The following is a 41,383-nucleotide window of genomic DNA, read 5'->3' as shown; positions in this document are numbered from 1 at the left end:
TTGACAGCCTCTACCTATGTTACCCATCTAGGGGATTATAAGGAATTCATTACAAAGATGGATTATCATTTGGAAAACCTGAACTCTCTTGTCTTTATAGCAGATGGCGCAAGGTGGATTTGGAAATGGATAGAACAACACTATCCTGAAAGTATACAGATTGTAGATTATTATCATTGTAAAGAACATCTATGCGAATTTGCTAAACTTTACTATAAAGATGAAAAACAAAGATATAAGTGGATTGATACATTCTCAGAAATGATGCTCACCAAGGGGATTGACCCCATTATTGTAACACTTGAAAAATTACCAGAACAGCGCAAAACAACTGGAAAAAGAAACACATTGATCAACTATTATCGTAAAAATAAAGACAGAATGCAGTATCATAAATATATTGAAAAAGGGTTGATAATAGGATCGGGAGCCATAGAATCTGCTCACAAAGATGTGCTGCAACAGCGATTGAAGTTATCTGGGCAGCGATGGACTATGGAAGGTTTTCAACAAATGGCGCAACTAAGAGTAGTATATAAAAGCAAACAAGAACACAGGATCAAACAATTATGCCAAAATGCAGCATAATGGGAAATTTGTCGTACACCCCCAATTACCGCATTTGTTGTTTTAAAATTAATAGACCAAGGTAGCTGGAATTTGGATGAACCTGTGTCTAACTATTTTATAGACGAAGATATAAAACATAGTAAATATATAGATAAGCTTACCACTAGACATATATTATCACATCAATCTGGTTTCCCAAATTGGAGATATTTGACAGAAGACAAGAGGTTATCTTTTCAGTTTGAGCCAGGAACAAAATGGCAATATTCTGGAGAAGGTTTTGAATACCTTAGAAAGGCAATTGAGAAAAAAATGAAGCGCCCATTTGATGAAATTGCACAAGAAAAGTTATTTGACCCAATTGGTATGAATAGCACTTACTTTTACTGGAAAGACAAAATTGATGAAAGTCTATATGCAATTGAGCATGACGAAAACGGAAAACCAATAAATTATGAAAAATACACCAATGCAAATGCAGCTGCTAACTTAATGACAACAGTAGAGGATTATTCTAAATTTCTCGTGTATATAATAAACGGAGCTGGCCTATCAGAGAACTTATATGCAGAATTTTTAAAAACTCAATCACACGAAAAAAAAGGCATTGATTGGAGTTTAGGGATGCAAATGTTATCAGGTTTGCCAAATAATGAAACAGCCTTTATGCATACAGGTGGTGATTATGGAACAAAAACCATCTCATTACTATTAAAAAACTCTAAGCAAGGCTTAGTGTTATTTTCAAATTCTGAAAGTGGAATGATTTTATGGCAAAAAATAATATCAGAATATTTTGGAGAAACAGGAAAAAAAATTGTTCAAAGAAATTTGGAATAGCCACAGAAACAAGCTAGCCAATAGCGATAAGGAGACGCAAATCAATACTTTTAAATTAAAGAGTATGTACAAAGTAAAGTTTAGTGGGGATTGCCTTCTTCTTTTATCCATACTTATGTGATAGATAAGAAAATAGTGTAGAGGCTAGTAAGGTTGATTAAAATAAAATATTAATTTGCAACATCTTATAATACTATTTTCTAATGTTGAAATTGATTAAGTCTTTTTTTATCTTTTTATTTCTTTTTAATGCTGTTCATTCTCAAAAAACAGAAAGTCAGCTTAAAAGTACCCCTGCAGAAGAAGCAAAAAGACTGACAGAACTGCAATCAAAATTTTATAAACTTGGAATTTACGAAACATTTAAAGTATATACAGATTCTATACTAATACTTGCCAAAGAACATGATTTAAAAGAATTTGAAATTGATGCAATTATTAGATTGGGAGTATACTACAAAAAAATTGATGCATATGATGAAGCTTTAACCTATTATTTACAAGCTTTAGAACTTTCAAAAGAATCACCAGAAAGTTATAAAAAGCAGACTGTTATTTTAATCAATCTTGGAAATTTATATAATATGATTGCTTATCATGATAAAGCTAGAGAGGCATTTAATGAAGCATCACAGTATTTGGAACAGTATAATGGACCAGACGTATATAAAATGGCAGTTTTTATTGGATTTTCAGAATCTTCTTCTGGAAATAAGAATTTTAAAAAATCATTAAAATACCTTGAAAAAGCTAAAGAAATAGGAGAAAAGCTAAAACGTGATGATATCCTTATTGCCGTTTTTAATAATATGGCAGATAATTATCTACAATTAAAAAAGTATGAACAATCACTAGCATACAGTAGAAAAGCAGAAGCACTTTATACAAGTGAGGAGTCTGCAGAGAGTAGAGCCTTAAGTTTATATATTATGGGAACCTCTTTGGTAGGGCTAAAAAAGTATGATGAGGCAATCACACCTTTACAATTGGCACAAGGAATATCTTTTACAAATGAGTATCTGAAAATTCAAATGGATACCCATAAACAATTAGCAAAGGCTTTTGAAAAACAAGGTGCTTTAGAGCGAGCTAATATGCAGCAAAAAGGCTATATAACTTCCCAAAAAAAATACCTATCCTCTCTATCTAAAGCTAAAAGATTGGAAGTAGAAAAAGATCTTGCTAATACAGAAGAATTATTAGAAGGTCAAAAGAAATCTAAGTGGGTCTCTATTTGGGCTGGTTTTTTTATGATTTTGATTTTACTAGGGGTATTATTTATATATGTTAAAAAGAAAAAGAAAGCAGAGCTAAGAGCTCGTCAATTAAAAGAAGATCAAATTATATTAAAAGACGAGAACAAAACTCTTAAAGTAAAAATATATAACCTCACACAGCAAAAAACAGCTGCTAAAGAGAGTGGTCAAATAGATGTAAACCATAAAAAATCTTCATTAACATCAAAAGATAAGGAGAAATATGTGCAACAGATATTAGAATATATGGAAAAAGAACAACCTTATCTTGATCATGAAATTAAACAGTCTGACCTTGCTAAAAAATTAGATATAAGCGTACATCTTTTTTCAGAAATATTGAATGTCTGTTTTGAAAAAAACTTCAATAATTTTCTTAACCTATACCGCGTAGATCGAGCAAAACAATTAATGAAAGATGATAAATACGCACATTATAAAGTGCTTGCTATTGGTTATGAATCTGGTTTTGCCAGTAAAACGTCATTCAATAGAGTATTTAAACAATTGGTAGGGCAAACTCCATCAGAATATCGACAAGCACAATTGATAGAAGGTTCTAATGTATAATGCGTTACGGTGTTTTTTTGCTGTATAATTACCAATCCTTTTCTGTACAAAAAATTAAAAAATATAATTACTTTATATAAACTTCATTAAATGCTAATTGGTTAGAATTTAGAAATAATCTATAAATTATAGATGACTTAAATCAGAAAATGATACTTGGATTAGGGTTTTAATCCAGTGTTTTGCCGATACGATTTTATACATTTTTCCCTCTATGAGATTCTTAATGAACTCTGTCAATAACAAGCAATGTAATTTGATATCACTCGCTAATCAAATAACTATACGTATCAACTTATAATCTGGTACTTTTTTATGGATGACTCTACTTAATTTCATTCTTGCAAATAGTAAGAGATAATTTCTAATCAATAATCCTTATAAAAAAAGATTTTAGATACTGTATATGATAAAAAAAATACACCAAAGTACTGTACTATATATAACTATATGTAGCCTTTTAATTACTTCTACTTGTTATGGATTTTCAAAAGGGTATTCAAATACATCAGAACTTTTTACATACGTAGGAGAATTTACTGCAATATGGGATACAAATCAACCAGGGACTTCTGCTACCAATCAAATTACAATACCTACAAACCCATCATATACATATAATTTTGTTGTTGATTGGGGAGATGGATCTACTGATACAAGTGTAACAGGAGATATCACGCATACGTATGCAACACCAGGAACATATACCGTAAAAATAAGTGGTGATTTTCCTGCCATTTATTTTAATAATTCGGGAGATAGACAAAAGATTATTGAGATTCTAGAGTGGGGTGTCATAGAGTGGCAAACGATGGAAAACGCTTTTTACGGATGCAGAAACTTAAATTTTGATGCTATAGACGCACCAGATTTATCTCTGGTAACCAGTCTTAAAAACATGTTTCGTAACTGTAGAGTATTCAATGGGATCATAAATAATTGGCAGGTAAGTACAATTACAGATATCTCTGGGATGTTTGCAGGAGCTTATATTTTTAATAGACCACTGGATAGTTGGAATACTATATCTGTTACAGATATGTCTGAAACTTTTAGTGAAGCCCGAAACTTTAATGAACCCTTGGATAATTGGAATACTGCTTCTGTAACTACGTTGTTAAACACTTTTAGAGGCGCTGGTAGATTTAATCAAAACATTAATAATTGGGATGTAAGTCAGGTAACCACAATGCAAGGTACATTTAGTAGTGCCAATAGATTTAATCAACCCTTAAATAATTGGAATGTAGCTAATGTGATTACTATGTCGAGTATGTTCTCTTCTTCTGATTTCAATCAACCGATTGCAAACTGGGATGTAAGTAATGTTACCGATATGTCTAATATGTTTGGGCAATCAGATTTCAATCAACCGATTGCAAATTGGGATGTAAGTTCTGTAACTAATATGTCTAGGATGTTTTATAGGCATAGAACATTTGATCAACCACTGAATAGTTGGAATGTTACCAATGTTATCAATATGGCAGGAATGTTTGATGGCTGGATATGGGGTGGTGTGTTTAATCAACCACTTGATAGTTGGGATGTAAGTAATGTTACCGATATGAGCTACATGTTTAGAGACAACCCTTTCTTTAATCAACCTCTAGCTAGTTGGAATGTGAGTTCTGTTACAAACATGGAAGGTTTTTTTGAAGAAACTACCGCTTTTAATCAGAATATTAATAATTGGGATGTAGGTTCTGTGACCAATATGATGAGTATGTTTGAGGATGCAACAAGCTACAATCAACCCTTAAATAATTGGAATGTATCTGCGGTAACAAATATGTCTTCTATATTCTTTGGGGCATTGTCATTTAATCAACCGCTAGATAATTGGGATGTGAGTAGAGTATCCAACTTTCAACGTGCATTTTCTAATTCAGGTTTTAATCAAAATATAATAGGTTGGAATGTTGCTTTAGTGACAAACATGAGTGAAATGTTCGCAAATGCTTCAGTTTTTAATCAAAATTTAGCGAATTGGGATATTACAAATGTTACCACTATGACCAATATGCTATCTAATAGTGGGATATCTCAGGAGAATTACGATACTATATTGATCGGTTGGGCTACTCAAGCAGTTTCAGATAATGTAATGCTAGGAGCAACAAGCCTTAATTATTGTGATGGCAGGAATGCTAGGCAAGATTTAATTGATAACCATAACTGGAATGTTACTGGAGACATAATCAATTGCTCTTTTGTGCTTTGTACTCAGATAACATCTCCTGTAGATGGAGATACCAATGTACCTGCTAATTCTGATATACGATGGGCGCCTGCTCCAAATGCAACAGGATATAGAGTAAGTATCCGAAGAGAAAACGGGGGAAGTACACAGATTATTTATGATAATCAGGATTTTGGAAATGTAGTGGGACTAGATTTTACCAATGAGTTTACATCTGGAGATACCGTTTATGTAACCGTTATACCATATAATGATGAAGGACCAGCTACAGGCTGTTCAGAAATTAGTTTTACAGTTATAGAAAGTTGGGTCAACAGTCCAGATGCCTTTAAGCTTACTTATGATACAAGACTTCAGGAAGTGAACCAGACTACACCTATTAATCAATTAAAAATTCAAACAACCTCAATCTCTGGGTTTCCTTATAACTATTCTATTGATTGGGGAGATGGGCAATATGATAATAATGTCACAGGAGATAGAACACATACCTATCTAGTACCAGGAATCTATACAGTGAGTATTATAGGTACGTTTCCTGCACCAAGGCATGACGAGTTTAATAGTGACGCCTTTAAGCTTCTTTCTATTGATCAGTGGGGAACACAAGAATGGAAAAGTATGCAACGAGCATTTTCAGGTTGTGAAAATATGATATATAACGCTACAGATATCCCTAACCTAAACGATGTTACCAATATGAACTCTATGTTTATTGTATGCCGAAATTTTAACGGAAACATTAACTCATGGAATGTTAGCAATGTTACTAATATGAGAGCACTATTTGGGGTAGCATCAATTTTTAATCAACCACTGGATAATTGGGATGTAAGCAATGTAACTGATATGACTTTAATGTTTTTTAGAACAGATGCTTTTAATCAAAATATTAATAATTGGAATACCAGTAATGTGACATCTATGCTTAGAATGTTTGAAGATGCAGATGCTTTTAATCAACCATTAAATAATTGGAATGTCTCATCAGTAGAGAACATGGAAAAGATGTTCAACAGAGCAGAAATTTTCAATCAACCACTGGATAATTGGGATGTAAGTTCTGTACTTACAATGAGAGAAATGTTTAGAGGTGCCCAAGCATTTAATCAAAATATTAATAGTTGGAATGTAAGTAGTGTTACCAATATGAATAACATGTTTAATCAGGCTGTAGTATATGATCAACCTATGAATTCTTGGAATGTTTCAAACGTAATTACAATGCAAGGTATGTTTTCAGGAGCACCTGTGTTTGATCAACCGTTAAACAATTGGAATGTTTCTGGTGTAATCACTACGGCTTCTATGTTTTCATCTGCCACTAGTTTCAATCAAAATATAAATAGCTGGAATGTTACAAACATTACTACCATGCAGAGTATGTTTAATAATGCAAATACATTTAACCAATCATTAGGTAATTGGAATGTGAATTCTGTTGTAGACATGTCAAGCATGTTCCAAAACGCAAATAGTTTTAATCAACCTTTGAATACTTGGGATGTAAGTGCAGTAGCTAATATGACATCTATGTTTGAAGGCGCAACAATGTTTAATCAACCATTGGGCAATTGGGATGTGAGCTCAGTAACACTTATGGCATCTATGTTTGAAGAGGCTTCCGTTTTTAACCAGAATGTAAACTCTTGGAATGTAGGGGTAGTAACCAGTATGCAGGCAATGTTCAAAGAAGCTATTGTATTTGATCAACCACTAAATAACTGGAATACTGGTGAATTGCAAAACACGCAAGAAATGTTTAGTGGAGCAGTAATGTTTGATCAAAACATTGATAATTGGAATGTGTCGTTTGTAACCACTATGGAAGAGATGTTTAAAGAAGCTATTGTATACAATCAGCCTATGAACTCCTGGAATGTTGCTTCTGTAGCTACAATGGAAGGAATGTTTCAAGGAGCTACTTCATTTGATAACGCTATTAATAACTGGAATGTAAGAAGGGTACATACGATGGCATATATGTTTGATGGTGCCAGTGCTTTTAATCAACCCTTAAATAATTGGAGGGTTAGTAATGTTCAGAATATGAATTATATGTTCAGAAATGCCATCAGTTACAATCAAGAAATGAACATGTGGAATGTAGGTAGTGTGAGTATGCGATCCATGTTTCAAGGAGCAACAGTCTTTGATCAATTTTTGGGTAATTGGAGTGTAAGTAATGTAAGTGATATGTTAGATATGCTGGATAATACGGCTCTAACTCGAGAAAACTATGACAACACATTAATATCATGGTCTGAACAAGCATTGGTTACAGGTATTAATCTAGGTGCAGCAACACTTCTTTACTGCGAAAGTATCGAAGAAAGACAAGCTATGATTGACACTTATGGATGGGTTTTTACTGATGATATTCGTGATTGTCCTATCCCAGAATGTACACAATTAACATCGCCAGAAAATGGAGCAGTTGATGTGCCAATAAATACAAATCTTGTATGGAGACCAGTACTATATGCTACTCAGTACGATCTTACGATTACACTTCAGCCAAGTGGTGCAGTGATCAATACAACAGTATTTACAGAAACATATGAATTTGCTGCCAATGCACTGGTTGGTACTACTAGTGTAACGGTACTTATTGAACCCAGAAATAATGAAGGCGCAGCAACAGCTTGTGTTGTAGAGACTTTTAGCCTATCTACAGCTCTTGCCTCGGTACCAGACTGTACACTATTAACAAACCCAACAAATGGTAGTACCAATGTTATAATAGATAGTAACCTTTCTTGGGAAGCAATTGCAGATGCAGATGGGTATGTAGTAACAATTGGTACTTCTTCTGGAGGGAATGATATTTTGAATAATGAAGATGTTGGCAATGTGATCTCTTATGATTTGACAAATGATTTACCAGAGAATTCAGAGATCTTTGTAACATTGATACCTTATAATGAAGAAGGAAATGCTAGCGGATGTGTAGAAGAAAATTTTACTACCGAATTGATTCCCGTAGTACCTTCTTGTACTACAATTTCTAATCCAATAAACGGAGCAACAAATGTTCCAATAGATACAAATTTGAGTTGGAATAGTTCAGACGGAGCGACAGGATATTTAGTGACGGTAGGGATTACGCAAGGAGGAATAGAAATAGCCAATAATATTGACGTAGGTAATGTTACTACATACGATTTTTCTAGTAACCTTAATGAGAACAGAACTTTTTATGTTACTATTATACCTTATAATGCTGTAGGCGATGCGATTGGGTGTCTAGAAGAAAGTTTTAGAACAGGTAATACCACATTAAACGATCCGCCCGCTTGTACAACACTCTCTGTTCCGCTTAATGGAGCTATAGATGTAGCAACTACTACTAATTTAATATGGAATAGTAGTGCTAATACAGATGGGTACAGATTAATAGTAGGTACAACAACAGGAGGAACCGATATACTTGATAATTTCGATGTAGGGAGTGTAACCACTTATGACTTATCAACCAATTTACCAGAAGGCACTGAAATATTTGTAACCATTATTCCTTACAATGGTTTTGGTGATGCGACTGGATGTATAGAAGAGAGTTTTACTACAGAAACGTTAGGTACAGCACCAAGTTGTAGTTCACTGTCTAGTCCTATACATGGTACAACCAATGTTTCTATAGCTACAGATTTAAGCTGGAATACTGTTGCTAGTGCTACAGGATATCGGATCTCTGTAGGAACACTTTCTGGAGGAACAAACATTATCGATAATCAAGATGTAGGAAACATAACTACTTTTGATTTATCAAATGATTTACCAGAAAATACCACTGTTTATGTAAGCATTATACCATATAATACTACTGGCGATGCCACTGGGTGTGTAGAAGAAAGTTTTACTACAGAAACGTTAGGTACAGTACCAAGTTGTAGTTCACTTTCTAGTCCTATACATGGTTCAACCAATGTTTCTATAGCTACAGATTTAAGTTGGAATGCCGTTGCTAGTGCTACAGGTTATCGAATTTCAATAGGCACAAGTTCAGGAGCTATTGATATTATAAATAATCAAGATGTAGGAAACATAACCACTTTTGATATACCTACTAATTTACCAGAAGGCACTGAAATATTTGTAACCATTATACCATATAACACTATTGGCGATGCCACTGGATGTGTAGAAGAGAGTTTTACTACAGAAACATTGGCTACAGTGCCAGATTGTAGTTCACTTTCTAGTCCTATACATGGTTCAGCCAATGTTTCTATAGCTACAAATTTAAGTTGGAATACTGTTGCTAGTGCTACAGGATATCGGATCTCTGTAGGAACACTTTCTGGAGGAACAGATATTATCGATAATCAAGACGTTGGGAGCGTCACTACTTTTGATTTATCAAGTAATTTACCAGAGAATACCACTATTTATGTACGCATTATACCATACAATACTAGTGGCAATGCTATAGGATGTGTAGAAGAGAGTTTTACTACAGAAAATCCGATACTCGTTGTAGAAGATACTACCAAATACGGATTTTCTCCTGATGGGGATGGGATTAATGAATTTTGGGAAATTGATGGAATAGAGAATTATCCAGAAAACACAGTTTCTATTTATAATCGCTGGGGAGATATGGTATTTAAAATTAAGGGTTACAATAATACATCAAAAGTGTTTAGTGGAAATGCAAACCGATTGACCAATTTAGGAGGAGGGGAATTACCAGAAGGCACATATTTCTTTACGATAAATATTTCCAGAGCTAATTCCTTAAAAAAACTAAAAGGCTTTTTAGTTTTAAAACGATAATCATATGGTACAGTATATATATCAGATAATGACAATACTTATTTTGTCATTGTGCAACAGTTCTTTAGTAGCACAGCAAACACCATTGTTTACAGACTATTATTACAATCAGGTTTTGATTAATCCTGCTCATTCAGGGTATCATCCAGATACAGAAGTAAGCCTAAGTAATTTTGGATATTTGAATGATTTTGAAGGAAGCCCAAGAACATTTTCTGGGATTCTTACTACAAGTGTTTTTGATAACAATGTAGGAATTAGTGGTGGTGTTATAAGTGATCAAATAGGGGTAACCTCTGCAACATCTATTTTTGCATCTTATGCTTATAAATTATTTTTTGATCATAATTATAGCCGAGCACGCTGGTGGAATTATAACCCAAATGTACTATCCTTTGGTCTTACTACTGGAGTACTTTTTTTAAACGAAGAGCTATCACAATTAAATATACAAGGAGATCCAAATTTTGAAAATGATGTAAGTGTAACTGTACCCTCTTTTGGTTTTGGAGCTCTTTATAACCACAATAAACTTTATCTGGGGTTTTCAGTTCAAAACTTATTTTCTGATGGGATTGCTTCAAACCAAAATATAAATATTCAGACACCTTATTATCTATATGGGGGATATAGATTGTATCTCAGCAGATTTGAAGAAATACGTGTACAACCAAGTATGTTGGTTAAGTTTGAGGCTGATGCTCCTGCACAATTTGATTTTAATGTATCGGTTAATTATAAAAATAAAATAGAAGTTGGAGCGGGGTATCGCAGTAGCTCTTCCCTGAATGCATTGGTAGGTCTTTATTTTTTGAAAAACTGGCGTTTTGCTTATAGTTATACAACATTTGGTAGAGATACTCCCATAACCAATACAAACGGTTTTGTTTTAACATATAGAACCGGAGAAGGGTTCTAATATGCCATAGATCAACCAAACCATCTGTATTAGGGTATGAAATATGTTTCTTTGTCTAGTAGTGCTACTATTTAATGGTTAATTTGGCAGTATAGGTTACTACTTATTTCTATAGATGGCTAAAAAATAAATACATAAGTAGATTTGTCAATACGATTATGCCTATATACCCCCACCTTTTGTTTATCCTGAGTACTACATATTGTAGCATCAAGACTATAGCAGCATATATTCCTATTAGACCTTGATCATTCCTGTACTGTTTAAGTGATGCGTCATTCAATAGGTAAAACGTTCCTATTATTTGATACTCTTTTATATATTCATTAAAACAATAGATACCTATAAATAATGTAAAGGTCATTACAACAAGTAGTATGGGAACAAGCAAATGCTCATTTACTCTATTTGGATAGGTACGGTTACTCATTAGATAGCTTTTTTAGAATAAAGTATTTTACGTTTTATACTTCTTATAATTTCTCTAATTATTAAGAATAAAAGCCAACTGTAAAAGGTGGTGATGACTATAATAGATGGTAGTACCATACCATAGAATTGCGTTAAAACGGCAAGTAGTATAAGAACACCTAGAATTCCTAAAACCCATTTTATAAGTAATGGTTTAAGAGCTGTAAAGTTAGGATCTGTTTTACGTTTTCTTTCTGTGCGTTTTAGATATACTAGAAACCCAGTCATAGCCAGAAAACCAGAGGTTATCCCAAAAAATGCATATATTATTTTAAGCCATATACCTCCCCAATCTCCAAAATGCATAGATTCCTGAATAAAAAAAAGCTTTTTCCCAAAAGAAGTTTTACGAATATCAAAACGATGTAATTCTTCAAATGTTTCTTTATCTAGAGTAATCACAAAGCTTTCACGTTCAAATGCTGTTCTGGGTACCGTTCCGTAGATGGATACACTTCTGCTGCCATCTTTTGATGATACAAGGGTTTGAGGAATAAATTCTGGAAAAAGCTGACGTGAGGTTGCATAGGCATCTTCAAAGCTAAAACTGTATTTTGTATCATTTTCCTGACTTAGAGGCTTCTCAATAGCATGATACTTATTAGGTCTACCAGATTCCATTACTATTGGTTGTAGCCAACCTTGCAGTCCCAGCCAGGCACCTGTAATAGCAATAACAAGATTAAAAAATAAAGATGCAATACCAATCAGCTTATGATAATCTGCCGATACAATACGTAGGTTTTTTTTACGGATGGCGCCAAAGAATTGCTTTTTCATAAAACCACCATAAATCCAAAAACCTGTAATGGTAGAAATGAGTAGTGCCAATCCTGCAATTCCAACTATCTTTCTTCCTAAAAGACCCTCATACAGACGCACGTGTAAATGTCTGATAAAATACGCAAATGTGGTAAAATAATCTCGCTCTCCTACTATTTTACCTGAGTAGGGATCTATAAATATTTCCCAGTTTATAAACTCAAAACTACTTTTATTCACAAAAAACCAGACAACAACACTCTCATCTGGTTTTTCAGAAAATTTAATACCATTAAACGTATCATGGCCATATACTGATTTAAGGCTATCTATTATTGGGGTAAGTGTTATTTTTTCACTTTTAGGAACTACTTTGTAAAGTGATGGGTTGATTGTTTTGTCTAATTCTACTTTAAAAAGAGCAACAACCCCACTAATACTCAATAAAGCAATCACAACTCCAGCATAAAGGCCAATCCAATTGTGTAAGGACCACATTTTTTTACGCCAGAATTGTGATTTTTTCATTACTAATGTTTTTTAATATGTTTTAAAAAAATGATTAAAATGAGTATCCTAAAGTGATTAGAAAGTTACGAGGCGCTCCTGCAAAAACCCGTCCTTCATCTATTCCACCTATAAAATAACGCTCATCAAAAATATTGTTCACATTAAATGTCAGGTCAACATTTTGATATTTATAAAATATACCTGCTCGTGCTGTAGCATAGCTAGGAAAAGTAATCACTTCACTAATAGGGTTTACAGCTCTTGTACTGATTCGACTTTTACTTACAAAACGACCTCCTAGTCCAATACCTGAATTTTTCAAGAAACCATTAGTAACCGTATATTTCCCCCAAATACCTGCTGTATGTTGTGGGTTATTGTCATCCAAACCTAGTTGACGTACTTCGGGATTATCGTCAAAGATTTCAACTTCATTAAAAGCGTAATTAGCGGTCAAAGTAAAATTAGATACTACTTTACCTGTAATATCTAATTCCAGACCACGGCTTACTTCTTTTCCTAATTGTAGTAGCTGTATAAATGCTGGACTAGAATTAGGATCTTCTATTAATCTACCCTCACGGTTGATTGAATAAAAACTTAATTGCCCTAATAGTTTATTGTTAAAAAATGTAGTTTTAGTTCCAAATTCTATTTGATCACTGGTAAAAGGATCAAATACCTCACCATCACTTACATTGGTGACCCCAATAGGAAATTGTTGAGGTTGGAATGCCTCGGTATAACTTGCAAACACATTTATTTGGTCATTAACCTTATATGTAAGTCCTAATCGAGGTAAAAAGATATCATTGTCTAGGTTATCAGTTAGGTCAATAGCATCTCTAACAAGACCAGATTGATCCAGATTTTCATATCGCAATGCCGCCAGAATTTTAAACTTTCCAATGGTTATAAGGTCTTGAAGATATAATCCACGAGATTGATTAATGAGATCGATTCCTCCAGATACATTTTCAGCAAAATTTACAGATAACTCTGTTAATTCTTGAATAGGAATGCGATTATTAAACCTAAGGTTAGGCACTCCATTTGCTTCTCCCAAGGCAAATCTGTCGATACGTTTTTGTGATGTTTTGTAGTAATCCCATCCAAGTACAGCCTCATGCTTTATACCAGCTGTTTTAAATTTTCCTGCTAGATAAAATGTTACAAAGTCAGAGGCTCCTTTGGTATCACGATTAGTAATTTGACGAATTAATTCTGTACCATCACTGGTGAAACGATTGGCAGAACGGGTCTCAAGAAAGTTTTGATTAAAATCAGAACGTGTATAAGAACCGTTTAACGAAATAGCATTAGAAAACTTATGACTTCCAGATGCTGTCAATAGAATACTATTGTTTTGTCTGTAATCATAAGGTTCTGCTGCATTAAAATTGATGGGTACGGCAAAAATATCATTTTGTAAGACAGGAGTTCCTCTATAAATACCAGCATCATCATTATTAATGGTTCCTACAATATCTACATTAAAACGAGTTTTTTTTGAAGGAAGATATGATAATGAAGGCGCAAAAAGAATACTTCTGGTTTTTTGAAAATCAACAAATGTTTCTGTGTGTTCCCAAGCAACATTAGTGCGATACAGTAATGTTTTATCTGCGTTCAATGGCCCAGTAATGTCTAATGTGGCACGTCGTGTATCAAAACTACCATAGGATACACTTGCATCGGCACGATTTTCTTTTAAAGGTTTTTTTGTGACAGCATTTACAACCCCCCCAGGAGAACTGTTTCCAAAAAGGGCAGCGGCAGGGCCTTTTATAAACTCGATACGTTCATATTGAGTTGCTATTGCCGAGGCTGAAAAATCGGGAGCTAATAATGCCCTGTTACCATTAATGTAATCATGTGAAACACGAAAACCACGAGAGGTAAAGTTATTACCTGCACGAGTACGGGTGACTCCTGCAACATTTTCTGTTACTTCATTCAGTCTAAAAATACCTTGATCTTTAATTACCTCTTTATTGATAACAGCAATGCTTTGTGGTATTTCTTTTACATTGGCACCAGTTCTGGTTCCTGCAAAGGTGATATCGGCTTTGTAATCAGTATTTCTACGTCCGATTATTTCAACAAGTTGCAATTCTTCTTCACTAGTAAATAATTGAGCATTAATGACTAATGTGCTGTCATTGGCTTCTATCTCCTTTACGTAAGTGGTGTAGCCAATAGAACTAATTTCAAGGTTGTAACTTCCATTTGCAATGTTTTGTAAGGTATATTTTCCTTCAATAGTAGTAATTGTACCATTTGTGGTGCCTTGTAATAGAACACTTACAGATTCTAGTGGTTCACCTTGTTCGTTTGTAACCACTCCTGTAATTGTGGTTTGTGCATTTATGGTTAGTACACCAAAAAGCATCAATACATATATATAAATTTGTTTCATCTTAATTAAATAATTATTGAGGTAATAATGCACTATTGTTTACAAAAATTAAAGTATGACCTTCGGGAGTACTTTTATCTGGGAAAAGCATATAAGTACCAAATTTTCGATCTTCGTTATTTTGTAAGGTTAAAAACGATGGATTGCTAATAGGTGCATTATTTGCATAAGCAAAAGTGGGTAAAGGAAAGATTGCATTAGAAGGTATGATTACTTCTGCATTATCTTTGTAATTTAATATTCCGAATTTGTCTGGAACACCTAGTAAATTCCCAAAAGCTAGATCTACAGGAATCGGTTGCGCAAGAGCAGGATTGATAGAAGATACATCAATAAAAGGGGTGACATTATCAGTTCCTTCTGCCAGATTAATAAAACCAAGGCTTATAGAACCAGAGGGTATTGTATTTTGGTTTTTAACCTTTTCTTTAAGCAATAATTCAGGATTATTTTCAGTCCCTATCAGATAAAGAGTATAGTTTTTTAAGGCTTCCATATTTTGATTTGCAGATAAAGTGACTCCATTATATTCAACTTCAATCAAGATGGTTCCATCGGTTTCTTTGGCTACATTCGTATCAATATTGTAATAGGTGTTATCTGTAGTTTTTGAAGCTACAGGATTACCTGTAATAGCAACCGAGGGAACACGGAGTGTGGCTTCATGATCTGCATCTATGGCATTTACCAATAATACCTGAGTATTTGCTGGGTTTATGTCTACGTTTATTAGATCTCTGGCGATTTGATCACCTCTAAAAATTTTGAGTGACAATTCATACCTTCCAGAGGCATCGGGTTGTACCTCAAAAGTAGGTTTAGGGTTATTGGCATTAGAAAAAGTAATTGGAAATCCTTCTGGGGTTGATATCACTTCCCAAAGGTATTCAAAGCCTAGGTTATTTACATCTTTGGAGTTGCTACCATCTAATTGAATGGTGGTTCCAGATGTTTCTGTAAAGATAACCTGATCCTCTCCAGCTCTAGGTAATAAAACAGTGAATTCTTGTTCATCAAAATCAGAACAAGACCCTAATGCAAATAGGATAACAAGGTAGAAAATAGCGTTTTTCATTTGTATAGTTTTTTTTACACAAATATATCACTGTTTTAATTTAGATTTAATAAAAACAGTATGTTTTTTACTTGATAGCCGTAAGGTGGAGTGGTAAAAAAGAAGATTAACACCTTAGGTAGAATTAGATAAATAAAATAAAAACCAATAGTATGATATTGGATAATTATTACTTTTCTTTTTTTGTAAAATGATAAGTTATATGAATAATCTATAGATTATGAAGTAGTGCCTTGTCTTAAGAAAAGCTTACATAAATCTTAAAATAGTTTTTTAGTTTGCGTGTACTTGGTAAGGAATTAGATTTCCTATATTCATAGATGGTCTTTTATGGTTATATGGATTGATAATCCTAATTTGATAATTTTTTGTCTTGAATATGTTCTATATCATAATTGTTTGTACCATTTTAACTTTGAAATCGTGCGTATAGAAATTGAATTTATTTTTTTAAATTTTGAGAATATTTATTTGGTAAATGGTTTACCTTCGTTATTACCGTATAAACGATCAGTACCAATAAATAAATTTGGTATTTTATTATTGATTGTATACACCTTTTTAAATTATAAAATCAATATTACTTTTAGATATAGTACAGTGATAAATGTTTAGAAATTTTAGTATCCAAATTATACATAAACCTTATCCATATTTATTTTCTCTCGGAAGAAATTTAATAATAGCGATTACTCTTGGCGTATTGATTTGTGTAGTTAATTTGATGGCTATAGATGAAAACTATGTAAATGAGAATTTTATATTCTCAAAATCTCTCGTATGTTCATTAGCAGGCTTGGCAACTTTTTTAAGTATTGTCTTTGTGGTCGAGTTTATACCAAGGCTATTTTTTACACCTGATTTAAAAGAAAGCTGGACAATAGGAAAAGAAATCCTTTTGATCCTATCTCTTCTCTTGGTAATCATACTATTTAATAATAGTATGTCTTTTATGATTAGTAAGAAACATACATCATTCAATATCCTACTCCGTTTTTTAGATTCATCATTTTATGTTGTTACGATTGGTATTGTTCCTGCTTTTGTAATAGTTTGGCTTAATTACACCATACTTTTAAAAGAAAATTTAAAAGAGATATCCCTATATAACAAACAACTGGAGTCTAGAGTTGCAAAAAGAGAAAACACAGGATCTACTATTATAAACATACAATCCAATAATAAAAATGAAGTATTGAATCTAGATATTGATACCTTTTTATTTGCGAAGGCAGAAGGAAATTATATAGATGTTTTTACAAAAAAAAATAAAGTAGTAACATGTAAACCTTATCGACTCACGATTCAAAAACTTGAAGATGTACTAGCTGATTACCCATTTATTATTAGTACCCACAGATCTTTTGTTGTTAATTTAAAAAACATAAGTTCAACCTCTGGAAATGCCCGTAATTATAGAATTAAGTTTAACGGAACACCTCAGGAAGTCCCTGTGTCAAGAAATAAGTTTCAAGCTTTTAAAGATGCTTTTAACATTAAAAAAGTGTAATACACAGTAAGGATTACACTTTTTTAAGAGTCATTTTGAATAAGTTGTTTACAACCTATATCCTAAACCGACACCAATAAAAAATCTAGAATCAAAATCAGCAGGTCTACTTCTTCCTTGATCTAAGAGTCCTTTTAAAGAAACCCAGGTAAACCCGCTAACACTAAATTTATGTATGTTGTAACCAATAGATTGAGAAAATCCGTAGTTAAAATAAACATACTCATTTTTATATTTTTCAGATATCGAATATTGAGGGATTTTTAATTTTCCTTTAGATTTCAAGTGTGTTGCTCCTATAAAAGGTTCTAGCGATAGGTACAATTTTTTCTTATTAAAGGGGTAATAAGTAATATCAAAAATAGAGTACAACCCTATATCTCTAGTATATCCATCTATATACTCAGTAAATAAGTTTTCTGTTTCATCTATATAACTGTTTTGATGTGCTAAACCATATGATAAAGTAAAATGCTTACGGTCTAAAAAAATCAATTTTCCTTTAAATATATAGCCATAATTTTTTCCATAACTGGTATTCAATATATCATGAGAATATAACAATTCTAATTTCCATTTGTTTTGAGTTGGATTCTTATTTTCTTGTTGTACTTGGGCTACAATAGGTAAGGTGAAAATAAGACAAAGTACTAGTAAAAAGTTTTTCATTATATTGAATTTATAAAATTGTATAGAGCCCTTTTTTAAAAGAAATAATTGGACTGTTTCTATGAGAAATATTCTTTAATCTTTCAGAATGTAGTGCCAATCCTATATAGGATCTCTCGTTTATTTTATTCTTAAAAGCATTATAAAAAAGGTTAATAGAAACACCTTCTAAATCTCCTACGGTAATGTAAAGGTTCTTGTTTAGTGTATCATTGATATTGAAGTATTGCTGTTCTAAATCGAATAAATATGCGTCATACCACATAAAATTTGAGCTGGCTGCTATGATATTATCAAAAGGATTAGGTTGCTGTTGCTGGAATAACAAATACAAAGCAAGGTAGCCTCCTAGAGAATGACCAAATAATGTTTTATCCGTACTTTTAATTTCAAGCTCATTTTCAATATGAGGAATAAGCTCATTATTTATAAAATTGATGAATTCTCTGGCACCTCCTGATTTAGTGGGGAAATCATTGTCTTTGGGATATGAATAATCTATCCCTCTTCTGTTTTTTCCATCATATCCAATGCCGATAAGAATAATATCCTCTTTATTAGATTCAATCACCACATCTGTTGCTTCTTTATAATAATCATCTCCGTCTAGCATATAAACTGTGCGGTAGCTATTTGATGGAGTATAGGTTTCAGGATACAAGACATTAATCTCATATTTTGTATTCGTGTATTTTGATTCAAGAGTAAAAGAACGGCTGTTTTTTATAGAAGAGATATTTTCTTTCTCACAGCTATTTAGAACCAACGAACCAATAATTAAACAAAGAAAACCTATGGCGTTCTGAGTAATTTTTTTGAACATACTATTTGTTTTTTGATTTATAATTATGTTCAAAATTAATTTTCTAATGACTATGTAAACCACATATAATGCAGGTTGGTGCGAAGTGTCATGTTTCTGTGATGAGTTGGCATAAATTATATAACAATCCTTTGCCTATATTAATTAGAAATCTGTTTTGTGTCGAGTTTTACGGATATGGATTTTACTCACTAAGTGAGATAGGTAATTTTAGAGTGTTGTATAAATTTGGTTTTGTTAAAAATATGTAATTATTCAAAAAATGATGAATTACATTTAGTTATGTAATGAACCTTTTACATAACACTCTATGTTTTCTAACTATTTTGATGAAATCTATGTAATGTACTGATTGTATGTGTAATAAAAGATTTTTAGGCACTAATGATTTATAAATTTATACTACATTTTCATTTATATTGCACAACACTTCTTGTTTGTCACTAGCTCATTAGTCTATATTAGTCTATATTTGTCTTATTAATTTTATCTTAAAATTTAAACTACCTCAAAAAAAATTACCCTATTGAAATTAAAACTACTTATCATTTTTTTAGGATATACTTTTATTGCCTCTGCTCAAAATCTTGAGCAGATAGGGAAAACTCCTTTACTACGATTTAATGGTGGAATTTCTAGTAATGGTATTTTTTATGATGGTACAGCCAACCGAGATCCTTTTACCTATTTTGTTAACGGAAATCTTAATTTTAATATTAGTGGTATATATAATATTCCTCTATCATTTTCTTATACCAATCAAGATTTTGGATATAGCACTCCCTTTAAAATAAATAGGCTAAGTATTCATCCATCATATAAATGGGTTGCAACTCATATAGGAGATGTTTCTATGACTTTCTCTCCCTATACCCTAAATGGACATCAATTTACTGGTGGTGGTGTTGATCTTTCTCCCAATGGACCTTTTAAAATTAGTGCCTTATACGGTAGGTTTTTAAAAGCCACAGAGTATGATGAAGAAATTCCTGAAGCAATCCCAGCCTATGAAAGGTATGGATTTGGGCTAAAAACCGCTTATGATTTAGGCGGAGCCTCAATCGGATTAATTTTTTTTACTGCAAAAGACAGAGAAAATTCACTTCGAAATTCTATTCCAATAGAAGTAGAGATTACTCCAAAAGAAAATACTGTAGTAAGTGCAGAAACCAATTTTACTCTTTTCAAAAAAGCAAAAATTAACTTAGAATATGCCATTTCTGGTGTGACCGAAGATACTCGCATATCAGAATCCAACATGTCATCGGCAGGTTTTTTTTCTTTTTTAATGACTGAAAATGTAACAACTAATTATTACAATGCTTTTAATTTAAAAATGGATTATCCTGCAGGTAATGGTTCTGTTGGTATGGGATACGAACGCATAGATCCTGATTATAGAACTTTTGGAGCTTATTATTTTAATAATGACCTCGAAAACATAACAGTGAATGCTTCTCAGAACATTATTGACAATAAAGTAAGTATAAGTGTAAATGCTGGTCTTCAAAAAGATAATCTGGATAATACTAAAAGCTCAGAATTACAGCGTATAGTAAGTGCTTTTAATGTAGCCTATAACGGATCAGAGAAACTTTCTATTAATGCTGGATATTCAAATTTTCAATCCTACACCAATATTAGAGATCAATTTGACTTTATAAACGAAGTAAATCAATTTGAAAATATAGATACTTTGAATTATCGGCAAATATCTCAAAATGCGAACCTTGGAGTAAACTATACCTTAAAAAAAACAGAAAGTCAACAACAAGCAGTAACTATAAATCTTACCTATCAAAACTCTAATAACAAACAAGGAGAAGAAACAGTAGAAAATGGGTTATCCAACTTTTACAATATAACTTCTGGATATATTCTAGGATACCCAAAAAACGCTCTTAATTTTTCATTTGCTGCAAATATCTCATATAATACTGTGGGGGTAACAAAAAACCTTACACTTGGACCAACACTTACGGCTACCAAATCTTTCTTTGATAAAAAATTAAGAACAAATTTCTCTAGTTCTTATAACACAGCATATACCAATGATGAAAAGCAAAATGATATTTATAACCTGCGACTAGGGGGTAATTACACACTGTATGAAAGTCATAATTTCACGCTCAATGTACTCTCTTTATTTAGAAAATCTAAAGCAGGTAATAATACAGATTTTACAGCTACTTTAGGGTATAGCTATAGTTTCGATACTTTTAAAATCAAATTCAAAAAACGTAATAGAGAGTTAATGGATGATGATAAAATATCTAGACTAGGAACCCTACAGTTTAGATATCGATCAACTACCTATAGCGGAACTATACCAGAAATTACAGAGCAACTTACCAACGTAAAGAATAGCGCTAGATTTCAAAATATCCCAGAACAAAAACAAGGAGATTTAACGCTGTTATTTACCGATGTAAAAAACCAAACTAAGCCAGGACTTTATAAAGAAAAAGCCTTTGTTTTTTTAGATGCACTTTATAGCTATGAAGATTTCTTAAAAGCATATGATACTATACTACATGAGGTGATACAAAGCTTAAGAGAAGATATGCAATACATTGATTTTAAGCTTGAAAGAAGCTTTGTGAAAACCAAAATCAAACTCGACGATCTTAAAAAAGAAAAGCCTCTTAATAGTAAAGAAATTGACAAATTAGAAAAAGAACTGAACAATAGGCAAAAGAAATTAGTAGGTCATCGATGGATGAAGAAAAAGATGGATATCTACACCAGTATCCTATCAGTTACAAACCCAGATGAATTGATCTCAGAATTTAAAAAACGTGAAGCTAAAAATGCTTACAAACTCTATGAAGAAGAAGATGGAGTTAAAAAAATCAAGTCATATCTAGAATCTCAAATTATTGATTTCTATTATCATAAGTCACTCGAAGAAGTGAACCCAGACAAATTCGAACTTAGATATATAGATAAAATATAAAACCAAACGCATACCCTTATGAAACAAAGGTTACATATTCTGTTTTTAATAGCATTACTTGCATGGCAAGGTATGATATCACAAACCTATCCAGTTACATTGGTGCCTCAGGTTATGCCTCCTGCTCCTATTTATTTTTCATCCTATGCAGATGCGAGCTCCTCAAGTGGTCCTTTAAAACTCCAAATTGTTTTAAATGACCTTTCTCAAACTGGGAGAGAGATTAAATTAAAAACCTATTTTGAAGGTAATGGTATTGCTTTCGAGAGTAAAGATGTAATTATAGGAGCTCCGTCATTATTTGTAGAAGGAGGAATTCCTCTTTTACTTACAAATTTAGAATTGGCGCCATATTTTACTTTGCAAAACATATCAGGTATTTCTCCTGCTGCATACGGACAAGTAATCCCAGAAGGTTCGTATCAATTCTGTTTTGAGGTGTATGATGCTCCTACAGGAGCACGAATATCACAAAAAACGTGTGCCACTACTTATATCTTTCAAAATGAACCACCTTTACTAATTGCCCCAAATAATCAAACTGATATTTCTGAACAAAATCCATTAAATTTATTATTTCAGTGGACACCAAGGCATATTAATGTAAGTAATGTTCAATACGAATTAAGTATTGTAGAAATCTGGGATCAGACAATGAACCCTCAAGCAGCCTTTTTAGGGTCTCCACCAGTATTTCAAACAACTACAACTAATACATCTTATTTATATGGTCCTGCAGATCCTTTACTCTTACCCAACAAGCGATATGCATGGCGAGTACAAGCAAAAGCAATTAATGGAGCCGAAGAGATAGGTCTTTTTAAAAACAAAGGATTTAGCGAGATATATTGGTTTAATTATACAGCTCCTTGTGACGCTCCAGAGAATGTACGACATGAGATAAAAGGAGTCCAGAATATCAATATTTTGTGGGATGATTTTGCAACCGATGTTCCTGAATTTAAGGTGCGCTATCGAGAAAAAGGAAATCAAAATGAATGGTTTTTTTCAAGAACTAATGGCAATTGGGTTACGTTATGGGATTTGAGAGCAGGAACTACATATGAATATCAGGTCTATAAGAAATGTTTGATTTCAGAAAGTGAATACTCTCGTATACAGAGTTTCACTACGCCCAATGAAGATGATCAAACCAGTTTAGTAGATTGTGGTATATCTCCTGATATGGATATCGAGAATATGGAACCTTTAGAACAATTGTTTCCCGGGAATGTTTTTAAAGCTGGTGATTTTCCTGTTAAAGTAACAGAAACCAATGGTAGTAATGGTCGTTTTTCTGGAAAAGGATATGTTACCTTTCCGTACTTTAATAGTATCAAAGTAGCGGTCAATTTTACCAATGTTTTTATAAATAACGAAAACCAACTTGCAGAAGGAACAGTAATTACCACCTATGACTCAAAATGGGGAAATATCCTAGATGTAGATGAGGTAATCGATGTAGTCGAAGATATTGCAGATGTATTTACTGGTGGGGATAATACAGAAATTCCACGACTTGATTATGATATAGATGCAAACGATATTAGCATTGCCGATGGGCAGATTATTATCACAAACCCAAACGGTACTCAAGACACTTTTGACTATGATGAGGGTGACACCTATACTATAACCGATGCTAGTGGTGATGAATTTACAGTAGATAAAGATGGTACTATTACCCAAACAGGTACAGGAGATACATCCCCTTCTTTAACAACTGATAATACAGATGGCATACAATCGGGGACTCATAATGGTACGATAGAAGATCCTTATGTAGATACTATTACCAATGATGCTATTACTGTTACCTTTAGAACTCATAAAGATGAGGAAGGCAAAACACAATTTGCATTAGATCTGGTAAACAATGACTACGAAAAAGCAACATACCCAAAAATAAATACCTCAGAAGGATCAACTTATTACCCTGCTCATAAGGCGATCATACAAGGAGAAAGTGATGTGTTTTATGCAGATATCACAATTAATGATACCAAAATAAATATCGATAGCCTCATCATTAAAACGGCTAAGAATAAAGCGATCAAACATGAGCGATTAGCCAATACCAATACCTATAAAATTACGATCTCTGGTGCAAATCCTTATCGTACAGAAGAATGTGTTGTTACTTATTTAGACCCTACCGACAAAAAGTATAAAATTGCGGCAAGTTTCTTTGTACATCACTTAAAGAAACATACCGAAACTCCCGTACAAGTAGTTACTGTAAATGGAGGAAACAATCTGCCGAATCTAGAAGCAGATTTAAATGATATTTTTGGCAAAGCTGGTGGTAAATTCAAAGTAAAACCTAATGCCATTAATATTACGATTGCTCAAAAAGACTGGGATGACAATGATAATGGTGTTATTGATTACGATGGTAGTGGCATCTTAGCAGACTATCCTACAGAATTAAAAAACATATATAAAGCCTTTAAAAAACAATATCCTTACTACGACTCTCAGCAATACTTTGTATTGGTGTTGGGTGATGAATTCGTGGTATCTAAACCGCTAAGTGGTTTTATGCCCAAAACTAGACAATGGGGGTTCTTGTTCGAAAAACATATGGGGAGCGGACTTGAGAAAAAAGACTCTGCCCTAAAAGTAGCTGCGCACGAATTGGGACATGGTGTTTTTAGCCTAGAACATCCTTTTGGCGAAAATATTGATAAGGCAGAACAAGCCAATACTTGGCTTATGGATTATGGTAATGGTACTGAACTGGGATATCCTAACTGGGCAACGATGAGTGATCCTAGTTTGAAATTGATGTTGTTTCAGGATGATAGTGATGGGGAGTATTCAGCAGATCAATATCTAATAGGCAATGCAGTGGTTCCAAAAGTCTTTAGCCAAACTCAATACAAGGCTACTATAAACACTACTAGTAAGAATCAATCTTGTATATCTTTTGTTTCTATTGCAAACAAATTAATATCGATCCCTGTAGACGCAAAAGACATTACTTTCTACCATACTGGTGCTCTATATGGATTTACAGTTGTAGAAAACGGAAAATGGGAACGCTATATTGGCACATGGGGTACAAAGAGCAAAAATACTGTTTTCAAAGGCTATGCAAAAAGTACTGATATAAAAATTGTTTGGCAAAAAAGAGTATTTAAAGATTATTTTTCTAAAAACTTAGGTGACAAAGTCACTGTACATTTAGGAAAACTTAAAAGAAGTGATAACAGTTGTGGTATTGATTTATATAAAAAAGAAGGATACGTAAATACTGTTGACAAAGGTAAAAAACAATGGAATAGTGGAGGTCGTGACAAAACACTTATAAAAAGTAGTCTAATTGGTGGGCTTAAACCTTATCTGACTAATGTAAGTAGTCCTAAAGTTTGTAATTTATGTCCAGATGGGAATAAGTTTTATAAAACATATAGCTATTTAGTAAAAAGCGAAGAAGATACTCAGGCCCTTATAGGAATTGCAAAATTAATATGTTCAGAAGATGAGGATAAGATTGACTATGACATTTTAGTTGCTCAAATTGATAAAGATTTCTCTGATCAAATAGATAAGGTTTTTTGGGGTAGTGATAAAGCACTCTTTGTAAAAGCACGTGAAGTTTTTTGGAATAAAGATGGCGCATTATCTATCTATCTAACAGCTATAGAAAAAATAAAAAAGAACATAAATACTTATAACAAGAAGCTCGGTAGTAGTGCTACAAAAGAAGAGTTTTATTCCGCTCTTTATTATCTAAGTGATGAATTTATAAAGTCATTAGATTATAATCAACGCTATGAACTATTGAAATTTATTTTCAAAAACAATGCTTATATCTCTGAAGGGTTCTTTTCAAATGGTAAAGATGATGTTTCCCTGATTAAGAAAATACTTAACTCTCTTTCTTTTGATGAGCTAGATCTTCTTGTTAATGAAATTATTGGTAGCAAAAATATTTTTGAGAATGCAAATAGAGATGTATTATTTGAGATCGCATATGCTTTAGAGCTCAAAACTTTAAAAAATTTAGGCATTCATTATAAATTAAAAGTTCTTGAAATATTATTAAAAGATAAACTCACCAACATGTTTGGTAATAATGAAGATGCTATCGTTACCAAAATAGTTTCTTCAGTTAGAGATTCTCAAGCAAAAATATTTTTTGATGAGTTACAATCTTCCAAAAATTATAGTATTGACAAAGCACCATTATTATATAATATAAAAACCAAACTAAGTAATTTACTTAATGATAATAAATCTTACACCAAATTCTTTTTAGAGCTAAATAGACTATCTAACGCTATAAACAAATCAAAAGATGGGAAATTAGATATAAAAAAGACTATCACTTGGGATGTTAAACAACGTGACTTTGCCCTTGTTGCTTTTGTAGATAACAGAAATAATTATAACTACGTATATGATAAGAAAACACATACTGTAAGTATTAAAAATTGTCTTGAATATGAATATCATATTAATCAAAAAACAGATAATTACTATAAAGTTTGTATAAAACCAGGGTATTTATTAGAAGAAGGAACCTCCCCTTTTAGTTTGGTGGGTGTTCTTATTCTTAATGATGTTTCACCATTAGCAAGTGATTGTAGAGATGGAATAGGAAAAAGTGAATTATGTGGTAAAATGCTTGTTGTGCCAGCCATATTTATTGAATATCTTGATGAGAGTATCAAAACCAAAAGATGGGAAAATTTAGGATGGAATACATTTAATGTAGCTGTTACTATTGGCACATTAGGAGAAGGAGCTTTAGCTATTAAAGCTATTCAAGGAGCAAAAGGAAGTGCAAAAATAGGCATTGCTTTTAAAAAATGGTATCCTTTATTAGATCTTACATATACGTCAACAAATCTAGTGATGGGGGCTACGGGAAGTGGCTCCTATAAATGTCAATATCTAACTGATCCTGATGAAATAAAAAAATGTAAAGAGAAATGGGCTAATTGGAACAAAATAGGACTTGCACTAACAGCAAAGTCTGGATTAGACTTAACAGAAGGTGTTATTAAGGCTGCCGTTAAATTAAAAAATCTTTCAGGAAAAGACATAAAAGAGTTTATAAAAGCGATACGACTTAAAAAACACAATAAAGTAGCTACTGAGGATGATATCATTAAGACTATTGATGAGTTAGAAAAGCTTATTAAGAAAAATGATGATCTAAAAAGGCGGTACGAACAGGTACTAGCTGCCTCTACTATTCATGTTCCTTCATTTAAAACGAAGTTCTTGAATAAACTAGATGGATATTCAGATAATATTTCAAGTTTTAAAAATTGGGTAAACCAATTAGGAGACTCTCATGCTTCACTTCTTAAAAAACTCGATGACCTAGGTGATGACATTGTAAAATTCGGAACCGATTTTGACTTTAATAATTCAAGTTTAGTTGCAAAATTCATTGATGATCCATATCTCGTTGATGCATGGACAGTATTAAAAGAATTCCCGAAAATAAGTACAAAAGGAGGTAACCTTGAAATTCTTTCTAAAGTAAGTGGAAGGTTTGAGTACAACAATAAAAGTTCTTTTGATGGATTATACGATCTGTTTAATGGTAGCGGAACCAGCAAACAAAATTTAATCGATGGTCTTAAAAAAGTTGATGAAATTTTTGACTCTTCACTTCCATTAAAATTTAGTGGAGTAAAAAAGGGAGATGTTAAAGTAATACAAACCATTAATGGTAAAAGTGATGAGGTTGCCCGATATGTAGATGGAATACTGCAAAAGAAAAAAACCTTGGATGATGGAGATGTCGTAGGTAAATACAATGGAGATGACATTTTACAAAAAGGTGATGAAGTTGGGTTTAGAAAGATCAACAATGCAGGAGGGATTTCAAAAGTGTTTTTTAAAAATGTAGATGACTTTGCGAGAACCTTTGATAAAGCAGGAGAAGTAAATGCTACAATAAGAAATCAAGCTTTTGATTTATACAAACAAGGTAAATGGAGGGAATTAGAAACTTTATTTAATAATAATAATCTAAATGGTAGTTGGCCACCAGCAAATGGAGGTTTTAATATTGTTGATGATGTTCCAATAAAGACTGGTCAGAAGTTTGATAGATATAGTGGTAATTTTGGAATAGATACTAACGGCAACCCTATTTTAGGAGGAAGTTTCACTAGTCCATTAAATAAAGGAACTCCTTATAAGTTTGGACAAAGGGCATTGAACAAATCAAAAGGAGAGTATGATTTCTACTATGAAATAGAAGTTTTACAAGATTTACCGTTCAAAGCCCAAAATGCAGATGTTATACCATGGTTTGGTCAAATTGGTGGAGCAAAACAATCGATGTGGAAAATGCCAATGGATGAGATAACTGGTTATCCAAAAACTTGGAATAAGTTAGCGGAGGAAGGTTATATTAAGATAACAATTAAAGGTTCTCCTAGTGGTAATTTTTCTAATCTTACAGGAACAATAATAAAGAATTGAAGTGAATAAAATTGAAAAAAACATAAAATTATTGAAGGAAATTACTCCTACAAAAGATGAATTTATTAATGAAGAATTGCGACCTAGTGTAAAAACTTCTTTTAACTGTTGTAACTGTTCTGCGAATAATGAAATTGAAATAACTCCTTATCAAACAGGTTTTCCATTTTTTCAGGTTTATAAAAATAATTTTCTTTCTGTAAAAAGTATTTTAAATAATAAAATAGCTTCATGTTCCTCAAGTTGGGCTTCTCATTTTGGAGAATATTTAGTGTATGATTTACCTACTTTGTATTTCATGAAAAAATGTGATACCTGTAATGAGAAGTTTCTTATAGTATTTGGATATGGAGAGAGTCAACCGAGTAAATGGGTTTGTAAAATATCAAGCATTTGGCAAATAGAAGAAATAGATTGAAAAGCAATTGTTTAGTGTGTTTTTTTTCGCCTTTACACCGCTCTGAAAAGCCTCCCGACTTCGCAGAACAAATGAAAACAAAAGATTAAAATAGTACAAAGAAAAAAAGAAAACGAATAGTATAGGAGTAGAAGTTAAGAGACTTTATAGAGTAATGGAAATAAACGAAAAGCAAAAAGATAGTTTGTCTATATAAACTATAAAGGATGAAGCAATATGATGAAACTACTAGATTATATAGTAAAATTGAAGGCTGGAAATATATTTTAAGAGGATTTAAAAATAAAGAAGAAACAAATAAAAGAAACAAAACAACCCCTATAGGATGAAAAATCACTACATACTCATACTCACCTTACTGCTATCGGCACTATCCTTTGCCAATTCAGAAAAGGATTCGTTATTAGTATCCAAAAGCAATACGATAGCAGTATTTGATAAGCCTACTGCAAAAGGATTAGATTCAATAGCACTACAACGATTAGCAGCATTCAAAGCAAAACGTGTAGCAGAACAGCAAAATAGTGTCTATGCTTTACGTAAATACAATACTAAACAATTTCGATCTTTTCCAGAATTAGAAACCGCTTTAGCAGAAGCACCCACAGAAGGTTTCTTTAAGGGGGTTGCAGAGTTTACCAAAGACTACATCAAAAAAATATATAAACCTACTCCAAAGACAGATTCTCTCATTGGTAAGGCCAAAGAGCTTTTTAAGGAAATAGAAAAACAAAAGAGTTTTGTTAATATTCTTAGTGGTAAAGAGTTATTGCAATTTCCTGTAGGAATCAAAAAAGATGTGTCAGCAAGTTCTTCGATAACCATAGGGGTGGTTAAAGCAAAATTACATGCGAACTATGCAGAGGTTGATTTATTTGCCAAACTTACTTTGGGGGAGTTAAGCACAGAACTTTTCTTTATGGCTAGTAATGTAAAATTATCACATCAAGGAGGCATCTATGGCGAAGCACAATTGAATCTTATTGGGGATTTACCCGTAGGACAAAGTGGTGGGCAATGGGCTATTACATTCAAAGGAGGACTAGAAAGCGATGGTAGTGCTACCAAACAGACCTATGTAAAAATTGATTGTACAGGTAAAGTAAGTGAAATTGGATTAGAAGCTGATGTTCGAATTGCAAAAACAGTAGCCATCCCATTAAATGAAGACGGCACCAAAAAGTTTCCTGGAGAAACAAAACCACAGGATGGTAAAAAAATAGCAGGTAATGAGAGTTATGTAGGGGCAAGCTTTAGTCTAGTTGCGAACTCCTTACAAGATCTTTTGATCGAATTAGATTTACCAAAATTTGAATTAGTGCCACTATCTGGTTGGGGATTTAAAATGCATAATGTAGTATTAGATCTTAGTGATACCAAGAATTCTTCTGTAGTAAAATTCCCTAAAATATATGAAGAACAACAATTAATACCAGCTGATCAAAAAGAACTATGGCGTGGTTTTTATGGCGAAGAGGTAACCATTACCCTACCACCAGAGTTTCAGATTACAAAATCCAAAAAGCGAATTTCCTTTGGAGCCAAAGGTTTATTGATTGATAATTTTGGAGTTTCTGGTAACTTTTTTGCTACCAATATCTTCAATATTAATGAAGGGAATGCCAGTAAATGGCAATACTCCTTAGACTCTATTAATATAGATTTACAGGTCAATCATTTTATCAAAGCTGATTTTAATGGTGAATTAGTACTCCCCATAAGTAAGGCAGACAAAGATGGTGGAGCATTAGCTTATAAAGGCTTAATTACTTCTAATAACCATTATAGTATGCGGGTAGAAGTAACCGATGATATAGATTTCAGTATTTTTAAAGGTAAGGCTACGTTATTTCCCGAATCCTATATTAAAATGGAAGTCGAGAAAGGAAACTTTTATCCAGAAGCGAATCTAACGGGGTTGATGGCATTTAATAAAGAACAAAAAGATTCTTTAGCGACTTCTTCTTCGCAAAACATGAAAAATAATGAGATCGAATCACTTAATTTTGAAGGGCTCGCATTTCAAAACTTTAAGATACAAACTAAATCACGCCCGTATCTCTCCATAAAATACATGGGCTTTAAAGACACTATTGCATTACCCCAAATTGGTGGGTTCGAACTAGGGTTTTATGATATAAAAGCAAAAACCTATCCCGATGATCGCGCAGAGATTGGTTTAAACAGTTATATCAATCTGGATAAAACAGGAATCAAAGGAGATGTCAGATTGCGTATCATTGGTAAACTGGAAGAAGGAGATTATTTAAGGTGGTCATATGATACTACAGAAATCGATGCCATCATAGTAGATGTAAAACGAAAGAATTTTGAGTTCTATGGCGAGCTTAATTTCTTTAGAGAAGACCCTGTATATGGTAAGGGGCTCACTGGTGAGCTTAAATTATATGCAGAAAGTTTAAAAGTAGAGCTTGATGCCAAAGGAATTTTTGGAAGAAAAGATAATTTTAGATACTGGTATGTCGATGCTTTTGGAAAACCAACGTCTAATAAGAGCTCCAAAAGCTTTAAAATTATAGAGCTAGGTGGTGGTGTATATCACCATATGCGCAAAGCTGGCATGGAGGAGAAAGAAAAGCACAGCATGTCAGGAATCTATTATCAACCCGATATAGATACAGAACTTGGTTTTAAGGCTATGGCAGCTTTTAAAGTTAAAAAATCAGCAACCTTCACGGGGCTTTGTGCCATCGAGATGAGTTTTAATAGTCAATCTGCTGGTGGAGGTATTAGTAGACTTGGATTCTATGGGGGTGCAGCTCTTATGAAAGGTAACGGAAGCGACGCAGGCCCATTTGGTACCGTAGCTAATATGCAGGTGAAACTGGCAGAGAAAGAAAAGAAGAATCCCGCTTTTAGTGAAATGTCTATTGATAAAGAAGGAATCAAATATTTTGCAACCCATGTATTCCCTAATATTCTTACAGGTCAAGAAGAATTTGCAGCACAAATGGCAATTGATTTTGATTTTAGAAATGATACCTACTGGGGGATGTTTGATGTGTTTCTAAACCTTGGGATGATAAAAGGAGCAGGAGAAAAAAACAGATTAGGATATATAGAATTCTATGATTCACCCAATGATTGGTATATCTATATTGGTACCCCTACCAAGCGTTTTGGTGTTGCAGGAATTCCTATCGGTCCTTTTGATGCTGCAATCGATCTATATTATATGACAGGAACCATATTACCAGATCCTGCATTACCTCCTCCTAATGTTATAGATATTTTAGGTTTAAAAGGAGAGGAGCTTCTTTTTGGAAGAAACTTTAATAGTCAACTAGCACGAGGAACTGGGTATGCTTTTGGAGCAAGTTTTACAATGGAAAAAAGCTTTGATTGGGGAATTGTCTATGCCTCTGTAAAAGCAGGCGTAGGCTTTGATCTAATGCTAAAAGATTTTGGTGATGCACAGTGTAGAGGCCGATCGGGCCCAATAGGTATGGATGGATGGTATGCTACAGGACAACTTTACGCTTTTTTACAAGGTGAGATTGGAGTGCAAGTCAGAGTTTTTGGTATGAGATTAAGAGCCCCAATCCTTAGAGCAGGACTCGCCGTATTGGCACAAGGACAATTACCAAATCCATGGTATGTAAAAGGATATGCAGGAGTACGTGTAGAAGTTTTAGGGTTTACAGTTCGTGCAAGACTTAAAGTTACTCTAGGTGATGAATGTGAGATCATAGGAAAAAGCGGGATGCAAAATCTGCAGATCATATCAGATATAATGCCAGAAGACAATGAAAAAACAGTAGATGTATTTGAGTCTGTGCAAGTAGCCTTTAACGTTCCTATAGGTGAAATAGTAAAAATTGAAACAGATCAAGGGAATCAAAAATATCAAGTTTTGCTTAATGAGATTACTCTAAAAGATGGAAATACCATTATATCAGGAGAACAAGTATGGAATACAAAAAAGGATGTTTTGATCTTTGAAACAGACGATATTTTTCCGCCAGAAAAGAAAATTACTGCTACAGTAAAGGTACAGTTTAATCAATATCAAGGAGGACAATGGGTAGCAGTACTCGAGAACGGAAAACCTGTTTTAGAAGAAAGAACAATAACTTTTACTACAGGTAAAGCTCCTACAAAAATACCTCATAAGAATATCGAACATATGTACCCTATAGTAGATCAACGGTATGTATTACCTAAAGAAAGTAATACAGGGTATGTGCAATTAGAAAAAGGACAAGATTATTTGTTTGGTACAAAAGGATTTAAAGACGAATTGTTTTTTGTTACCGAAAATGGAAAAACATTTAAAACCGAATTTTCTTATGATAATGCTAGCAATACATTACGGTTTAATGTGCCAAAATTACCTAAAGAAACAGGAGTTACCTACAAACTGATAACATCAAAATCAGGATTAGAAAATGGAAATGAATCTTCTAATCAGATCGTAATTGACGAGGTGAATGATGAGAATACTGTTGCTATTTCTCAAAATACCCTTACAGGGAATGCTACCAATGATGCCTCTATAAGTCGATTAGAATTCAGCTTTGGAACCAGTAAATACAGCACCTTCAAAGAGAAAATTAGAGCAATGAATATTACAGACTATTATAACTTTATGGATGGATCTTCTAATGCTGCACAATTAGAGTTACGTATTGCAAAATTCGAACCTTTTGATGTTAATGAAGTAGTAGGTACGAGATATACGCTAAACAAACCTTTGATGTCGGGAGTAGGGATGAAAACTGATGTCTATTTTAAGAAAGAAATTTATCCTTTACTCTATGAGAATTATCCTTTAGATGCCAATATACGAGTCAATAGAAATGAGAACGTATTAGGAACACCGCCTATGAAAAACATAAAACCTTCTCTTACTTATAGTGAATATGTACAAAACAATCCTGAAAACCGCTATTTAAAAGAACGATTCCCTTTTAGATGGAATCTGGCAGCGGCATACAAACAAGATTATGTATACCTGCAATATAAAATTGTAAACAGATACCTTAATACGAATACGAATACGATAGATATGAATGCATATGAGAAGTATAAATACATTATGGAAGGAAGTTTTCCGTATATCAATGTAGAAAAATATCAAGTAGAATTTCAGTACACATTACCAAATAAAACGACAGGTAATAAAATTAAGGTAGACTATAAAAATTTCTTTTAATGATGTTAAAACAGACCATACTATATATAACCATTTCTTTTATTGGCTTTTCTTCTTTACTATCGGCCCAAGAAAAAGAAACTGAGGCTCAACCAAAAATAGTTGTCAAAGCCTTGGCAAAAGCTGATGCTATACTATTACGTTGGGGGGTCACTGATAAATATGCTTGGAAACATGGGAATCAGTATGGCTATATTATAGAACGTACAACAGTGTTACGAGATGGAAAACCACTAGCCAATCCCGAAAAAATAATCCTTTCGGGAGATACTATTAAACCTAAACCACTAGAAGAATGGAGGACGTATGTGCAAGACAATGAAATGGCAGCAGTGGCAGCACAAGCAATTTACGGAGAGTCATTTCAGGTTAATAATGAAGTTGATAATCAACTGCTAAAGATTTTTTATGAAAGCGAAGAACTCGATCGTAGGTTTGGGTTTTCTATGTTTGCTATCGATCGGGATTTTGAAGTAGCCCAGTATGCAGGACTTGGATATGTAGATACCAATGTAAAAGAAAACGAAAAATATTTGTATAACATAAAAAGTGCTATCCCAACTAAAAAAATAGAGATTGAACCTTCTGGTGTTTTTATAAACATAAAAGATCGTGAAGAATTACCAAAACCTGCTGATTTTTTCGGATATTTCTACCAAAATGCCTTTGTACTAGTTTGGGAATATGATCAATTAAAACCATATTATACTGCTTATAATTTAGAAAGATCAGAAAACGGAAAAGATTTTACAAAAATAAATAATGTACCGATCACCAAATTGGCAGATACCCCATATACAGGGGTTTCTTATACCGACTCTATCCCTCAATACGGTAAAAAGTATTGGTATCGTATTAAAGGAACTAGCTTCTTTAACGAAACCAGTCCTCCTTCTGACCCTGCAGTACTTATTGGGTTTAAAGAAATTAAATCAGAGCCACTTTTTACTTCATCCAATATTATTTCTGAAAACAAAGTAGAACTACAGTGGTCCTTTGCCGAGGATGAACAATGGAAACTTAAAAAATATGAATTATTACGTGCCGAAACTGCTATAGGCCCCTATAAAACAGTTATAGATAGTATTGCTCCTGATCAAAAAAAAGTTACTTATAGCCCACTATCAGATATTAATTATTTTAAACTAAAAGCAGTTGGTAAAAATCAAGACTACAAAAAGTCTCCGCCAGCGATGGTTCAACCCATCGATAGTATTCCGCCAAAAAAACCACAAGGGCTCGAGGGTACTGTAGACACATTAGGAGTAGTAACCCTAAAATGGAGCAAAAATGCCGAGTTAGATCTAAAAGGATATAACATTCTAAGAGCCTACCGTAAAGATCAAGAGTTTACAAAATTAAACAAAGCTAATCTTATCAAAGAGAGCTTTATAGACAGTATTGATATGACTTCTTTTGATAAAGAGGTGTATTATCATATAGTTGCAGAAGATAATCGATATAATGAATCATTGCGATCAGATACTTTGATATTAATAAAACCTGATCGCATACCTCCCACATCTCCTGTATTTAAAACCTACGAAATCAAAAAAAATAAGGTAAGTCTTAGTTGGATAAATAGCTCTGTAGAAGATTGGAAATCGACCATTGTATATCGTAAAGAAGCTAAGGATTCGATTAGTCAACCTTGGCAAAAAATATTCGAAACAAGTATAGATACCGTTACAAGCTTTATAGATGGCAAAGTCAATCCTGGAAAAAAATATAACTACACACTAATTACGATAGATCAAGGTGGTTTAGAAAGTGAACCTACGCCTCCTATTTTAATTAATATGCCAGGGACACTCTTGCAACCTGGAATAAAAGGATTATATGCCACGGTAGATCGAGAACAAAAGTTCATACAACTTACATGGCGTTTTACTACTACAAATGCTATAGAAATACAAGTCTATCGCAAAACGAAAGAAACACCATTTATACTATATAAAAGATTAGATCCAAATGATAACAGATGGATTGATCAGAAGTTAATCACTAATACAAGTTATACCTATGCTTTTAAAGCCATATTTAATGACGGTAGTATAAGTGAATGGGAAGAAATTGAAGTAAAATATTAGAACTATGAAAAAAATTATATATTTCGTTACTTTTCTTATAGTCCAAATTGGACTCGCTCAAGACTATGGGTTTTTGATTATTACTAAAGTAGATAGGGAAACACATGCAAATTACTTTAATGCAAATATAAGTACTGATTCTCCCGAGAACTATGGATCTATAAGATATGATGCTTCGGGAAATACAGGAGAAGTTTATTATGATCTTGTCCGATTGAATAATAACTTCAATACTGTAAATGTTAATCTTGAGAGTCATTGGATTTCTATTACCAATAGTGATACCTGTAATTCAAATGACACCTTTGAATACAATAAAAATGACTTTGCGACCTCTTTGATTAATAGCAATCGCATAGATTGTAATTTTTTCACGCGGATATATACGATTCATATTAATAAACCCGCAGTAAGTGAACTCTGCATAGATCAGGAAATAACACTTAATTATGGGTACCATTGGCGGTTTAATATAGATAATCAAGGATGGGTTGATTTTCCTGCTTCTAAAAACGAAAGAAGAGAAACCACTTTTACCTTAAAAGAGCTCTTTGATGGAACCAACACTACAGCAGATAAATGGAAAAAAGGAAGTACTATTCAGTTTCAAACTGGATATGGTACAAAGTTTACGAATATTCGATCCTTGACGATCCTTAATTGTTCACCCACACTAGATGGTCCTATAGTTGATATTCAACCTTCTTGTAGTAATAGCATTAATACAAACGATAATGATAATGGTAGTTTTAGAGTAACCTTTGATAAAGCATTAGATGATACCAAGCAAGAAAAAATGAAGCTTGAGGTTTATAAGCAAATAGTTGGGACTACTACTTTTGATGGTTATGAATCAAAAATCTTAACAAAAGCCGATTTTACCGGTCGTTCTTATACTTGGGAACCTAAAAACCTACCTTCTGGTACTTATAAGTTATTCTGGCAAACCAAGAGTAACGGAGAGGGTTTTGATGATATCAAAAATACCCCAGACGTTTATGATCAAAGTGATCCATTTATTATTAATGTACTACCAGAATTATCTGTGATAGGTACTTCAACACGAGTGCAATGTTTTGGGGGTAATGATGGGAGTATTACCGTTGCTCCTTTGGGCGGAACTCCTGGAGTAGCACCAGCTCCCACTTATGAGTATTCTAAAGATAATGGAGCCTCTTGGCAAACTTCTGCCCTATTCGATAACCTTAAAAAAGGCAATTATACGATTCTAATACGAGATGGAAATGGATGTACCGTATCAAGTCCTGTCATTTCTGTAGAAGAGCGCTTTTCTAGTATACCCGATGTAACAGGCTTACAATCTTTGATTAAAAATCCTACACGTATTGCAGGTAATAATGGGCGTATTGTAATTACTATAGCGGGGGGATCAGGTAATTATACAACTTATAATTGGGCTAGAAATGGAATTTCTTTTACTCCGCCTGTTGGTTCTACAAATACGAGTATCAATGATTTATATGCGGGCATATATACTATTGTGGTAACAGATAATAATGGTTGTAGCTCAGTACTAGAAACTTTTATTTTAGAAGACCCAAAACCTATAGCGATTACTATGAGTATGACCCCTAATAAGGTAGAGTGTGCAGACTCCAAAGTAAGTCTTATTGCTAGTGCAGCAGGAGGTTTTTTAACCCCTACAGGAGCATATAGTTATCTCTGGTCTGATGGCACTACAGCGGCTACATTATCAAGTGTAGGAATAGGAACTTATAAAGTAGTTGTTACTGATAATGGAGGAAATAAGGCTGAAAAATCTTTTGAAGTACAAGGGCCAGACCCTCTTTTACTTACAACAACTATAAGCCAAATACAATGCCCTAAAAGTAAGGATGCATCTATAGCATTATCTATTTCAGGAGGGACTCCATTTGACCTTGTTGATAACCCCGATGGATATACTGTAGTGTGGACTAAGCTTTTTGACACTTCTTTTACTCAATCAGGTGCTACTCTTTCTAATCTAGGAGCTGGTTTTTATGAATATAAAGTAACGGATCAAAATAATTGTGAGATTAATAATTTTGGGAGCCCTATAGAGATAGAAGTACCTCCTGCAGGAGTAGCAGTATTTGAACAGCTAGGTAATCATATAGATAATAATATTTTTGGAGGAGCCACAGGAGTACTTGAGGTTAGTGTTGTTAATAGTACAGCTCCCTTTACCATACAATGGTTTAAAGATGGTGTTATTTACACACCACCTACAGGATCTACAGATACCCGTCTTATAAATTTACCTCAAGGTCAATATACTTTAGAACTTACAGAAGGTCTTTGTACCGTATCACTTGATCAACCTATTAAGATCACGCAACCAGAACTTCTAGAAATACAAAGTATAGATGAAAACGATATTAGTTGTAATAGATCTGCAGACGGAAGTATTACAGTAACAGTCATAGGTGGAGTTGAACCATATACATATCACTGGACAAAACAAGGAGACACAGGTTTTAGTAGACCAGATGACCCTACCGCAGATAATCTTACTCCTGGAGTCTATACAGTTACTATTACTGACGATAGCGGAAGTGCAGCAGAAATAAATTCTTCAGAATTTAACATCACAGAACCAAACAGTTTAGAGATTGTACAAGAAAGTACAACAACAGTAACATGTCCACAAGGAGCAGATGGAGCTATCAATATAAGTGTTGTAGGTGGTACTGCTCCGTATACTTTTCTTTGGAGCAATGGTCAAGAATTAGAAGACTTGAAAGACTTAAAGGTAGGAGAATATACTATTGTAGTAACGGATGCTAATAATTGTACTGTAGAAGCTACTATTCCCATTACCAACCAGCCGAATCAATTTAGAATTCAACAAGAAAATAGTACAGATGCCTCTACTTATGGCGGTACAGATGGTAGTGTTGAACTTATCATGGATGGAGGACAACAACCTTATACTTTTAATTGGATCAGACTTTCTGATACTACTACAATTGGAAACGCTAATCGAGTTGACAACCTAATCGCAGGTAGTTATAAGGTCATAATCACCGATAATGTCAATTGTATAATCGAAAACACTTACGAAATAGAACAGCCTGACATTATAAATCCAACTATTACATTATTGGTATGTAATGGAGATTGCACAGCAGGTATAGCGCTTGAAGTGAATCAAGGAAATGGAGATTTCACATATCTCTGGAACACAGGGGCGACTACTGATACCATATCTAATCTGTGTGCAGGAACATATACTGTAACAGTAAGTGGTTTTGAGAATGAAGACATTGTGCGTACTTATGAGATAGAAGACCCAGCCTCAGTTACTGTTGATTTGGGTAAAGAGCGATTTATTTGTTTGGGACAAAGCACTACTTTATCAAATAATATTGATGATCCTAGTGCCACTTATAACTGGACAGCTACAAATGGATTTACAAGTAATCAACCAGTAGTGAATGTTGATCAAAGTGGTGTGTATACACTTACTATTACAGATAGCAAAGGATGTGTAGGAAGTGGTTCTGTTGTTGTGAATGAAGTAGATGCAGCAATTAATGCTGAGTTTTTATCTGCCAGTCAAGTATTTACCAATGAAAAATTTGTTGTGATTGATGTTACATACCCAATACCAGATCATATCGAATGGATTTTACCAGAACAGGCTACAATCGTTACACAAGATCAAGATCTTGTAGAATTGTCTTTTGATAAAGCTGGAGAGTACGAAATCACAATGATCACTCAACTAGGGGATTGCAAAGAGGCTTTTACTCAAGAAATACTTGTATTAGAAAAAGAAACACTTGATAATCATACAGAAGAAGATCAAGAATTAGGTAATATCGAAGAGTTTATTGTATATCCTAATCCCTCAGATGGGAAGTTCTTTGTAAAAGTAGCTCTTAAAAAACAAAAAGATATTAATATAAAAGTATTTAGTCTCTCGAATAATTCCATACTGGCTCAGAAAAAACAATCAGGCGAAAAACAATATGAAACCCCATTTACGATACAAGTACCATCGGGAGTATATGCGGTAGTACTAGAAACACCCTATGGAACTGCGATTAGAAAAGTGGTTGTAAAGTAATTAAAACGGTAAAAAAAATTGTGCTTTGAGCAGCTTATGGTTGATCTGTATAGTTTTACAAAAACACTATAAACTTTGTTGATAATTAAAAGAAAAAGCCCTGAAAAAGGCTTTTTTTAGTAAACCTTAGTATTATAAGGTGTAACTTATGAAGGACCACACCCGTTATATTTCATACAAGATTCAAACGTATCATCATTTGTAGGATGCGGCTCATCGCAAGCATCAAATATGATACTACAATCTATAGTTCTTAGGTCATTCCTTGTTAGTGATTTAACACCTTTAATTTCTAAAATTGATTTTAACATGATTTATGGTTTTAAGAATTAATTTGTATGATTTTTTTAAGCCACTCATATTGTGTTGACTATAAAGGAGGCTATGTGCCAATACTCATGAAAATAAAGATTATTCCTTTCTTTTAAATCAGTATCATCCTGAACGTGATGATATCTTATACAATTTACGGATAAATTTTTCGTATATTTAAAGAATGGGTAAGCATATATTATTAGAAGTAAAAGAATCCTCAAGTCATTTACGGAATTTAATCAGAAAAGAGACTAATCCTAAAAATGTATTACGACTACAATCTTTGTTACATATTAGAGAATCAAGCTTTTCTACACAATCAGCCTTGGCAGAACATTTAGGATATCACGTTCGTAGTATGGAACTTTGGCTCAAGTTATATAAAGAAGGAGGTTTATTCGCCATGCTTTTGAATTCAAAAGAAAAACAGCAGCGCAAGCGAATCATTACTCCAGCTGTACACGATGGATTATCAAAACGACTTAATAATCCAGAGCAAGGTTTCCATAGTTACGTACAAGCGG

Annotated in this window: 20 protein-coding genes; 14 read left to right on the top strand and 6 right to left on the bottom strand. The window is 33.3% G+C overall.

From position 1 onward, the window contains the following. From CVD18_RS11065 to CVD18_RS11045, 5 genes are all read left to right on the top strand, one after another. The coding region (locus tag CVD18_RS11065) for a UPF0236 family transposase-like protein (protein ID WP_199185070.1) at nucleotides 1-588 on the top strand (588 nt) is incomplete at its 5' end. A 6-nt stretch (nucleotides 589-594) separates the two neighbouring features. Next, complete coding sequence (locus CVD18_RS11060; protein ID WP_103865506.1) at nucleotides 595-1,410, top strand: serine hydrolase domain-containing protein; 816 nt, start codon at nucleotides 595-597, stop codon at nucleotides 1,408-1,410. 203 nt (nucleotides 1,411-1,613) lie between these two features. Next, entirely contained in the window at nucleotides 1,614-3,236 is a 1,623-nt protein-coding gene (locus tag CVD18_RS11055; protein WP_103865505.1) for a tetratricopeptide repeat protein, read from the top strand. A 406-nt stretch (nucleotides 3,237-3,642) separates the two neighbouring features. Then, entirely contained in the window at nucleotides 3,643-10,218 is a 6,576-nt protein-coding gene (locus tag CVD18_RS11050; protein WP_103865504.1) for a BspA family leucine-rich repeat surface protein, read from the top strand. A 4-nt stretch (nucleotides 10,219-10,222) separates the two neighbouring features. Beyond that, nucleotides 10,223-11,137, top strand: a complete 915-nt coding sequence (locus CVD18_RS11045; RefSeq protein WP_103865503.1) for a PorP/SprF family type IX secretion system membrane protein — start codon at nucleotides 10,223-10,225, stop codon at nucleotides 11,135-11,137. A gap of 109 nt (nucleotides 11,138-11,246) precedes the next feature. On the opposite strand, the gene CVD18_RS11040 is transcribed toward CVD18_RS11045, so the two are convergent. From CVD18_RS11040 to CVD18_RS11025, 4 genes are read right to left on the bottom strand one after another with little or no spacing between them, the layout of a single operon-like run. Next, a complete protein-coding gene (locus CVD18_RS11040) occupies nucleotides 11,247-11,567 on the bottom strand; it encodes a hypothetical protein (RefSeq protein ID WP_103865502.1) in 321 nt (106 codons plus the stop codon). Beyond that, the gene (locus CVD18_RS11035; RefSeq protein ID WP_103865501.1) at nucleotides 11,567-12,898 is read right to left on the bottom strand and encodes a PepSY domain-containing protein; all 1,332 of its coding nucleotides are present in this window, start codon (nucleotides 12,896-12,898) and stop codon (nucleotides 11,567-11,569) included. The genes CVD18_RS11040 and CVD18_RS11035 overlap by 1 nt, the downstream gene beginning before the upstream one ends. 34 nt (nucleotides 12,899-12,932) lie before the next feature. Beyond that, nucleotides 12,933-15,299, bottom strand: a complete 2,367-nt coding sequence (locus tag CVD18_RS11030) for a TonB-dependent siderophore receptor (RefSeq protein ID WP_103865500.1) — start codon at nucleotides 15,297-15,299, stop codon at nucleotides 12,933-12,935. 13 nt (nucleotides 15,300-15,312) lie between these two features. Further along, nucleotides 15,313-16,374 (bottom strand): hypothetical protein, encoded by a 1,062-nt coding sequence (locus CVD18_RS11025; protein ID WP_103865499.1) that lies wholly within the window; start codon nucleotides 16,372-16,374, stop codon nucleotides 15,313-15,315. A gap of 607 nt (nucleotides 16,375-16,981) precedes the next feature. On the opposite strand from CVD18_RS11025, the gene CVD18_RS11015 reads away from it, so the two are divergent. Continuing rightward, nucleotides 16,982-17,884: a LytTR family DNA-binding domain-containing protein gene (locus CVD18_RS11015; RefSeq protein WP_103865497.1), complete on the top strand. Its 903-nt coding sequence runs from the start codon at nucleotides 16,982-16,984 to the stop codon at nucleotides 17,882-17,884. Between the two features lie 48 nt (nucleotides 17,885-17,932). On the opposite strand, the gene CVD18_RS11010 is transcribed toward CVD18_RS11015, so the two are convergent. After that, on the bottom strand, nucleotides 17,933-18,553 hold the full coding sequence (locus tag CVD18_RS11010; RefSeq protein WP_103865496.1) for a hypothetical protein: 621 nt from the start codon (nucleotides 18,551-18,553) through the stop codon (nucleotides 17,933-17,935). Between the two features lie 10 nt (nucleotides 18,554-18,563). Further along, on the bottom strand, nucleotides 18,564-19,376 hold the full coding sequence (locus CVD18_RS11005; protein WP_103865495.1) for an alpha/beta hydrolase: 813 nt from the start codon (nucleotides 19,374-19,376) through the stop codon (nucleotides 18,564-18,566). Between the two features lie 526 nt (nucleotides 19,377-19,902). Here CVD18_RS11005 and CVD18_RS11000 point away from each other — a divergent pair. The 8 genes from CVD18_RS11000 to CVD18_RS10970 all read left to right on the top strand — a co-directional run. Then, nucleotides 19,903-22,332, top strand: coding sequence for a hypothetical protein (locus CVD18_RS11000; protein WP_103865494.1), 2,430 nt, complete (start codon nucleotides 19,903-19,905; stop codon nucleotides 22,330-22,332). An 18-nt stretch (nucleotides 22,333-22,350) separates the two neighbouring features. After that, on the top strand, nucleotides 22,351-28,785 hold the full coding sequence (locus CVD18_RS23140; RefSeq protein ID WP_233194528.1) for a glycohydrolase toxin TNT-related protein: 6,435 nt from the start codon (nucleotides 22,351-22,353) through the stop codon (nucleotides 28,783-28,785). Between the two features lies 1 nt (nucleotide 28,786). After that, nucleotides 28,787-29,203 carry a hypothetical protein gene (locus tag CVD18_RS10990; protein WP_103865493.1) on the top strand — a complete coding sequence of 139 codons (417 nt, stop codon included), beginning with the start codon at nucleotides 28,787-28,789 and terminating at the stop codon, nucleotides 29,201-29,203. A gap of 206 nt (nucleotides 29,204-29,409) precedes the next feature. Further along, on the top strand, nucleotides 29,410-29,532 hold the full coding sequence (locus CVD18_RS23360; protein ID WP_255409440.1) for a hypothetical protein: 123 nt from the start codon (nucleotides 29,410-29,412) through the stop codon (nucleotides 29,530-29,532). Continuing rightward, nucleotides 29,529-34,379, top strand: a complete 4,851-nt coding sequence (locus CVD18_RS10985; protein WP_103865492.1) for a hypothetical protein — start codon at nucleotides 29,529-29,531, stop codon at nucleotides 34,377-34,379. The genes CVD18_RS23360 and CVD18_RS10985 overlap by 4 nt, the downstream gene beginning before the upstream one ends. After that, on the top strand, nucleotides 34,379-36,469 hold the full coding sequence (locus CVD18_RS10980) for a fibronectin type III domain-containing protein (RefSeq protein WP_146052758.1): 2,091 nt from the start codon (nucleotides 34,379-34,381) through the stop codon (nucleotides 36,467-36,469). Before CVD18_RS10985 ends, CVD18_RS10980 begins: the two co-directional genes overlap by 1 nt. Nucleotides 36,470-36,473: 4 nt before the next feature. Further along, the gene (locus tag CVD18_RS10975) at nucleotides 36,474-40,544 is read left to right on the top strand and encodes a T9SS type A sorting domain-containing protein (protein WP_103865490.1); all 4,071 of its coding nucleotides are present in this window, start codon (nucleotides 36,474-36,476) and stop codon (nucleotides 40,542-40,544) included. A gap of 496 nt (nucleotides 40,545-41,040) precedes the next feature. Further along, the coding region (locus CVD18_RS10970; RefSeq protein WP_103864054.1) for a transposase at nucleotides 41,041-41,383 on the top strand (343 nt) is incomplete at its 3' end.

It is taken from the genome of Aquimarina sp. I32.4 (assembly GCF_002924285.1).
In the GTDB taxonomy this organism is placed as follows: domain Bacteria; phylum Bacteroidota; class Bacteroidia; order Flavobacteriales; family Flavobacteriaceae; genus Aquimarina.
The sequence above is the reverse complement of the archived record's forward strand: the minus strand, read 5'-3'. Positions and strand labels throughout refer to the sequence as shown.

Coding starts and splice junctions, on each gene's coding strand:
- CVD18_RS11055 (WP_103865505.1), top strand. CDS start 1,614: ATGTTGAAATTGATTAAGTCTTTTTTTATCTTTTTATTTCTTTTTAAT.
- CVD18_RS11050 (WP_103865504.1), top strand. CDS start 3,643: ATGATAAAAAAAATACACCAAAGTACTGTACTATATATAACTATATGT.
- CVD18_RS11045 (WP_103865503.1), top strand. CDS start 10,223: ATGGTACAGTATATATATCAGATAATGACAATACTTATTTTGTCATTG.
- CVD18_RS11040 (WP_103865502.1), bottom strand. CDS start 11,567: ATGAGTAACCGTACCTATCCAAATAGAGTAAATGAGCATTTGCTTGTT.
- CVD18_RS11035 (WP_103865501.1), bottom strand. CDS start 12,898: ATGAAAAAATCACAATTCTGGCGTAAAAAAATGTGGTCCTTACACAAT.
- CVD18_RS11030 (WP_103865500.1), bottom strand. CDS start 15,299: ATGAAACAAATTTATATATATGTATTGATGCTTTTTGGTGTACTAACC.
- CVD18_RS11025 (WP_103865499.1), bottom strand. CDS start 16,374: ATGAAAAACGCTATTTTCTACCTTGTTATCCTATTTGCATTAGGGTCT.
- CVD18_RS11015 (WP_103865497.1), top strand. CDS start 16,982: ATGTTTAGAAATTTTAGTATCCAAATTATACATAAACCTTATCCATAT.
- CVD18_RS11010 (WP_103865496.1), bottom strand. CDS start 18,553: ATGAAAAACTTTTTACTAGTACTTTGTCTTATTTTCACCTTACCTATT.
- CVD18_RS11005 (WP_103865495.1), bottom strand. CDS start 19,376: ATGTTCAAAAAAATTACTCAGAACGCCATAGGTTTTCTTTGTTTAATT.
- CVD18_RS23140 (WP_233194528.1), top strand. CDS start 22,351: ATGAAACAAAGGTTACATATTCTGTTTTTAATAGCATTACTTGCATGG.
- CVD18_RS23360 (WP_255409440.1), top strand. CDS start 29,410: ATGAAGCAATATGATGAAACTACTAGATTATATAGTAAAATTGAAGGC.
- CVD18_RS10985 (WP_103865492.1), top strand. CDS start 29,529: ATGAAAAATCACTACATACTCATACTCACCTTACTGCTATCGGCACTA.
- CVD18_RS10980 (WP_146052758.1), top strand. CDS start 34,379: ATGATGTTAAAACAGACCATACTATATATAACCATTTCTTTTATTGGC.
- CVD18_RS10975 (WP_103865490.1), top strand. CDS start 36,474: ATGAAAAAAATTATATATTTCGTTACTTTTCTTATAGTCCAAATTGGA.